Here is a 57,671-nt window from a genome sequence, read left to right as displayed (position 1 = left end):
GAGGGCGGGGCGGCGCGGCTGCCGCTGGTGCTGGCGGGCATGGCGTAAGGGCCGCGCACCGGGCGGGGCTTGTCGTGTGCGCGCGATGGGTCACGTATCCCGGTCCAGCTCTCCGGTGACGGGCGCGGGCACCAGGGTTTGGGCGTGTTCGGGGCAGGCGCGGACGGTCATGGGAGCGCCGCTCGGCCGTCCGACCTGCCGGACCGGGATGGGGGCGAGGGTCCAGCGCCCGCAGACGTAGCAGACGGTGCCGGAGTCGGCGGGCGGTTTCCCGGAGTCGGATTGCGAGATCCGGTGATTTCGATCAGTCGGGGTAGAGGGCGTGCATCGGTCAGTAATGGACGAAAGCTACAGCGTCGGCAGGTCTCACGAGGAGCAGGATCACCCCGTACCGAACCGAAGCGGCGGCGCAGTCTGGCCAACGGGTCCGGGTGCCTGTCCCGATAGATTGAGGGCATGTCACGCACGTTTCGACGAATCACTGTCAGTGGGTACAAGTCGGTGGTGCAGGCCGAGCTCGATCTAGGCCCGGTCACCGTGCTCGTCGGCCCTAACGGCGCAGGCAAGAGCAACTTCATCGGCGCGGTCGAACTGCTCGGGCACATCGCCGACCACGACCTGCGGATGGAGGTCGGACGGCGGGGCGGAGCGGAGGCATTGCTGCACGGAGGGGCGAAGGCGACTGCACCGATCAGACTGCGCGTGGAGGCAGGGAAGAACAGCCTGATCAACGTCTACGAGGCCGTGCTTGTACCTGCGGCTGAAGGAGATTTGATCTTCGAAAGCGAAACGTTGCAGTTCCACGACAGCAGACACCACAGGCAGCCCTGGAGCAGGGAAATCGGCCGAGGACACCGCGAGTCCAAACTCACTGGCAAGGTACTCGAAGGACCGGTGGGCGGTGCCGCGGAACACACTCTGGAGATACTGCGAGGCTGCCGCGTCTTCCACTTTCACGACACCACTTCCGGGGCTCCGGTGAAGCAGGCCGGTTACGCCTCGGACTCGGATGTCTTGAAACCCGACGCTGGGAATCTGGCGGCCTTCCTTCTTGGCCTGCAACAGGGATACCCGGCCGCCTACCAGAAGATCGTACGCACGGTCCGTTCCGTAGCGCCATTCTTCCGCGACTTCGTCCTGGCCGAAGACACCAGCGAACGGGTGCGCCTGCGGTGGAAGCAGACAGATTCCGACACCGTCTTTCCCGCTGGTGCATTGTCCGACGGCACGCTGCGCTTCATCTGCCTGACCACGCTCCTGCTCCAGCCCGACCCGCCGGCGCTCCTGGTGCTCGACGAACCCGAACTGGGCCTCCACCCCTTCGCGATCAGCGTTCTCGCGGAACTGCTGCACTCGGTCACCCGGAAAAGCCAGGTCCTTGTGGCCACCCAGTCCGTCACCCTGCTCGATCAGTTCGACATCGGGGAACTCGTCGTCGCAGAACGCGTCCACGGTTCCACACAGCTGCGACGGCCGGACTCCGATGCCCTGGAGACGTGGCTTGAAGAGTACTCGCTCGGTGACCTGTGGTTGAAGAACCTCCTCGGCGGTCGTCCCGCGCCCGAGTCGAAGCGGCAGGACTGACCCGATGCGACAGATCCACGCACTCGTCGAAGGTGCCACAGAGGAACGTGTCGTCACCCAGATCTTCCAGCCCGCACTGGCCGAGCGAGGCGTCTGGCTCACGCCGATCGTGCTCACGACGGGCCGGACAGCAGGAGGCTCGAACTACAAGGGAGGGGTGAGCAAGTGGTCAAAGATCGAACGCGAGATCAGGAACCTGCTCCGGAACTCCGGCGTCAGCATGGTCACCACCCTGCTCGACTTCTACGGACTGCCGTCCGACACACCGGGCCGTGCCGACCTTCCCTCCGGTGACCCGTATGCCCGCGTGCGGCATCTGGAATCCGCCATGGGACACAGCATCGGCGACGCACGTTTCCTCCCTTTCATCGCGCTCCACGAAACCGAAGCATGGGTCCTCGCGGCCGCGAAGGAACTCTCCGACATGGCAGAAGCGCCGAAACTGGCAGACCAGCTCCAGACCCAAGTCAAAACCGCGGGCGGCCCCGAACTCGTCGACGACGGCCCCGACACAGCCCCCTCCAAACGCATCCTCAAGGCATACCCCGCCTACAGCAAGGTCGTGGAAGGTCCGTACGCCATCGAACTCCTGGGACTTCCCGCACTCCGCGCCGTCTGCCCGCACCTCGACTCGTGGCTCACAAGGCTGGAGGCCGGGACCGGCAGGACCGACACCGCCGACCGTGCGGAGCGCTGATGCGCGCCGCACGGGCTTGTCGCTGCCGGAAGGCCCGGCTCAGCCCTCCAGGAATGCCGTCAGCGCGTTCGCCAGCAGATACGGGTCGTTCGCGCCGCACAGCTCGCGCGCGCTGTGCATCGACAGGATCGCGACCCCGATGTCGACTGTCCGGATGCCGTGCCGGGCCGCCGTGATCGGGCCGATCGTCGTGCCGCACGGCATAGCGTTGTTCGACACGAAGGTCTGCCACGGCACCCCGGCCCGCTCGCAGGCCGCCGCGAACACCGCGCGCCCGCTGCCGTCCGTCGCGTACCGCTGGTTGACGTTGACCTTGAGGATCGGGCCGCCGTTGGCGCGCGGGTGGTGCGTCGGGTCGTGGCGCTCGGGGTAGTTGGGGTGCACGGCGTGGCCGGTGTCGGAGGAGAGGCAGACCGTGCCGGCGAAGGCGCGGGCCTTGTCCTCGTACGTACCGCCGCGTGCGAAGACCGAGCGCTCCAGTACCGATCCGAGCAGCGGGCCGTCCGCTCCGGTGTCGGACTGGGAGCCGTTCTCCTCGTGGTCGAAGGCGGCGAGCACGGGGATGTACGACAGGTTCCCGGCGGTCGCGACCGCCGCCAGCGCTGCCGTGCCGGCGTGCACGGAGAGGAGGTTGTCCATGCGCGGCCCGGCCACCAGCTCCCGGTCGCGGCCGAGGTAGGACGGCGGCTCGATGGAGTGGACCATCAGGTCCCAGCCGGTGACCTCGCCGTACGCGAGCCCCGTCTCCTCCTCCAGGAAGGAGATGAGGTCGCCCTCCGCGACATCGCCCAGGCCCCAGATCGGCTGCATATGGCGTTGCTTGTCGAGCTTCAGACCGTCGCTGTGGACCGAGCGGTCCAGATGGATCGCCAGCTGCGGCACCCGCAGCAGCGCCCGGTCGATGTTGACCAGCCGCTCGGAGCCGTCCCGCAGGCTGAGTCGTCCGGCGAGCCCGAGATCGCGGTCGAGCCAGGTGTTGAGCAGGGTGCCGCCGTAGATCTCCACGGCGATCTGCCGCCAGCCCGCCGAGCCCGTGTCCGGCAGCGGCTTCACCCGCAGATTGGGCGAGTCCGTGTGCGCGCCCACGATCCGGAACGGGGTGTGGGCCTGTGCGCCCTCCGGCACGAACCAGGCGATGAGCGCGCCGCCCCGGAGCACATATCTGCCGCCGGTCGTCCCGTCCCAGGCGTCCGTCTCCAGCACCTGCCGGAAACCGGCCTTCTCCAGCCGCTCGGCGGCGACCGCCACCGCGTGATACGGCGAGGGCGCGGCGGCCAGGAAGGTCATGAGGTCGTCGGTGTGCGCACGGTCGAAGCCGCCTGGCGCGCTGCTGGTACTCATGGGGCCAACTGTAACGAGCGAGGCCGTGCCCTGACCTGGGCCCGGGGCGGGCGGCCTCCGGCCGGTGCCGATGCCCTGGCGGAGGAGGCGCCTTCGCGGAGGCGGGCCGGCGGCGGTGAGGCCGGCGGCGGTGAGGTCGGGCCGACCAGGGCGGCGCGCGGGTACGACTGCGCGGACCGGTCTCCCGAGGAGGTGTCCCCCGCGGAGTATCCGAGGACGCCCGGTGCGGGGTCGGGCGCGGGACTGTGCCGGGGAGACCTGGGGCTACAGGTGGTCGATGGCCGTCAGATCGATGTCGATGTCGAACGGGACGGTGATCTTGAGCTGGTCGTGGTGGATGCCGGTCGCGACATACGCCCTGGTCACGGGGTCGTACTCATAGGTGCACACCATGGGCCGGTCGTGTGCGCCGGTCATCTCCACGCGCCAGAAGTGCGGAATGCCCGCAGCGGCGTACTTGTGGGGCTTGGTGTCCCGGTCCCTGGCCTCCGAGTCGGGAGAGACGACCTCGACCGCGAGCAGGACATCGGCGGACCGGTAACGGGTCTGCCGCTGGTCCTTGTCGGCTTCCGACGCGACCACCACCAGGTCGGGTTCCGGTACGTTCCGAGGCCCCAGAACGACCGCCATCTCCCGGCGCACGCGCAGATGACCGGGAGCGTGGACGCGCAGCCCCGACTCCAGCAGATACATGGCCAGCGAATGGAACTTGCGCTGCGGACTCACGAAAACCAGGCTCCCGTCGATCAGCTCGGTGTGCGGCGGGAGGTCGAGCGCGAAGAAGTCGTCCACGGTGTAACCGTCCGGCGGCGGCACCGGCCAGGCGGACCCATCCGGCTGCTGGTGGGGTGAGTCCGGCAGCGCCTCGGCAGTCATGATTCCTCCCATGGACGGGATTCTCGGGCCACGGTTCAGCGTACCCAGCCGATACGACAGCGCCGCCACCCGAAAGTCGGAGTTCGGGGAGTTGTGCTGACGGTCGGGGATCGGCTCGGCGCACTTGCACGGGGGTGCCCCGGTGGTGGGGGCGGTGTCCCGGCTGCTCCGGCCCGATCCCGGCCCGTGCGGTCGGGACTGGGGGCGCGGGAAACCGCGGCTATCCCGCGCCGGGTGCGCCGACAGGTCCGGCGCGGGTGGCCGGGTGCGCGGGGTCTCAGGAGTCCCCGGTCCCGCGGTAGTCGAGCGCGCCGTCCTTGAGCTTCGCGGACGGGGTCTCGCCCTTCTGCGCCTGCCGTGAGCGCTCGGCGAACACCTCGCCGATGGACACCAGCTCCGCTCCGACGTAGGTCTTCGCGTTGAGGCCGCCCGTCTCGAACAGCAGCACGCTCGTGCCGACCCTGCTCATGACGACCGCCCCCTGGGAACCCAGCTTGCTCCGGCCGCGCTTGGTTTGCGAGAACTCGCCGATCACATCGGGGAGCCGACTGTCGACGGTGTCGCGCGGGTCCAGATTGGCCGAGGCGTACCGGTCCAGCAGGGGCCGGGCGGCGGCGTCGGCCGCCTGGGTGCTGTCGTACGCGTACACGGTGAAGGCGATGGTTCCCGCGTCCTGGCGGGTGAGCATGGTGCTGCCCGTGAAGAGCGCGCCCTCGCAGACCGGGTCCTTCCGTCCGACGCAGGACACCGGGATCCCGTCCTCCTTGCGGAGATCGACCGTGTCCGGCTTTCCCGGGGGGCCGCCCCAGCCGGGCAGATCGCCTTCGCGCGGGATCACGGCCGCCACCTGGTCGGCCGTGAGCACGGTCGCCTCGAGGGACCCGGAAGGGCTCGGCGCGGATCCCGTCGCGGACCCCGTCGCAGACCCCGTCGCCCGGTCGTCCTCGCCGCCGTCGTCCGAGCCGCATCCCGTCAGCAGCAGCGCCCCCGCCACCGCACCGGCCGTCGCCAATCGCCCAAGACGGCCATACCTCATGATCCTCATGTTCCCCCCATGTGTTGGCGACGATCATACGAACGGCCCGCCTCCCCCAGGAATCCCCGGGGAGGCGGGCCGTCGTATGACGTCGGCTACATGCGACCGACATCGGCTGCACGCGACATCGGCCACGCGCGACATCGGCCGCACGGTCGGCGGGGCAGCTCTCAGAACGCCGCCTCGTCGAGGTCCATCAGCGAACCGTCCACCGTCTCCGCCAGCGCGCGCTCGGCCGAGACGCCGGGCAGGACGTTCGCGGCGAAGAACTTCGCCGCCGCGATCTTGCCCTGGTAGAACGGCACGTCCTTCGCGGACGCGGTCTCCAGCTTCTCCACCGCGACCGCCGCACCGCGCAGCAGCAGATAGCCGACGACGACATCGCCGGAGGCGAACAGCAGCCGGGTGGTGTTGAGGCCGACCTTGTAGATGTTCCGGACGTCCTCGCCCGTGGCGATCAGGTCGTTCGTCATCGTGCCGACGATCGCCTCCAGATCCACCGCGGCCCGGGCGAGCGCGTCGCGGGCCGGGGCCAGCTCCTCGCCGCCGGTGCCGACCGCGAGGAACTTCTTGATCTCCTCGGAGAGGGTGTTCAGCGCCTGGCCCTGGTCGCGGACGATCTTCCGGAAGAAGTAGTCCTGGCCCTGGATGGCGGTCGTGCCCTCGTACAGGGTGTCGATCTTTGCGTCCCGGATGTACTGCTCGACCGGGTACTCCTGGAGGTAGCCGGAGCCGCCGAAGGTCTGGAGCGACTGGGCCAGCTGCTCGTACGACTTCTCGGAGCCGTAGCCCTTGACGATCGGCAGCAGCAGATCGTTCAGGGCGACCAGCGCCGAGGTGTCCTCGTCGGAGGACGCCTTCGCGGTGATCTCGTCCTGGACGGACGCGGTGTAGAGGACCAGGGCGCGCATGCCCTCGGCGTACGCCTTCTGCGTCATCAGGGCGCGCCGGACGTCCGGGTGGTGGGTGATGGTGACCTTGGGCGCGGACTTGTCGGCGAAGTTCACCAGGTCCTGGCCCTGGACGCGCTCCTTGGCGTACTCCAGCGCGTTCAGATAACCCGTGGAGAGCGTGGCGATCGCCTTCGTGCCGACCATCATCCGGGCGAACTCGATGATCATGAACATCTGGCGGATGCCGTCGTGCTTGTCGCCGATCAGCCAGCCCTTGGCGGGGTGCTGGTCGCCGAAGGTCATCTCGCAGGTGTTGGACGCCTTGAGGCCCATCTTGTGCTCGACGTTCGTGGCGTACACGCCGTTGCGCTCGCCCAGCTCGCCGGTCTCCCAGTCGAAGTGGAACTTCGGTACGAGGAAGAGCGAGAGGCCCTTGGTGCCGGGGCCGGCGCCCTCGGGCCGGGCCAGCACATAATGCAGGATGTTCTCCGACAAGTCGTGCTCACCGGAGGTGATGAAGCGCTTCACGCCCTCGATGTGCCAGGAGCCGTCCTCCTGCTCCACGGCCTTCGTCCGGCCCGCGCCGACGTCCGAGCCGGCGTCCGGCTCCGTGAGGACCATGGTGGAGCCCCACTGCTTCTCGACGGCGATCGCGGCGAGCTTCTTCTGCGCCTCGTTGCCCTCCTCGAAGAGGAGACCGGCGAAGGCCGGGCCGGAGGAGTACATCCATATCGCCGGGTTCGAGCCCAGCAGCAGTTCGGCGTACGACCAGATCAGCGAGCGCGGCGCGGTGGTGCCGCCGATCTCCTCCGGCAGGCCGAGACGCCAGTACTCGGAGTCCATGAAGGACCGGTAGCTCTTCCGGAAGGACTCCGGGAGGGGCGCGGTCTGGGTCGCGGGGTCGAAGACGGGCGGGTTGCGGTCGGCGTCCGCGAAGGACTCCGCCAACTCGTTCTCCGCGAGCCGGGCGATCTCCGCGAGGATGCTCTTGGCGGTGTCGACGTCCATCTCCGCGAACGGGCCGGTGCCGTACAGCTTGTCGCGTCCGAGGACCTCGAAGAGGTTGAACTCGATGTCGCGGAGATTCGACTTGTAGTGCCCCATGGCGACGGCTCCGTAAGGATCGGGGAGGCGGGTCCTCGTAACTCATACCAATCGGTAACGACATGATGCTACCCGTCGGTAATAAGAATCAACCCTTTTCCCGGCCACTGTGACCAGCGTCCCCCCGTCGCGGCCCGCGGCCGGGGCGGGCGGGTTCGGCAGGGATTCGGCAGAGTTTCGACAGAGTACAGTCCGCCTCCGCCGGGGCGAGGGGTTCCGGCGGAGGCTCGCTCGCGACGGGTTCCCGACAGCGCGGCGGACGCCATCCCGCTCTTTGTGCCCGCAGTACGACACGGTAGGGACGCGGTGGTGGGCGACTCGTTACTCTTGCGGGCATGTACGGCTATGACCAGAGTCAGGGCGCTCAGCAGCAGTACGCACCCCAGCAGCCATACGGGACGCAGCCGCCGGGGCAGCCCCTCTACCCGGAGCCTTCGCCTCCCTCTCTCGCCGACGCTGTACGGGCCTTCACCACGGCCTCGCTCTCCGCGGAGGACTTTCAGCAGATCTTCGCCACCTCCAAGGTCTACTGTCCGCGCGGCGACAATCCCGGATTCCTGGCGCTGCACAACACGCAGCAGCCGGTGATCCCCATGTTCACCTCGCTCAAGGAACTGCGCCGGTACGCGGGCAAGGAGTCCAAGTACTTCGTGATCACGGGGGCGGAGGTGATCGATCTGCTGCCGACGGGGTACGGCTTCGTCCTCGACATGGAGGGCGAGCACCGGATGGTCTTCGACGCGAAGGCCGTGGAGCAGATGGTCGACTTCGCCATGCGCCGTATGTACGGCTGATGTGCGTCATGTACGGCTGCTGATGTGCGCCATGTACTCGCCATGTACTGCTGATGCCTACCGTTGAGCTGTGCGCCTGATATGTGCCGCTGCGGGTTATCCGCACTGATTTCGCGCATATGGATGGTTCTGGACGGCATGTGATGCGCGCGTGCGCGACTCGTCCCGTACGCGTGCGCGACTCGTCCCGTACGCGTGCGCGACTCGTTCCGTACGTGTCGGCGCGCCTGAAGGTACGTGTGCCACCGGATCCCGTACGTACGGACCGAACCGCCTGATCCCTCTGTGGGTGTCCGGGAGGAATACCTCCCGGGCTTTTCTCGTTTGGGCTGGCAAGAAGTTCATGATTCAACTAAACTCGTCCACAGGTCGCACAAGGAGGTACCCCCCATGCCCGCAGTGACTGTCGAGAATCCGCTGACCCTGCCGCGCGTATCCGCGGCGGCGGATGCCGTATCCCGTCCCGTGCTCGCCGTTACCACCGCACCCAGCGGCTTCGAGGGTGAGGGCTTCCCGGTGCGGCGCGCGTTCGCGGGGATCAACTACAAGTACCTCGACCCGTTCATCATGATGGACCAGATGGGCGAGGTGGAGTACGCGCCGGGCGAGCCGAAGGGCACCCCCTGGCACCCGCACCGCGGCTTCGAGACCGTGACGTATCTGATCGACGGAACCTTCGTCCACCAGGACAGCAACGGCGGCGGCGGAACCATCCAGAACGGCGACACCCAGTGGATGACCGCGGGTTCCGGCCTGCTCCACATCGAGGCTCCGCCGGAGGCGCTCGTCACGTCCGGCGGGCTCTTCCACGGGCTCCAGCTCTGGGTGAACCTCCCGGCGGCGGACAAGATGATGGCTCCCCGCTACCAGGACATCCGCGGCGGCCAGGTCCAGTTGCTCACCTCCCCCGACGGCGGCGCGCTGCTCCGCGTCATCTCCGGCGAGCTGGACGGGCACAAGGGGCCGGGCATCACGCACACCCCGGTCACCATGGTCCACGCGACCCTCCGGCCGAGTGCGCAGATCACCCTGCCGTGGCGTGAGGACTTCAACGGCCTCGTCTACGTTCTCGCCGGGCGCGGCTCCGTCGGCGACGACCGGCGGCCGGTCCACATGGGCCAGACCGCGGTCTTCGGCGACGGCGGCTCCCTGACCGTACGGGCCGACGAGAGCCAGGACTCCAACAGCCCCGACCTGGAGGTCGTGCTGCTGGGCGGCCGGCCCATCCGTGAGCCGATGGCGCACTACGGCCCGTTCGTGATGAACACGCAGGCCGAACTGCGGCAGGCGTTCGAGGACTTCCAGAAGGGCCGGCTGGGCACGATTCCGGCGGTTCACGGGATGTCCGAAGGGCGGTAAGCCCCCCTCCGGAGGGCGGTAACGCCCGCTGTTACTGGACTGAGGGTCCGCGTTACCGGACTGAGGGTCCGCCGGGAAGCCCCGGCGGACCCTTCCGGCGTTCCGCCGCCTCCCGCCGGCTGGTCCGGGCCGCCGGTTGGTTCGGCCGCCGGTTGGTCCGGTTGGCGGCTGGTCCGGTCGGCGGCGGACTCTCCGAGGGCCGTTCCCCGTCACCCGGACGGACGCCACGGGCGGGCCGCGGCCGGGAGGCCGTGATCGGGTGGCAGGGTGCAGACCCTCCTCCCCGAGCCTGTCCGGCGTATCGCCGCCTGGTGCGCCGTCTTTCTGCTGGTCGCCGGGGTCGGCGCGGTGGGGATCTGGCTGATCGGCTACTTCAGGACCGCCGTCACACCTTTTCTGCTCGCCCTCCTCGGGACCGCGCTCCTCGGGCCGCTCCACCGCAGACTCGTCGGGATGGGAGTGCACCGCTCACTCGCGGCCGGGCTGACCTGCGTGGCCGTCGTCGCCGTCGTCGGCGGGGCCCTGTACATCATCGTCAGCGCGCTGGTCGACAACGGCGAACAGATCCTCACCTCGCTCCGCAGCGCCGGGGAAGGGATCGCCCAGCACTTCGGGGCCGCCGGGACCTCACTCGACGACCTCGCCCGCAACGCGAAGGAACTCCTCGCGAAATTCGGCGGAACGGCCGCGTCCGGGGTGATCAGCGGGCTGAGCGTCGTCGCCGAGGCGATCGCCACCGCCGTCCTCGCCATGCTGCTGATCTTCTTCTTCCTCCGCGACTCCCACAAGGCCGCCGGGCTCGCCCGCTCGATCGCGCCCGGCTCGAACGGGGAGACCCTCGAAGCGATGGGACGGCGTGCCTTCGAGGCCGTCGAGGGCTTTATGCGAGGGACCACCTTCATCGCCCTCATCGACGCGGTCTGCATCACCGTGGGCCTGCTCATCCTCCGCGTCCCCGGCGCGGTCGGCCTCGGCGCGCTCGTCTTCGTCGGCGCGTACATCCCCTACCTGGGGGCCTTCCTCTCCGGCGCGGTCGCCGTCCTGGTGGCCTTCGCCGACCGGGGGTGGGTGATCGCCCTCTGGGCCCTGGGGGTCGTGATCGCCGTCCAGCTCCTGGAGGGCCATGTCCTCCAGCCGGTGATCCAGAGCCGTACGGTCCAGATGCACCCCGCGGTGGTGATGCTGGCGATCACCGCCGGGGCCGGTGTCGCCGGGATCCTGGGCATGCTCCTGGCGGTGCCGGTCACGGCGGCGGCGTTCGGCGTCGTCGGCGAACTGCGCACGCGGTGGCCGCGGGCGGGGTGAGCCGGGGCCCGACAGGTGTGGGGCAGCGGGGCGGGGGGTGGGCAGGATGCAGGATGCAGGCTACGTGATGCTGACTGACCAGGATGCAGGATGCAGGGTACGGCGTGCGGGGAGTCCTCGGTCGAGGCGGTCGGCCGGGCGGGCCGGAGGGCGTGACTGGTCGCGACCCAGGACCCAGGATGCATGATGCAGGATGTGCCCAGCGTGGCAGCGGGGCGGCAGGTCCGGGAGACCCGTGGGACGGCCGGGGCAGCAGGGGCAGTAGGGACGGCTGGTACGGCTGGGGCTGTGGCGGGGTGGCGTTCAGCGGCCGTGGCCACTTCGGCCGCGGCCCTCAGCCGGAGGTCTCGGCGGCGGCAGCCGGTTCGTGAAGTCCCTGGGGCTCGTGGAGTTCGAACCAGATGGACTTCCCCTCACCCTTCGGATCCACCCCCCACGCGTCCGCGAGCATCTCCATCAGCACCAGCCCCCGGCCCGACGAGGCCAGTTCGCCGGGGCTCCGCTTGTGCGGGAGTTCGTCGCTGGCGTCGGTGACCTGGACGCGGAGGTGGCGGCCGGGGGTGGCGCGGTCGCAGGTGATCTCGGCCACCAGCAGGGCGTTGCCGTCCGTGTGGACGAGGACGTTGGTGACCATCTCGGAGACCATCAGCACCGCGGAGTCGATCTGCTCGGGGTCCGCCCAGTCGTGCAGCAGCTCACGTACGGTCTGGCGGGCCGACGCGATGCGTTCGGGTTCGGCCTGCGCGATGGTCATCGCCGCCCGGCGGGGGGTCGCGCGCGGGGGCGTCCCGTCGCGGGAGATCAGCAGGACCGCGACGTCGTCCTCGCGGCGGTCGGCCAGCGGCCCGGTGGTGTAGTGGGAGACCGGGCCGTGCACGGCCTGTACGAGGGAGTCCGCCAGCTCCTCCAGCGATCCGTGCTCGGGGTGGGCCTCCAGGACCTTCCGCAGCCGGGCCCACCCGGTGTCCAGATCGTGACCGCCGGTCTCCAGGAGGCCGTCCGTGCAGATCATCATCGTCTCGCCGGGCTCCAGCGTCAGCCGGGTCGTCGGATAGTCCGGGTCCGGATCGATGCCCAGCGGCAGCCCGCCCTCGGTCGGCCGCAGGAGCACCGTGCCGTCGGCCATCCGGACCGCGGGATCCGGATGCCCGGCCCTGGCGATCTCGATGACGCCGCTCGCCGGGTCGACCTCCAGATACAGACAGGTGGCGAACCGGGGACCGGAGTAGTCGGACTGCTCGTACGTGTCGGTGACGCCGTGCAGGAAACGGGAGGCGCGCGCGAGCACCGCGTCCGGCCGGTGCCCCTCGGAGGCGTACGCGCGCAGGGCGATCCGCAGCTGGCCCATCACCCCCGCCGACCGGACGTCATGGCCCTGCACATCGCCGATGACCAGGGCGATCCGGCCCGACGGCAGCGGAATCATGTCGTACCAGTCGCCGCCGACCTGAAGCCCGCCGCCCGTCGGGACATAGCGCGCGGCCACCGTCATCCCCTCGATCGCGGGTCCGAGGACCGGCATCATCGACCGCTGGAGACCGAGCGACAGCTCCCGCTCCGTCTCGGCGACCCCGGCCCGCGTGAGCGCCTGCGCCAGCATCCGGGCGACGGTGGTGAGCACGGAGCGTTCGTCGGGAGTGAAGACGACCTGGTGCCGGAACGCGGCCATCCACGCGCCCATCGTCCGCCCGGCGACGATCAGCGGCAGATACGCCCAAGACTGCCGGCCCAGAGGCTGGGCCAGCGGCCAGCTGATGGGGTAGCGGCGGGCGTACTCGTCCGGGCTCGGCAGATAGACGGCCCGGCCGGTGCGGACGACCTCGGCCGCCGGATGGTCGGTATCCATCCGCATATCGCTGAAGGGGTCGGCGCCGGCCCGGTGGTGCCCGTGGTGTCCGATGATCGTCAGTCGGCCGCTCGCGGCGCCGAAGACGGCCAGCCCGTCGGGTGAGAAGCCCGGCATGGAGAGGGAGGCCGCCACCCGCAGCACCTCGGCCGTGGAGCGGGCCTCCGCCAGCGCCCGGCCCGCGTCCAGCAGGAACGCCTCCCGAGAACGCCGCCAGTCACCGGTGACGGGCGTCTTCGCGGCCGTGCCCTCGGCCGGCTCGGCCACCTCCTGGACCATCCCGATCAGCTCGTACACCCCGTCGACCTCGGAGGGCTTCGACCGGATCCGTACGGTACGGAGCACACGGCCCGCCTCCTCGACGACCCGCAGCCTGCCCTCGGCCACCGTCCCCTCGGCGAGCGCGAGACTCACCACCTGGCTGATCTCGTTCCAGTCCACCGGGTGGAAGCGGGCACGAATGATGGACTCGGAGTGGACGCGGGACTCGGCGGGCAGCTCCAGCAACCGGGCGGCCTCGGCGTCGAGGGTGACCGTCCCGGATGCGTGGTTCCACCGCCACAGGCCGGTCGCTATCGCGGCCAGGACGTCCTCGGTGCGCATTGCCTCACTTTATTCCGATCCGCTCCGCGCCGAGCCGCCGGGGTCGCCGGGGTCGCCGGGGCCCCGACGGCCGGACCGAACCGGGGGTCGCTCTCTGACCGGAATCGTCCTCTGACCGGGGGTGCTCTCTGACCGGGTTCGCCCTTGGCCCGCAGGCTCTCCGGGCCCGCGGCCCCCCGACCGCCGCCCCGGCTCCGGCCCCCCGACCGGAACCCGTACCCATGACATGTGTGAGCCAACGATCCGGTGGCGTGTATAAGCCAACGATCCGGTGCTGAGCCGGGCGGTAACCTTGACGGGCCCGGCCACCCCCGAATCCCAAGACTGGATGAACGAGCATGCATCGGTACAGGTCCCACACCTGCGGCCAGCTCCGCGCCTCCGACGTCTCCACCGACGTCCGGCTGAGCGGCTGGCTGCACAATCGCCGAGACCTGGGCGGCATCCTCTTCATCGATCTGCGCGACCACTACGGCATCACGCAGCTCGTGGCCCGTCCCGGCACCCCGGCGAACGAGGCGCTGAGCCACCTCACCAAGGAGACCGTCGTCCGCGTGGACGGGAAGGTCGTCAGCCGGGGCGCGGACAACGTCAACCCCGAGCTGCCCACCGGCGAGATCGAGATCGAGGTCTCCGAGGTCGAGATCCTGGGCGAGGCCCAGCAGATCCCCTTCACCATCAACACCGACGACGGCGTCAACGAGGAGCGGCGGCTCGAGTACCGCTTCCTCGACCTGCGCCGTGAGCGCATGCACCGCAACATCATGCTGCGCACCGCCGTGATCTCCGCGATCCGGCACAAGATGACCGCCCTCGGCTTCAACGAGATGGCCACCCCGATCCTCACCGCGACCTCCCCCGAGGGCGCGCGCGACTTCGTGGTGCCGTCCCGGCTGAACCCCGGCAAGTTCTACGCGCTGCCGCAGGCCCCGCAGCAGTTCAAGCAGCTGCTGATGATCTCCGGCTTCGACCGGTACTTCCAGATCGCGCCCTGCTTCCGCGACGAGGACGCCCGCGCCGACCGCTCGCCCGGCGAGTTCTACCAGCTCGACCTGGAGATGAGCTTCGTCGAGCAGGAGGACGTCTTCCAGCCGGTCGAGAAGCTGATGACGGAGCTGTTCGAGGAGTTCGGCAACGGGCGGCACGTCACCTCTCCCTTCCCGCGCATCCCGTTCCGCGAGTCGATGCTGAAGTACGGCAACGACAAGCCGGACCTGCGCGCCAAGCTGGAGCTGTTCGACATCACCGATGTCTTCGAGGGCTCCGAGTTCAAGGCGTTCGCGGGCAAGCACGTGCGCGCCCTGCCGGTGCCGGACGTCTCCGCCCAGCCGCGCAAGTTCTTCGACCAGCTCGGCGAGTACGCCGTCGAGCAGGGCGCGAAGGGCCTGGCCTGGGTCCGTGTCGCCGAGGACGGTTCGCTGTCCGGCCCGATCGCCAAGTTCCTCACCGAGGAGAACGTCAAGGTCCTCACCGAGCGTCTCGGTCTCGCCGCCGGGCACGCCGTGTTCTTCGGCGCGGGCGACGTCGACGAGGTCTCCAAGATCATGAGCGCCGTCCGGGTGGAGGCCGCCAAGCGCTCCGGCCACTTCGAAGAGGGCGTCTTCCGCTTCTGCTGGATCGTCGACTTCCCGATGTACGAGAAGGACGAGGAGACCGGGAAGATCGACTTCTCGCACAACCCCTTCTCGATGCCCCAGGGCGGCATGAAGGACCTGGAGGAGAAGGACCCCCTCGACATCCTCGCCTGGCAGTACGACATCGTCTGCAACGGCATCGAGCTGTCGTCCGGCGCGATCCGGAACCACGAGCCCGAGGTCATGCTGAAGGCGTTCGAGATCGCCGGATACGACCGCGAGACCGTCGAGCACGAGTTCGCGGGCGTGCTGCGCGCCTTCCGTCTGGGCGCCCCGCCGCACGGCGGCATCGCGCCCGGCATCGACCGCATCGTGATGCTGCTCGCCGACGAGCCGAACATCCGCGAGACGATCGCCTTCCCGCTCAACGGCAACGCGCAGGACCTGATGATGGGCGCGCCGACGGAGCTGGACGAGTCGCGGCTGCGCGAGCTGAACATCCAGCTGCGGAAGCCGGTGGCGAAGGCCGGGGAGTAGCCTCCGTAACCCTTCGGGTGAAGGCCCCGTACCGCTCGCTGTCGCAGCGAGCGGTACGGGGCCTTCACAGTCCGTTGCGAGCGAGCGCGACCTGCTCCGGCGGCGGGACCTACGCCTTGGCGGGCTCCTCAAGACGGGGGAAGAGCACCGCGCCCTTCGTCACACGCGCACCCGCGGGGAGCACGCCCCACTCGCCCGCGTCCTGGACCCGCTGAGCGGAGAGCGCGCCGATGAGCGGCTCCGCGCCCAGGGATTCCCACAGGGCGAGGGAGGTCGTGGGCATCACCGGGTTGAGGAGGACCGCCACCGCCCGGAGGGACTCCGCCGCCGTGTAGAGGATCGTGGCGAGCCGCGCCTGACCCTCCGGCGACGAGTCCTTCGCGACCTTCCAGGGCTCCTGCTCGGTCAGATAGCCGTTGACCTGCTTGACGAAGTCGAAGATCGCCAGAATGCCGCCCTGGAAGTCCAGTTCGTCGCCGATCAACCGGTCCGCCTCCGCGACCGCCTTCGACAGACCCTCCCGGACCGCCTGTTCCGCCTCGCCGGAGGCCGTCGCCTCGGGGAGCGTGCCGTCGAAGTACTTGGCGACCATGGCCGCGACGCGCGACGCGAGGTTGCCGTAGTCGTTCGCCAGCTCGCTCGTATAGCGGGCGGTGAAGTCCTCCCACGAGAAGGAGCCGTCCTGGCCGAACGCGATCGCGCGCAGGAAGTACCAGCGGTACGCGTCCACGCCGAAGTGGGAGGTGAGGTCCTGCGGCTTGATGCCGGTCAGGTTCGACTTGGACATCTTCTCGCCGCCGACCATGAGCCAGCCGTTCGCGGCGACCCGGCCCGGCACCGGCAGGCCGTTCGCCAGCAGCATCGCGGGCCAGATGATCGCGTGGAAGCGCAGGATGTCCTTGCCGACCAGGTGCACATCGGCCGGGAATGTCTCCGTGAACTTCTCCGGGTTCTCGTTGTAGCCGACGGCCGTCGCGTAGTTCAGCAGGGCGTCGATCCACACGTAGATGACGTGCTTCTCGTCCCACGGGACCTTGACGCCCCAGTCGAACGTCGACCGGGAGATCGAGAGGTCCTGGAGGCCCTGCTTGACGAAGTTCACGACCTCGTTGCGCGCGGACTCGGGCTGGATGAAGCCGGGGTTGGCCTCGTAGAACTCCAGCAGCTTCGGGCCGTACTCGCTGAGCTTGAAGAAGTAGTTCTCCTCCTTCAGCAGCTCGACGGGCTTCTTGTGGATCGGGCAGAGCTTCTGCCCCGCGTACTCGCCCTCGCCGTCGATCAGATCGCCGGGGAGCTTGTACTCCTCGCAGCCCACGCAGTACGGGCCCTCGTATCCGCCCTGGTAGATCTCGCCCTTGTCGTACAGGTCCTGCACGAACTCCTGCACACGGTCCGTGTGCCGCTTCTCCGTCGTACGGATGAAGTCGTCGTTCGCGATGTCCAGATGCTCCCAGAGGGGTTTCCACGCCTCTTCGACGAGCTTGTCGCACCATTCCTGGGGTGTGACGCCGTTCGTCTCGGCAGTGCGCATGATCTTCTGACCGTGCTCGTCCGTGCCGGTGAGGAACCACACCTTCTCGCCACGCTGGCGGTGCCAGCGGGTGAGCACGTCGCCTGCGACGGTCGTGTAGGCGTGGCCCAGGTGAGGAGCGTCGTTGACGTAGTAAATGGGGGTCGTGACGTAATACGCCGTCGCCCCCTGCTTCTCGGATCCAGTGGCCGCCATGGGCGAAATCCTATCGGCCCACGGATGTGGCCCTCACCGGTCGACCCTGTGGGGGCGACGGGCCCGCTTCGCGCCTGTGCGGACGGGCGCGCCCGAGCGGAAGCCGAGGGCGGGGGGCGGGGCCGTTCCGTACCGGCCCTCGCCCGCCTCCGGGCTTACCGACTCACGGGCGCCAGACGCTGAGGAGCCCGTCGTACAGCTCCTCGTCCGGGAGGTCGCGGGGGGCCGGGCCGGCGTGGAAGAACGCGGCGTTGTCGACCGTGAGCTTCCGGAGATAGTCGAACGCCTTCGCGTCCCGCTCCCCGAACGCCACGAACTGCCAGAACACCGGCTTGCCCGCGGCGGCGGCCAGCGCGGCGGTGGCGGCGGTCTTCGACTCCGGCGCGCCGTCCGTCTGGAAGACGACGAACGCGGGTGCGGTGGGGTCGGCCTTCGCGTGAAGCGCGAGCACCTCTTCGATGGCCAGGTGGTAGTTCGTACGCCCCATACGGCCGAGGGAGCCGTGCAGCTCGTCCACCTTCCCGGCGTACGAATCTCCGCTCAGCTCACCGGTCCCGTCGACCTCCGTCGAGAAGAACACGACCCCGACGGTCGGGTCGCTGTCGCTGTCGCCGTCGCCGTTCAGCTGCGCCGCGAGCGCGAGAGTCCGTTCCCCGAGGTGCTGGGCACTCCCGTCCTTGTAGTACGGCCTCATCGACCCGGACCTGTCGAGCACGAGGTACACCCGTGCGCGCGCCCCACTGATCCCGGCGCGCTGGAGCGCGGCTCCGGCGGCGGCGTGGGATGCGGCGAGGGGCTCGGGCACGCCCGTGGCGGCGATGGCGTCGACGGCATCGGACGTGGCCGGCGCAGACGCGGTGGTATCGGACGTGGCCGGCGCAGACGCGGCCGGAACGCTGATCTCCGCGTCCGCGTCCGTCCCCGCCTCCGGTTCTGTCTCTGTTTCCGTTTCTGCCTCGGTCGCCGGCTCGGTCTCGGTTTCCGTCTCCGGGTCTGCCACTGCTGCCGTCGCTCGCGGCTGCTCCGGCTCGGGGGCCTGCTCGGGTTCCTGCTCTCGCTCCTGCTGAGCGGGAGCGCTCTCCGCTGCGACGGGAGCGGGGGTGGGCTCGGCGGATTCCGGCTCCACAGCGGGAGCCTCGGCTTCGGTGGGCTCGGCGGGTGCTTCGGCGGGAGGTGCGGCTTCGGCTTCGGCTACCGGCTCCGCCGAGACCGCCTCGGGCTCCGCCGAGGTCTGGACGGCAGGCTCGGCGGGAGCCGAGGGCTCTTCGGCGGCGACGGCCTCGACCTCAGCCGTTGTCTCAGCCGTTGTCTCGGCCTCTGCCTCCGCCGTGGCCTCTGCGTCTGCCTGCGGTTCGTCCGGGTCGCCGGAGGCGGTCTCCGCGCTCGTGGGGACGGGTACGTCCGCTACATCCGCGGCGGGCTCCGCCGGCGCGGGCTCAGGCTCGGTCGGCTGGGCAGGAACGGAAGGCTCGGCGTCCGGGGCGGCTGTCACCGACTCCGGTTCGGCGATCGCCCGGCTTTCTTCGTCGGCTACGGGCGCGGAGTCGCCCTCGCCGGCGGCGGACGCCTCTGTCGTCGCCTGCGCCGGTTCGGCCCCGGCTTCGGGCTCGCCCTCGGCCTCAGCCGCTACCTCGGGCTCGGGCCCAGCCGCTGCCTCGACCTCGGGCTTGGTCTCGACCTTGGCCTCGGGCTCAGGGCTGGCCTCGGGCTCGACCTCGGCCTCACGGCCGGCCTCGGCGACCGCCTTCGCTCCGGACTCGGTCTCGACCGACACCGCTCCGGACTCGGTGGCGGGATTCTCGGAGCCTGCCTCGGGCTCCGCGCCCGGAGCCTGTTCGGAACGGGCCTGCGGCGGGACGGATGCCGTACGCGGGCGGGGCTGCGGGTTGTCGAACGCCGCCGAGACCAGATCCGCCGCGCGGGCCGCCGGAGACACCGACGGAGCCGCGGAGGCCGGCTCCTCGGCGACGGGAGCAGCCACAGCGACGGGAGCATCGGGAACAGCCACAGCGACAGGAGCATCCGGAACAGTCGCGGAGGCATCAGCGACCTCAGCGGCCTCAGTTACCTCAGAAGCCTCCGCGGCCACAGAAGCCTCAGAGGCCACGGCGGGCGTACTCGAAGTGGCTGAATCTGTATGTTCGCCCTGGGGTGGGACGGAGGCTGTCACCGACTCGCTGGGCTCCGAACGGTCGCGACCGAACACCTTGCGCAGCAAACTCCGAATGCCCATGTCGCGAGCCCTTTCGCATGAGTTGAGTGCGGTGATTGTCCGCACTTGGTCCAAGGTTTCCAAGGCATGTCCTGGCCAGGGCGGACACGTAAGGTTAGCGGCCACCCGCCGCCCTGCCCCGCAGGGGCGGCCACCGCCGCCCACTCGTAACCCCGCCGTGCGAGCCGACAGGCCACCCCCGTGGGACAGCGGACCCCGTGGCCGAGACCACACCATCTCGTCGACCGGATTCATTCATCGTTCACCCGGCGTCCGCCGTGTCGCGCACCTTCGCCCCTAACGTCTCGTCCCGGAGATGTCCCGACAGACTGTCGGCGCGCTGCGCGCCGGAGGAGGACGAAGTGCGCAAGTTGCTGCCGTTGCTGAGGACCCCGTCCCATGCGGGCGGGCGTTCGGCGCTCACCTGCCGTTACCGCTGTGGAGACGCCTGTTTCCACGAGGTGCCGAACACCAGCGACAACGAGTACGCGGGCGACATCATCGCCGGTGCTCTTTCCCGGCGTTCGATGGTCCGTGCCGCCGCGGTCGTCACGGTTGCGGCCGCCGCGGGCACGACCGCCGTCGTCGGCCTCGACGGAGGCCAGGCGTCCGCCGCTCCCGCGGCCGGCCTGGACGGCCACCGGGGCAAGACCCCCGGCGGGAGCGCCGACGGCGCCCGCGGACTCCGTTTCGCGCCCGTCGCTCCCAACACCGCCGACCAGGTCACCGTGCCCAGCGGTTACACCCAGGGTGTCGTCATCCGGTGGGGTGACCCCATCCTGCGCGGAGCGCCCTCTTTCAACCCGGACAAGCAGACCGCCAAGGCACAGGCGGGCCAGTTCGGCTACAACAACGATTTCCTCTCCCTGCTCCCGATGCGCGGCGAGCGCGGCCGTCAGGTCATGGTCGCCAACCACGAGTACACGGACGAGATCCTGATGTTCAAGGGATACGATCCGGCCAACCCCACCCGCGAACAGGTCGAGATCGCCTGGGCCGCGCACGGCCTCTCCGTCGTGGTGGTCGAGGAGGAGCGCAAGTCCGGCAAGCTCACGCCCGTCAACGGCCACCAGCTCAACCGCCGCCTCACCGCCACCAGCGAGTTCGAGGTCACCGGACCGGCCGCGGGCAGCGCCCTGCTGAAGACCTCCGCCGACCCGTCCGGCACCAAGGTCCTCGGCACGCTCAACAACTGCGCGGGCGGCACCACGCCCTGGGGCACCACGCTCCACGGCGAGGAGAACTTCAACCAGTACTTCGCCAACGGCTCCAGCGCCACCGACAAGCGCTACGGCATCGGAACCGGCGCCTCCGAGCGCAAGTGGGAGCGGTTCGACAAGCGTTTCGACGTCAAGCAGGAGCCCAACGAGTCCCACCGCTTCGGCTGGGTCGTCGAGCTGGACCCGTACGACCCCGACTTCACGCCCCGTAAGCGCACCGCGCTCGGCCGCTTCAAGCACGAGGCCGCGGAGCCGCGTCTCACCGAGGACGGCCGGCCCGTCGTCTACATGGGCGACGACGAGCGGTTCGACTACCTCTACAAGTTCGTCTCGTCACGGCAGATGCGGAAGGGCGAGTCCCGGGCCGCGCGTGAGCACAACCGCACGCTGCTGGACGAGGGCACCCTCTACGTCGCCAAGCTGACCGGTGACAGCCCGCAGGAGATCGACGGCACGGGCAAGCTGCCCAACGACGGGGAGTTCGACGGTTCCGGCGTCTGGATTCCGCTGGCCACGGGGAACACGTCCCACGTACCCGGCATGACGGCCGACGAGGTGTACGTCTTCACCCGCCTCGCGGGCGACAAGGTCGGCGCCACCAAGATGGACCGTCCCGAGGACGTCGAGCCGTCCCCGCGTACCGGCCGTGTCTATGTGGCCCTGACGAACAACACGGACCGCGGCAAGCCGGGCAAGCCCGCCGCGGACGAGGCCAACCCGGTCAACCTCAACAAGCACGGCCACATCCTGGAGCTGGCCGAGAACTGGGACGACCCGACGAGCGACGGTTTCGCCTGGCGGCTCTTCCTCGTCGCGGGCGACCCGAAGGACCCGTCCACGTACTTCGCGGGCTTCCCGAAGGACAAGGTCAGCCCGATCTCGTGCCCCGACAATGTGGCCTTCGACCCCCACGGCAACCTGTGGATCTCCACGGACGGTGCCAAGCTCGGCTCGCACGACGGCCTCTTCGGCGTCGCCACCCACGGCGAGCGGCGCGGTGAGCTCAAGCAGTTCCTGACCGTCCCGATCGGTGCGGAGACCTGCGGTCCGGTCATCCAGGAGCGTCGCGTCCTGGTCGCGGTCCAGCATCCGGGCGAGATCGACGGCGCGTCCGTCGAGAAGCCCGCGAGCGCGTGGCCGGACGGACCCGGCAAGATCGTCCGCCCGGCGGTCGTGGCCGTCTGGCGCAAGGACGGCGGCGACATCGGCGTCTGAGCCGCCGGCCACGGGGCGGGGGCTTGAGCCTCCCACATCGGGGCCCGGGCCACCCGCGTCGGAGCCTGAGCCTCCCGCATCGGGGCCCGGGCCTCCGGCATCAGAGGTCCGAGCCTCCCGGTCGGGGGCACGAGCCTCCCGCATCGGGGCGGGGCCGATATCCCCCGCCCCGATGCCCTCCGGAGCCGTAGAGTCGAGGCATGGCTTCAGAGGGTCCGTCCACACCGGCAGGCGAGTCCGTGCGCGTCGACGCCTGGATCTGGTCCGTACGTCTCACCAAGACGCGCTCCCAGGCGGCCGCCGCCTGCAAGGCGGGGCACGTCCGCGTCAACGGCGAACGCGTCAAGCCCGCGCACACCCTGCGCACGGGCGACAAGATCCGCCTCTTTCACGCCGGCCGCGAGCGGCTCGTCGTCGTGTCGAAGATCGTCCGGAAGCGGGTGGGCGCGCCGGTGGCCGTCCAGTGTTACGTGGACAACAGCCCGCCGCCCCCGCCGAGGGAGTTCACCGCCCCCATCGCCGTCCGCGACCGAGGCGCAGGCCGCCCCACCAAACGCGACCGCCGCGAACTGGAACGCCTCCAGGGCAACCTCCCCACGTCCTGAGCAGCGCTGTCGGGTCCGCGGGCCGGGGTGGGCGCTGCGGGTTCCGGGCCGGTGCCGAGACCACCCGCCACCGTCGGTTGAGATGGCGGAGTTCACCTTCGGGGTGGAGCCGCTGATCGAGGCGCTGCGCCCGTACGCCCCCGGGAAGGCGGCCGGAGAACCTGTGCCCCGGGGCCGGAGCTGTGCCCCGGAACCGGAGAACCTGTGCCCCGGAAAGCGGAGGAGGGTGTCTGAGTTGTGGCGAGATGTCGCCACTGCGGGGGCTGTGGGAACGAAGTAGCGGAAACTGGAGTCATCACAGGTGAAGGGTGAGGCGGCGTGCTGTGAGCCGCCCGCTCGATCTTGACCGAACGACCGGCTGGCTGACGGCCGACCGGCTGATCGACAGCCGGCCGACGACTGGCTGACCGGTCGCTCGCTGACAGGCGACCAGTAACAGCGACGAGCGACGAGCGACAAGCGCGTCGGGATATCCCACCCGGAGGCCGGATTTGGACAGCTCCCTCTCGACAGCGGCACCAGCCGCGGAGCCGGACGCTCCTGCCCGCCCCCGAGGCGGGCGCCGGCCCGCCGTCTGGCTCGCGGTCCTGCTGCTGCTCGTGCCCACCGTGGTGGCGGCCTGCCGGGTGGCCGACACCGACGCCGTCACCCCCGTGCCGCAACTGCTGGCCTTCCTCCCGTGGCTGCTGCTGCCCGCCGGGGCCGCCCTGCTGCTGGCGCTGTTCGCGCGCTGGCGGACCGGGATGGTCTGGGCGGTGGCGGTGCTCGCCGTCACCGGCTGGTTCGTCCGGCCGTACGACACCGGGCTGGCCGAGGATCCGTCCGGCCAGGTCGTCGCCCGCCTCGAAGTCCTCACGTCGAACGTGGAATTCGGGAACGGCACGGAAGGGCTGCTCGCGACGATCAAGCGTGAGAACCCCGATCTGGTCTTCGTCCAGGAGTGCGCGGCCCAGTGTTCGGACGGGCTCGCCGCACAGGTCTCCCAGGCCGACTACCCCTACCGCAATGTCGTCGAGGGCGATATGGCCTTCGGCTCGGCGATCCTCAGCAAGTACCCGTTGCGCAAGGCGCCCGGCATCGAGTCCACACTCGCCATGCCGGGCTCGGTGGCCGTGATAGCGGACCGGGAAGTGCAGCTTCAGTTGGCGCATCCGCTGCCGCCGATTCCCAGCGGGGTCGACGACTGGCGTCGCGAGCTGGGCCGGATGCGTACCTACGCGGCAGAGACGAAAGACTCCCCGGCCATCGTCGCCGGCGACTTCAACGCCTCTCAGGACCATGCCGCCTTCCGCCGAATAATGGACGCGGGCGATCTGCGCGACAGCGCCGCCCTCGGCGGCGCGTCCCGTACTCCGTCCTGGCCCACCTCCGTGGCACGGCCGCTGGGCACGCAGATCGACCATGTGCTGATCAGCGAGGAGTTCTCGGTGCGGGGAGCCCGCTTCCTGGAGCTGGACAACACGGACCACCGCTCGCTCCTGGTCGAACTGGAACTGCACGACACACGCTGAGACCCCGCACTACGCGCTGAGACCCCGCACTACGCGCTGAGACCCCGCACTACGCGGGGGAATCCGCCCCCTGGGGGCGGGCGGTGGCGGGCTCGGAGGGGCTCGGGTTCCGGCGGGAGTGCCAGAGGAAGAGTGCCGTTGCCGCACCGACCCCCGTGAGCCACCAGGACGCCACGCGGAGAGTCGAGGTGAGGGCGTCGAAGGCGGCGGTGGCGGCGGGGCGGTTCATATGGGCGGGGAGGTCGCCGAGGGTGAGGGCGCGGCCGATGACGACGGTGAGGAGCAGAAGCAGTCCGCCCACCGCGAGGGCCAGGGCGAGGGCGGGGAGGCGGCGGGGCGTGAGGAAGAGGACGATCGTGGCCAGGATCAGAGTGGCCACGGGGAGCCGGATGCCCGCGGTCTGAAGCACGTCGAACACCTCGCGTGCCGCGCCCAGCCGGTCGGAGTCGAGGACCGCGATCCTCGCGCTCCCGACCGGGATCTTGCCGGCGTACGGCACTCCGTCCGCGCTCAGCTGCGCTTTCAGCTGTTCGAGCACCGGCGCCAGATCGATGCTGGCCGTTTCGCCGTTGTGGTGGTTGGTCAACGCCTTCTCCACCGCGGTGTGCGCGGCCTGGTTGACGGAGTTCCACGCGGTTCTGTACGCGTCGGTCGCGGCGAAGGAGATCACCGCGTCGTGCACCACATCCCGCATGGCGTCCGGGACGCCGTCCTGGAAGCCCTCCTGCACGGGCGTCGGGCCGATCCCCTTCATCACCTCATCGGTGATGCGGTCGGCGACCGCGTTCTCCATGGCGCGGTCCGTGGCGAGCGGTGCCATCGCGGTGACGTAGCCGTCCGTGTCGCCGATCTCCCGGTCCGCCCAGACGGCGAGCGCGCTCAGGGGGGTCAGAAGGGCGACGAGGACCACGAGCACTGTCGAGAGGATGCTCCGCACATCTCCATGGAACGCGGGCCGGGGCGCGAGCGCGAGCGGTGCTCCGCCGACCGGGCCCCCGCGTGCCGGGGGCGGGTTCCGGCCCCGTGGTCAGGCCGTACGAGTTGCCGGGCGGGATCCGGAGGTGTGCCCTGAAAGGAGTACGCGAGAAGGAACGAGAGGGAAGGAGCCTCAGCCATGGCTGCACCGGCAACGATGCCCGCCCGACACCACGGCCGTCTCGGCTGGGGGATGCCCATCGCCCTGGGCACGCTCTTCGGCTTCTACGCCGGCTTCCTCCGCCGTACCGGCGAGGCCGTCAGCTGGTGGGACGTCCTCTACGGCGTCGTCGCCGGTCTGATCTTCACCGCGATCGCCTACGGCCTCGGCCGTATCCAGGGTGCTCTTCCGCGCGAGCTGCGCTCCACGGCGTACGCCGTGGTGTGCGGCGTGGCGATCGGCTTTCTGCACAACCTGACCGGGGCCAGTGTGCTCAGGTCGGTGGGGATCGGGCTCGTCTTCGCCGTGGTGATGTGGGTCGTCTCGTTCTACGTCCTCTATACGCATGACAAGTGACCCGTCTACGACAAGTGACCCGTGACAAGTGCCTCGTCCATGCGTCTACCGGGCGGGTGTACGCCGCCTACCGGCGGGACGGGTGACTGACCTACGCGCCCGTACGTGGGACGGGGAACCGGCCCACGCGCCCGTACGCGGGACGGGCGACTCACCGGGCGGCAGAGACGCGCCCCGGCCCTGTCGTGGCGGCCACCCGCCACGACAGGGCCGGAGGGCACGGCCTACGCGTCCTCGAACGAACCGTGACGGCCCGCTCCGCCCGCGAACCGGTCCGCGCCCGACTGGGTCTCCCCGGCGGTGAGCGGGACCAGCCCGTGCCGGTACTCCACGGCCAGCGCCTCCGGCTCGCTCAGCCCGTGCTGTTCCCGCGCCGACAGGCGGTCGCCGCGCATACACAGCTGCGGGAACGCGGCGATCTCGCGCGCCAGCCGTTCGGCGGCGGACCGGGCCTCGCCGACCGGGACCAGGCGGTTGGCGAGGCCCATGGCGTACGCCTCCCGCGCCGGCACCGGGCGGCCGGTGAGGATCATGTCCATGGCCCGGCTCTCACCGATCAGCCGGGGCAGCCGCACGGTGCCGCCGTCCACCAGCGGTACCCCCCAGCGCCGGCAGAACACCCCGAAGACCGCGTCCTCCTCGGCGACCCGCAGATCGCACCAGGCGGCCAGCTCCAGCCCGCCGGCCACCGCATGCCCGGCGACGGCCGCGATGACCGGCTTGGACAGCCGCATCCGGGTGGGGCCCATCGGGCCGTCGCCGTCGGCCAGGACCCGGTTGCCCCGCTCGGTGCCGATCGCCTTGAGATCCGCCCCGGCGCAGAACGTGCCGCCCTCTCCCCAGAGCACGGCGACGGCCGAGTCCGGATCGTCCTCGAACTGCCGGAAGGCGTCGGCGAGCAGCGCGGCGGTCGGTCCGTCCACGGCGTTGCGCACCTCCGGGCGGGAGAGGACGACCGTGAAGACCGGTCCGTTCCGCTCCACCCGAACCGCGGGACTCGAAGTCCGAACCGCGGTACCCGCGGTTTCGTCGGTACTCATTCCTCACTCATCCCCAGTCTTCCCACACAGGGTCACGCCTTCCACAGGGTCACGCCTCGCTCACAGGGTCACGCCTCGTCCTTCCACAGCGGGTCGCGCAGCGCCCGGCGGAGGATCTTGCCGACGGGGGAGTACGGGATCGCGTCGACGAAGTGGACGGCCTTGGGCACCTTGTAGCCGGCCAGCCGTGTGCGTACGTGGTCACGCAGCGCCGCCTCGCTGGTCTCGGCGCCCGGCCGCAGGGTGACGAAGGCGGTGACCGCCTCCACCCAGGTCGGGTCGGGCGCGCTGACGACAGCGCACTGGGCGACCGCCGGATGGGAGGCGAGCGCGTCCTCGACCTCACGGGGATAGACGTTGTAGCCGCCCGTGATGATCATGTCGCTGCTGCGGTCGACCAGGTGCAGATAGCCCCGGTCGTCGAAGCGCGCCAGGTCACGGGTGCGGATCCAGCCGTCGGCGGTGAGGCTCTGGGCGGTCAGTTCGGGCGCGTTGTGGTAGCCCGCCATGGCGAACGGGGCCTTGACCCGTACCTCCCCGATCTCGCCGCGCGCGACGGGGGATCCGTGCTCGTCGGTGAGGACCAGCCGGGCGTCGATCACCGGGTGTCCGGCGGCGCCGAGCAGCTCGCCGCCCTCGGCGTGGTCGTCCCGGTCCAGGACCGTGAGACAGAGAGGCGCCTCGGTCTGCCCGAAGTACTGCACGAACTTGGGTCCCCAAGCGTCCAGGGCGTGCTCGATGAGCGGGCGCGGCATCGGGCTCGCCCCGTAGACGACGGTGTGCAGCCTGCCGAGATCGGCCTTCTCGGCCTTTCCGCCGGCGAAGAGCATGCCGAGCATGGTCGGCACGAGATTGACGGCCGTGACCCCGTACCGGGGGATGGCGTCGAGGTACGCGTCGGGCTCGAAGCCGCTGAGGACGACGGAGGCACCGCCGCGCACCCAGTACGGCAGGACGAAAGTGCCGCTGGCGTGGATGAGCGAGGCGGCGTGCAGCATGACGTCGTCACGGCCCGGCGAGACCAGGTTGGCCAGGATGTTCGCGGTGATCGCGGCATAGCTCGCCTGGGTGTGCTGCGCGGCCTTCAGCGTGCCTGTGGTGCCCGAGGTGTAGAGGATCAGGATCACGTCGTCCGGCTCCGCGCGCAGCATCGGATCGGCCGGGTCGGCCTCCCGCATCGCGGCCATCAGATCGAGGTCCCCCGAGTCCTCGGAGAGGCCGAGGCAGGCCAGTGCCAGTCCGGGGAGGGCGGCCTTGAGCTCCTGGGCGCGTTCGCTCAGTTCCGGCCCGTACACGAGGAGGGTGACCCCGGTGTCCTGGAGCATCCGGGTGTGCTCGGCCGCGGAGAGGCGGCCGTTGAGCGGGACACGGGCGGCGCCCGCCTTGAGGCAGGCGAAGTCGACGGAGACGGACCAGAGCCCGTTTCCGAGGAGGAGGCCCACCCGGTCGCCACGGCTGACACCGAGCCCGGCGAGGACGTGGGCCAGCCGGTTGGCGGCCTCGTCGGCCTCGGCATAGGTGAGTGAACGGTCTTCGAAGTGCACGGCGGTGCGTCCGGCGAAGCGCGCAGCGCCCAGGCGGACCAGGTCTACGGCAAGCATGTTCCGGACGATAACCCCGCAACATACAATCCGTCTAGACTGTTTGTTGTTGGTCTTCTCCTGCCGGTACCTTCAGTGCATGTCCGCGCCGCGCCCCGCCACCCGCCGTACTCAGCAGCAACGCCGGGAGGAGACGCGTCAGCGCCTCCTCGACGCGACCATCGAATGTCTGGTCGACTACGGCTTCGCGGGCACCACCACCCAGCGGGTCCAGGAACGGGCCGGGATCTCCCGGGGCGCGCTCCTGCACCACTTCGCCTCCAAGGCGGATCTGCTGACCGCCGCGACCCACCATGTGGCCGAACTGCGCCTCGCCCATCTGCGCGAAGAGGCGGACGCGGGGAAGCAGACGCGGGAGGAGGGCCTCGCCCTGCTCCGTACGGCGATGTCGGGCCCGTACTTCCTCGCCGGTCTGGAGCTGTGGCTGGCCGCCCGGACCGACCCCCACCTCAAGGCGGCCCTGCTTCCCGCCGAGCGCCAGGTGGGGGCGGCCCAGCGCGCCGTGCTCGCCGAGGTCTTCGGGCCGGACGTGGCCGCGCGCGAGGACTTCGCCCTGCTCTGCGAATCCCTGCTGGTGCTGCACCGGGGCCTCGCACTGACCAGTGTGCTGCGGGACGATCCGGCGTTCGAGGAGCGGTTGCTGAAGATGTGGGCGGAACGTTTCCTGGGGACGGCTTCCTGACGCTGCGGCCCTGACTTCACGGCCCTGATTTCGCTGCCCTGACTTCACGGCCTCGGCTCCCCCGCCACCCACTTCACGACCCTGCCTTCACGGCCCTGAGCTGCTGTTTCTTCCCTCGCGCGCGGTCGCTAGATCTGATCTGGCGACCGCGCGTCGCCGTCTCGCGCCTTATGGGTGAGGGCCGGGGAGTACGACGGAGACCGGCCGAAGACCGAGCGGAGACCAAGCCGAGCGGAGACCAAGCGCAGACCGAGGGGGGGAGGGACCGATGTGGGAGTGTCGGGAGACCTGCGCGTACGGGCGGGAGCGGGACCCGCAGCCGTTGCGCGTCGCCGTCATCATCGGGAGCACGCGCGAAGGACGTCTCGGCGAGAAGGTCGGCCGCTGGTTCACCGAGCGGGCCGCCGGGCGGACGGACCTGGAGCTGTCGGTCATCGACCTGATCGACTTCGACCTCCCGGCGCGCTACCCCGAACAGGCCACCGAGCAGATGTGCGACTTCGCCGCCCGTGTCGGCGACGCCGACGCTTTCGTGGTCGTCACCCCTGAGTACAACCGCTCGTTCCCCGCCTCTCTCAAGCAGGCCATCGACTGCGCCTATGACGAATGGCGTGCAAAACCGATCGCCTTCGTCAGCTACGGCCACGGCTCGTCCGGTCTCTACGCGGTCGAGCAGCTGCGCTCGGTCTTCACCGAGCTGCACACCGTGACCCTGCGCAATGGAGTCTGCATCGACTTCCTCGACGAGCGGTGGGACGTGTGCGAAGGCGCGGCCGATCTGATGCTTGACCAGCTCGGCTGGTGGGGGTTCGCTCTGCGCGAGGCCCGTGCCGCCCGGCCGTACATCTTCTGACCGGCCGACCCGTCCTCCGGGCCCGACCGCCCCGACCGCCCCGACCGTCCGGCCGATGAGTTCCGATGAGTTCCGGCGGCCGGCGGAGTCGAAACCCCAACCCCGCCCAAAGAGACTTTCGATTTTGAAGGACCAAGGAAACAGGGAATCCGACTGATGAGTACAGAACTGGCAATCGAGACCAAGGGCCTGGTGAAGGTCTTCGGCGAGAACCGGGCCGTCGACGGAGTCGATCTCGCCGTCCCCGCCGGCACGGTCTACGGCGTCCTCGGCCCGAACGGCGCCGGAAAGACCACCACGGTCAAGATGCTCGCCACCCTGCTGCGGCCCGACGGCGGCGAGGCCCGTGTCTTCGGCAAGGACGTGCGGAAGGACGCGGACGCCGTCCGCAGCAGGGTCAGCCTCACCGGCCAGTACGCGTCGGTGGACGAGGACCTCACCGGTGCGGAGAACCTGGTGCTGCTGGGGCGGCTCCTCGGCCACTCCAAGCAGGCGGCCCGGATCCGCACCGAGCAGCTCCTCGAAGCCTTCGGTCTCGCCGGGGCGAGCGATAAACAGGTGAAGAACTACTCGGGCGGCATGCGGCGCCGCATCGACATCGCCGCCTCCATCCTGAACACCCCCGATCTGCTCTTCCTCGACGAGCCGACGACCGGTCTCGACCCGCGCAGCCGCAATCAGGTCTGGGACATCGTGCGCGCGGTCGTCGCCCAGGGCACCACCGTGCTGCTGACCACGCAGTATCTGGACGAGGCCGATCAGCTGGCGTCCCGTATCGCCGTGATCGACCACGGAAAGGTGATCGCGGAGGGCACCAAGGGCGAGCTGAAGGCATCGGTCGGCTCGGGGACGGTCCATCTGCGGCTGCGGGACGCCGAGCAGCGGGCCGAGGCGGAACGGGTGCTCGCCCTGGCCCTGGAGGCCGAGGTCGTGCTGGACTCCGACCCGCTCGCCCTCACCGCCAGGGTGAACGGCCACGGCAGCGGGCTGGACGCCACGGAGCAGGCCGCGCGGGCGCTCGCCGAGCTGGCCCGTACCGGCATCACCGTCGACAACTTCGCGCTGGGACAGCCCAGCCTGGACGAGGTCTTCCTCGCCCTGACCGACAAGAAGGGGGCGGCGGCATGAGCACCGCGACCACGACCAAGGACATCGACGACGTCGCTCTCGCAGCGCCCAAGGCCGAGGACCTGGCCGCACTGCTGGTGAGCAAGGAGCGACCACCGCGGCCGAGCGCGCTCTCCGCCTCCATCACCTTCGGCTGGCGGGCCATGCTCAAGATCAAGCATGTGCCGGAGCAGCTCTTCGATGTGACGGCCTTCCCGATCATGATGGTCCTGATGTACGCGTATCTCTTCGGAGGGGCGCTGGCCGGCTCGGTCTCGGAGTACATCCAGTTCCTGCTGCCCGGCATCCTCGCCATGAGCGTCGTGATGATCACGATGTACACGGGTGTCGCCATCAACACGGACATCACCAAGGGCGTCTTCGACCGGTTCCGTACGCTGCCGATCTGGCGGCCGTCCCCGATGGTCGGCTATCTGCTCGGCGACGCCATCCGCTACCTCATCGCCTCCGTGGTGATGCTCACCGTCGGCATGATCATCGGCTACCGGCCGGACGGCGGGTTCGTCGGCGTGGTGCTCGGTGTCGCGCTGCTGATGGTCTTCGCGTTCAGCTTCTCCTGGATCTGGACGATGTTCGGGCTGCTGCTGCGCACCGAGAAGTCGGTGATGGGCGTCAGCATGATGGTGATCTTCCCGCTGACGTTCCTGAGCAATGTCTTCGTCGACCCCAAGACCATGCCGGGCTGGCTCCAGGCGTTCGTCAACAACAGCCCCGTGAGCCACGTTTCCACGGCGGTCCGGGAGCTGATGGCGGGCGAGTGGCCGACGGCGGACATCGCATGGTCGCTGGGCTGGTCAGGGCTGTTCGTGGTCGTCTTCGGGGCGATCACCATGCGGCTCTACAACCGCAAGTAAGGCGGGTAAGCGGAGTGCGGGGCATGGGCGTCGGGGCCTTGGGACGGCAGTGGTCCCGACGCCTCCGTGTTTCCCGGGAGCCACTCGCGAGGTTCGACCGCGGGTGCGGGTGCGGGTGCGGGTTCGGTGCCGGGCTCGCGTGCCGGGGTCCCGACCGGCCCCCAGGTGCTTCAGGAGCCCCTCGGTGATCCCCTGGAGATTCCGGCTGCCGGTCGTCCCCGCCGGCCGGATCCGGTGCTCCACCGGTTCCGACGCCCGGCCGGTTGACCTTCTCCCCCAGGGAGACTCCAGTATCGATTCCGCCGGGCCAACCACCCCGGCGCGAGGAGATCACCGCATGGATCAGAGCGAGTCGGGGGACCGGCGGGGACGGCTCACGATCGGGGCGTTCGCCCGTGCTTCCCGGCTGTCGGCCAAGGCACTGCGACGCTACGACGAACTGGGGCTGCTGCCGCCGGACCACGTCGACGAGTACACCGGCTACCGCTACTACGACGAGTCCCAGCTGGAGCGTGCCCGGCTGGTGGCGTGGCTGCGGCGGATCGGGATGCCGTCGGCCCGTATCCGCGAGGTCTGTGATCTGTGGGAGTCGGATCCGGCCGCCGCGGCGGAGGCCGTCCGGGCGTACTGGAACGGGGTCGAGGCGGAGACCGCCGCCCGACGCGACCTGGTGCTCTTCCTCGCCGATCAGCTGTCCCGAGTGTCCGGGGCGGCGCCGTTCAGGGGAGAGGACGAAGGAACGATGACAGCACCCACACTCGGGATCAGCTATGCCGCGCGGACGGATCGAGGTCTCGTCCGTGAGACCAACCAGGACGCCGTATACGCCACTTCACGGGTCCTTGCCGTCGCCGACGGTTTCGGCGGGGACGGCGCGCCCGCTAGCGCCGCCGCCATCGACGCGCTCAGGGAACTGGACGACGCCCCGCAGCCGGGCGAGACACGGGCGGGGGATCTGCTCAACGCGCTGGAGGACGCGGTGCACCGGGCCCACTCCGCCGTGAACGGCTTCGCCGACTCCGGCACGACCCTGACCGCGATGGTGCTGCACGGTTCACGGCTGGCCCTGGTGCATATCGGCGACTGCCGGGCTCTGCTGCTGCGCGACGGGGAACTCTTCCGGATCACCCACGACCACACCGTCGTCCAGGCGATGATCGACGAAGGCGGTCTCACGGCCGAGGAGGCCGCCTCCCACCCCCAGCGGGCGATGCTGCTGCGGGCGCTGGAGGGCGGTCAGAACCCGGCCCGCCCGGATCTGCGGCTGCGGGAAGCGCGGGCGGGCGACCGGTATCTGCTCTGCTCGGACGGCCTGTTCACGGTGGTCTCGGACGACGATGTACGGGACGTCCTGGAGGCGGTCCGGGACCCGGAGGAGGCGGTGGAGGAGCTGATCGCCCTGGCCCGTCGCGCGGGCGGCCCGGACAATGTCAGCTGTGTCGTCGCGGATGTGACAGCCGTCTGAAGCCGTCCGGGCAACGGCCGTTGTCCGGACCGTCTTCGGCGGACCCCCGGCCGGTTCACTTCTCCGGCCGGGGGTGCGCGACACCTGCCTCCGGCGGGACTCCTGCGCCTCGTGCCTCCGACCGGGTGCGCGAGCCTCCCGTCTCCGGCTGGGTGCGCGCGGCACCTGCCTCCGGCTGGGGAGCCGCGCCGACTGGGCCATTGCCCGCGCGTCCCTCTCAGCCGCGGTCCGCTTGCCGCGGGCCGCCCGGTCCGTCGTCAGAGCCCCCATGGGGTCGGTTTCGCGGGACGGTAGGAGCAGTACGCCCCGGTTGTCACCGATTCCCTGAGATGTGCGGCCAGTTCGGGGTGGAGCTTCTCCAGCTTGCGGAGGGTGTCGCGGATGCGGGCGGTGACTGTTTTGCGGGCGCGTTCGGCCTCGTCGCCCAGACGGCGGGTTCTGCCGCCCAGACCGGCGGCCGAGCGCAACTCGTCGAGCAGACGCTCCCGTTCGCGGCCGAACTCCGCGGCGCGGCGGTCGTCTCCCAGTTCGGCGGCGCGGTCGATTTCCTCGTCCAGCCGCTCCAGATGTCGCCGGTAGCGGGTCTTGGCCTCTTCGTCGAGTACCGGGTCACCGCCGAAACGGCGGGCCGCGGTCGCCAGTTCGCCGCCCTCCGGGGAGAGAAGGGATACGGCGGACACATCGTCGCCCGTGCGGGCCAGCAGGGTATGGAGGTCCCGCAGCCCCTTGGCGTCCGGGACATGGACCGACCGGCCTTGGAAGGCGAGCGCCCACACGGCTCCGTCACGCCGGAACCGCATGGCCGGTTCGACCGCGGCCCCGCCCGGTTCGGTGGTGGCGCCTGGCTCTGCCGTGCTCCCGGCCGTGGCTGGTTCGGCGACCGCTGGTTCGGCGGTGGCGGCCGGTCCGGCCGGGAAGACGTCCCCGGCTGCGGCGGGTTCAGCCGCCGAGCCCATACCCCCGTACGCATCCGCGGCCCGGCCATGCGCCCGCAATCCGCTGCCGGAGGCGATGGAAGCACCGGAAGCATCCGAAACACGGGAAGCACCGGAAACACGGGAAGCGCCGAGCGCGCCCGGTTCACCGGACGCGCCCGAGTCGCTCGAAGTACCGGCCCGACCCGGCGCACCGTGGCCGCCCGTCCTGACCGTCCCAGCCGAGGCGCCCGCGTCGGCTCCAGCGATCGCGACAGGTCCGGCAGGTCCAGCGGCTCCGGCAGGCCCGGCGGTTCCAGCGAGTCCGGAGGCTCCCGCAGGCCCTGCGGCTCCCCGTGTGTTCTCCTCCAGCAGATACGTCAGCCGCAGCTGCTCCGCGTCGCGCCGTAGCCCTGCTGTCAGTTCGTCGGGGGCGTCGGGGCCCAGCACCCGCACCAGCGCCGCCCGCGCCCGGACCGACCAGGGCCTCGCCCGCATCCGGTCGGCCGATTCGTACGCGGCTGTCAGCGAGGCCACCGCCGCGTCGCGCCGCCCCCCGGCCGCGTCCAGCATGCCCAGCCAGAGGGCGACAGGGCCGCCGATGTCGCAGCCGTACAGGGAGACGGCCCATTGGCCGGCGTGGGGTGCCAACGCGGTCCTGGCCTCCTCGATCCGGGCCGGATCGCCCGATGCCGCTGCCGTCTGGGCCCGCAGCCGCATCTCCAGCGGGGCGAACATCCGGGGAACCGGCTCGGGGAGCGCCGCCAGTTCATCGGTCATGCGCAGCGCGAGGGAGAGGTCGCCGCGCTCGATCGCGGTGAGCCCGATCGCGAGCTGGGGGTAGGGGTGGTCCACCTCGTCGAACTGGTCGATCACCGCCTGGGCTTCCTCGAACCGTCCCTGAATCAGGAACAGCGCCCACCACATATGCGTCGACACATAATTCAACTGGCCATGGTCGCGCTGAAGCCCTCTCGCCTCCGCCAGCAGGTCCATCGCCTCGGTGAATCTGCCGGTGAATCCGGCGACGAGACAGTTGTCCACGGCTTTGAACAGCTCGAACATGCGCAGAGCCACCCGGTCCGCGTCGGCGGAGAAGACACGCAGCCGGTTGAGATAGCGCGGGTCGCCGAGCTCCAGCATCGTCACCCAGGACATGCCCATGGCGTGCAGTTCCATCTCGCGGTTGTGGGTGCGCCGGGCGACCTCGGTCATCTCCTCGGTGAGAGTGAGCCGCTCCGCCGCGGAGCCGAGACCCCAGATGGAGTCGAACCGGGCCCACAGGGCGAACGCGAGCGCGTCGTCGTCGTCTTCGCGCCGGGCCAGTGCGGTGGTCCGCATGGCCAGATCCTGGACCATTCGTTCGGCGGAGAGACCGGTCGGCTTGTCCCCATCACCGATCAGCGCGCCGTGCGCCTCGCGGAGCAGATCGCCCCGGCGCGTGGTTCCGGCGGACGGGCCCCTGATCGCGCATTCGTGCTGGTGGACGCTGATGGCCACACGGGAGAGCAACCCGGGCTCGCGCATCTCACGGGCGAGGGTCACCGCCTGCTCATAGCACTGCCATGCCTCGTCCTCCTTGCCGAAGCGCAGCAGAAAGCTGCCGAGGTCGAGCATGATCAGCGTGGCCCTGCGGGGGTCGCCGTCCGCGACCTCCAGCGCACGCCGGTAGTGGCCGATGGCCTCTTCCGACGCCAGCCTGCTGGACGCGTCCCTGGCGGCGCTCACCAGGAGATCGGCCCGCCTGCCGCCGTCCAGTTCGCCGCCCGCCAGATACGCGTGCCGCGCGAGATCGGCGGGGAGCAGCTTGTCGCCGAGCGCGGGGGAGCCGTCCAGTGGCCGTACCGCCGCGGGGGAGAAGCCGCGTGGCCGCACGGCCCGGTCCAGCGCCTGTACGGCCGCGGCATGGCCCGAACGCCTGCGCGCCTCGTCCAGGGCTTCGTACAGCGTCTCCCGTACGAGATCGTGGACGAAGGCGAACCGGCCGGCCGACCGCACGGTCACCAGCCGGGCCGCGATCGCCCGTTCCAACAGCCGGTCCACCTGCGGTACGGGCTCGGAGGCCGCCGCCGCGAGCACCTGGCGGTGGAACTCGCGGCCGAGCACCGCCGCCACTTCGAGCAACCGGACGACCTGGTCGGGCAGAAGGGCGAGCCGTCGCCGGACCGCCTCGCGCACACCGGGCGCGACCGTGGTGACCGGGCTGCCGCCGCCCCATATGCGAACGGTCTGCTCCACGAAGAACGGGTTGCCCCCGGTGCGCCGGTGGATCTCCTCGACCAGTTCCGGATCCGGCCCGCGGCCCGCGATGAGAGCTATCAGCGCTCCCACTTCATCCCGGCCCAGGCCGGTCAGGGGCATGGTCGCCGCCGCCCGCGCCGCCAGTGGCACGATCAACTGCTGGAGCGGGTGGCCGGCGGCCTCCACCTCCGGGTCGCGATAGGTGCCGATCAGCAGCAAACGCTCGAACCACGCATGCTGTGCGGCGAATTCGAGCAGCTTGAGGGAGGCCGGGTCCGCCCAGTGCAGATCGTCGAGGACGACCACGACGGGCTGCTTCTGGGACGCCGTCACCAGGGCGGTCGTCACCGCGTCGTACATCGCGAAGCTCTCGCCGCCCTCGTCGCGGCCGGTGGGGTCCTCGCCGAGGAGGACCGAGAGCCGCCCGCCCGCCGCGCTCTCGGCCTCGGCCCACTCCTCGGCCGACATCCCGCGCCGCAGCCCTCGGACGACCTGGACCCATGGCCAGTACCCCGGCGCGCTCTCCGAGTCCCAGCACGAACCGCCCAGCACCAGCGCCCCGCGCCGCCTCGCTTCGTCGGCCGCTTCGGTGACCAGCGCCGTCTTGCCGATGCCCGCCTCTCCCGTGACCAGCACGAGGCCCCCGTGGCTCTCCGTCGCCCGGCCGATCTCGGCCCGGAGGACGCCCGCGGGGTGATCTCGCCCGATGAGTGCAGGGGTCATGCCCAAAACGATAAGAGGGGGCACTGACAATCGGCATGCGAGAATCCCCGCCCCCGGCGTATGCGCAGGTCAGCCGTCCGCGCCCGGCTCCGCGCCGGAAAGCCGCGCCTCGGAATCCGCACGCCGGAGGCCGCCAATCCGGCGCCTCGGAAGGCGGTGCCCGAGTTCCCCGGCGAGGCGCTCTACCGCAACGACCGGTACGGCAACACGTACGTCGTGGACCGGCCGGGCCTGACGAGCTGCCGGTCCACCAACGTGTTGTCCAGGTCGATTAGCACCAGAGGCTGCACGCCCTGAGCCTGGATGATCAATTCCAACGGGGGCCGTGATAGTACGGGGTGAGTGAGCGGAGGGTGTCTTGTCCGGTGCGGTCGTTGTGCCGGATCGCGGCGGTGAGCGCGAGTATTCGCTGCATGACGCGGGTGAGGACACCGCGGGGTGTGCGTCCCCGGTGTCGTTCGAGGTCGAGCTGCCCCTTGAAGGTCTCGTTGATCGACTCGATGGCCTGCCGTAGCGGCTTGAACAGGGACCCGCCGGGCCGCTGTGGTTCGCCCTTGCGGGTGGGGGCGCAGCAATTCGACTCCCTGTTGGGCGAGTTCGCGTTGCGATCCCCGCGGCCGGCCGCCGCGGAGCCAGATCCGGACGTTCCCTCAGCAGGTTGTCGGTCGTCTCATAGAGTGCCGTTCATAGAGTGCCGTCGCGAGGGTGTCCAGGTTGTTCGTCACAAAACAATCTTGGAGGCCCTCGTTCTCGTCTCCGCGGGCACCCCTTGGAATCGACCATCTGGTGAGTCTGATCTGGTCACCGGTACACCAGAAAGGATCGCGGCATGTCCAGCGACCGTCTCATGCGCATCCACAGCGCCGAGTTCCAGGCCATGGCCGAGAGGGTCCTGCGGGTCACCGAGCTCACCTCCCGCCTGAACGTCCTACCTTTCGAGGACGAAGCGGGCAAGGCGGAACTGTTCGGGCAGATCCTCGGCAAGCCACTGCCACCGAGAGTCACGATCTATCCCCCCTTCTTCACGGACCATGGCCTGAACCTCGACCTCGCCGAGCGCGTGTTCATCAACCAGAACTGCACGTTCCTGGACTATGCCGGCATCCGGCTCGGCGAGCGCGTGATGGTCGGCCCGAAGGTCACGTTCATCACCAGCGGCCACCCGGTCGATCCCGAGGAGCGGCGGCTGTACCTCACCGGCGCACCCATCGACGTGGCGGAGAACGTGTGGATCGGCGCCGGTGCCACAATCCTGCCCGGCGTCAGCATTGGCCGTGATGCCGTGGTCGCCGCCGGCGCGGTCGTGGCCGAAGACGTTCCGCCTGCAAGCCTGGTGACCGGCAGCAAGGCAACCGTGCACCGACGGTGGTGACGACCTCTCCGGGGCCACGCCGAGACCTCCGTACTCCGTACTCCGTACCCCGGGTTCCGGGGTACGGGGTACGGAGTACGGGTTCCCGTGAGGGTCGGCCTGTCGTGGGGCGGTCCGCCGGGGTCAGTCGAAGGGCATGGTCGCCGCCACCGGCTCGCCCGGCCTGCCGACGGGGCCGACCGTGCCGGTCATCAGCTGTGCGAGCTGTCCTCCCGCTCGCACGATCCGTACCGGCAGGGTGTCCGTCAGTGGATCGCCCGAGCCGCCCCAGTCCTCCGAGGCCGCGTAGACGGCCGTCGGCACGACCAGCGCCCGCAGATAGGCGAAGAGCGGACGTAGCGCGTGCTCGAGCACCAGCGAGTGCCGGGCGGTGCCGCCGGTCGCCCCGATGAGGACGGGCTTCCCGGTGAGGGCTTCGGGCTCGAACAGGTCGAAGAACGACTTGAAGAGCCCGCTGTACGAGGCCGTGAAGACGGGCGTGACCGCGATCAGTCCGTCCGCTTCCTCCACCGCCTCGATCGCCTCGCCGAGCGCGGGCGACGGGAACCCCGTCACCAGATGGTTGGCGATGGGAACCGCCAGCTCACGCAGTTCGACGACCCTGATCTCGACCTCGGTCCCGCCCGCGTCCAGGGACGTGCGTACGGCCTCGGTCAGCCGGTCGGCGAGCAGACGGGACGACGACGGCACGCTCAGCCCGGCGGATACGGCCACCAGCTTCAGGGTCATGACGTCTCCTTCGAGCCGGTCGAGTTGTTCGAGTTGTTCGAGTTCTCCGAGAACGGCGAGGCGCTTCCGCCGCCGGACGCGTTCGCGCGGGCGACCGCGGGGTGCACGGGTGCGGACTCCGGTACTCCGGCGGGCCGCAGGTTCGCGAACTCCTTGCGCAGTACCGGTATGACCTCCTCGCCGAGGATGTCGAGCTGCTCCAGTACGGTCTTGAGCGGCAGCCCGGCGTGGTCCATCAGGAACAACTGGCGCTGGTAGTCCCCGATCGCGTCACGGAATCCGAGGGTCCGCTCGATGACCTGCTGCGGGGAGCCCACGGTCAGCGGCGTCTGCTCGCTGAAGTCCTCCAGCGAGGGACCGTGCCCGTACACCGGCGCGTTGTCGAAGTACGGACGGAACTCGTTGACGGCGTCCTGCGAGTTCTTGCGCATGAACACGTGGCCGCCGAGTCCGACGATGGCCTGCTCGGGCGTTCCGTGCCCGTAGTGCGCGTACCGCTTCCGGTAGAGGTCGACCATCTTCTTGGTGTGCTGCATGGGCCAGAAGATGTTGTTGTGGAAGAAGCCGTCACCGTAGTACGCGGCCTGCTCGGCGATCTCCGGCGAGCGGATCGAGCCGTGCCAGACGAACGGGGGCACGCCGTCCAGCGGGCGCGGGGTCGCGGTGAAGGACTGGAGCGGCGTACGGAACTTGCCCTCCCAGTCCACCACGTCCTCCCTCCACAGCCTGCGGAGAAGCGCGTAGTTCTCGATCGCGAGCGGTATGCCCTGGCGGATGTCCTGGCCGAACCAGGGATAGACGGGTCCGGTGTTGCCGCGGCCCATCATCAGGTCGACGCGCCCGTCCGCGAGGTGCTGGAGGTATGCGTAGTCCTCGGCGATCTTCACCGGGTCGTTGGTGGTGATCAACGTGGTCGAGGTGGAGAGGATCAGATTCTCGGTCCGGGCCGCGATATGACCCAGGAGGGTCGTCGGGGACGACGGAACGAAGGGCGGGTTGTGGTGCTCGCCGGTCGCGAAGACGTCCAGGCCGACCTCTTCGGCCTTCTGGGCGATGGCGACCGTCGCCTTGATCCGCTCGTGCTCGCTCGGCGTACGACCGTTCGTCGGGTCGGTCGTGACATCGCCGACGGTGAAGATGCCGAACTGCATGAAGCTCACCTCTCCGGGTTCAGTCCTGATTCCGTCGGTGGAATCATTGGTTGAATCTTGAACTAAACCCTACAACGAGAGTCCCCGTCGTCCTATTCCGCCCCCCCACGCCGGGCCCCTTGGATCTCTGTGACCCCTGTGACCTCTGAGATCTCTGAGGGCCGAGGCTCCGGCTGGGGTCCGTCCCGGGCCCCGCCAGAAGCCCCCGCTCCGGACTCAGGCCCGGACCCCGTCCGGGCCAGGTCCTTAATCGCCCGGTCCGGCGGCCGTCGGGAACAGCCGGCGGAAGGCGTCCGCCGACTCCGTCCCCGACCGTCCGAACGGCGCGTCGAAGTCCCACACGAGGAAGAGCAGGAACGCGATCAGCGCGCTGAAGAGCCCCGCGAGCAGCAGCTCCCGGTAGCTGAGGCCGATCTGCATCGTGAAGATCAGGCCCACCGTGATCAGCGCACCGATGATCAGGCCGAACCACACCACACTCGGCAGGGTCGCGCCCGCGCTCTCCACGCGCGCGTTGCGCGCGTCGTCGGCGACGGACACCTGGTCCAGCATCGGCTGGTACGCCTGAGCCTCCAGCTCCCCCACGGGCGCTCGCCTGGCCACATCCGTCCGTACGGTGGTGAGCAGTTCGGCCCCGCGGTCGGAGATCTCCTTGCCGTCGATCATCCGCGGCCACTCCCGGTGGACGACGTACGAGACATAGGCGTCGACGTCGGCGGTGAGCTTCTTCCGGTAGTCGGCGGGGAAGACGTCCGCGCGCTGGGTGACCTCGTACAGGGCCTGTGCCTCACGGCGTACCTCGTCCTGCGCGGTGCTGCGGGCCTCCCAGACGCCCGCGATCGCGAGACCCAGGACGATCGCGTACACCACGCCGAGCATCATCGTCATGTACTCGAGGACGTCGGGGGTCTCGTCGGCCTCGGCCCCTGGCGTTGTCTTGCCTGTCTCACCCGTTTCGCCCGCCTCCCCCGCTTCCGCGGATGCCAGGGCCTTCTCCCGTCGGCGGTGGCTGAGCAGTGTGCCGATGAGGACGACACCGCAGGCGGCGGCCATCGCGATGGCCAGGACAAGCCATTCGGACATGGGGATCTCCGTGTCTGTGTTCGTGTGTACGAGGGGGCTTGTGCGACCTAGGGCCGCCGGGGCCGCTGGCGGCTGTCGCTCAGCGCCCGCGCCGGGGCTTCAGCAGGGCCGCGGCGAGTACGGCCGGGGTGGTGGTGACGAGCACCAGGACGACGAGGGGCATCCCGTCGCGCTCGGGCCTCCCGGACAGCGGGCGGTGATGGCGTACGGGCTGCGCTCGCGGCGGCGCGGCGGGCGGCCGGGCGGCGGGCGGCGGCGGGGGAGGGGCCGGGAGGACGATGGCGCGGGGGCTCGCCGAAGGAGCCGGTGCCGGTGTTGGTGGCGGTGCCGGCACGGGCGGCGGTGGTACGGCCGCCGGTGGCGTGGGGGTCTCGACCGGAGTCGGCGTGGGTGTGGGAGTGGGAGTCGGCGTGGGCGGGGGTGTGGATGTGGGGGGTGGCGTCGGGGTTGGCGTAGGGCTCGGGGTGGGTGTCGGTGGTGGCGGCGGAGCCGGGCAGTCGCGGAAGACGTAGACCGACACGGATACGTAGACCGACAGCGGCAGCGGCCCGGACGCCGAGACGGAGGCCGAGGAGCAGAGGATGCCCGGCACGCTGATGTACGCCGAGGCCGACAGGTGGAAGGGGTGCGGCCAGAACACCGGCCGGGGTCGGTGGTGCCGTGCCGGGTCCTCGGGAGGGCCGGGTGCCGGGTCGGCCGACGGTACGGGGCGGGGTGCGGGACCGGGTACGGATGCGGATGCGGATGCGGGCTTCGGCCTGGTCGGCGGTACGCCGTCGCGCGCGGGCACGGGCTTCCGCGCGGTGCCGGGCAGCGGCGCGGGCGCGGGCTTCGGTCCGGTCTTCGGCCCCGTCTTCCGTCCGGTCTTCGGTTCGGTCTTCGGTCCCGTCTTCGGTTCGAATTCCGGCTCAGGCTTCGGCTTGGCGCCGGGCCTCGGTTCGGACTCAGGCGTGGGCCGCGGTTTCGGCCTGGGCGGTTCCACGGGGCGTGACGTCGGTGCCGACTCCGCGGACTCCCGCGAGCCTCCCCACCCTGACAGCAGGCCGTCCACCAGCCCCGACACCGGGTCCGTACCGCCGTGGCCATGGCCGTCCCCGTCCCCGTCCCCATCGCCGTCGTCGTCCGCGCCCGGCCGGAACACGGCCTTCGCCCCGCGCCCGGACTCCGGGCCCCTCGCGAAGGCCGCCGACACGGAAGTCGCCGAAGCGGAAGTCGCCGCGGTCGCCGTCGACACCGCGGACGCCGACGTCCGTAATAAGCCTGCCGCGGCATCGCCCACAGCGGTGGCTGCCCCCACCCCCTGCGAGCCGAGAATCGCCGTGATCGCCAGTGCGCTCAACTGCTCCCATCGGGCCACATCAGCACGTTATGGGCGCAGGGCGGGCGCAGTGGTCACTATCACTTAGATAGGTGAGTAAGACATTTGTCGGACGGTGCCCCCACAGGGGCAACAGCTGTAACGCCGCAGCTCATAGCCGTTCCCGCAGGCCGGACGACCGGTGAGCCTCGTCGTTCTCGGTCGCCGCTCTCCCCGGAGAGGGGCTGAGTCGGGGTTCTGTGTAGGGGGAGTGCGTGTCCGAGGTCACGGCCGAGCGATTATGCAACTGGTTGCACAATCGCGCAGAGGTCGCTACAACTGGACCGGACGACACCGCCCGAGGAGGCCCCGGATGACCCCGTACCCCCATCTCCTGCGCCCCCTCGACCTGGGGTTCCTGACGCTGCCGAACCGTGTGCTCATGGGGTCCATGCACATCGGTCTGGAGGAGGCGGAGAACGGGTTCGAGCGGATGGCCGCCTTCTACGCCGCCCGTGCGCGCGGCGGCGCCGGGCTCATCGTGACCGGGGGGATCGCCCCGAATGAGAGGGGCCGTCCCTGGGACGGCGGGGCCAAACTCACCACCGAGGCCGAAGCGGAAGCCCATCGGATCGTCACCGAGGCGGTGCACGCCGAGGGCGGGCGGATCGTGATGCAGATCCTGCACTTCGGGCGGTACGCGTACCACGCCGACCTGGTCGCGCCCAGCGCCCTTCAGGCCCCCATCAGCCCGTACGTACCGCATGCGCTGACCGACGACGAGATCGAGCAGACCATCGAGGACTTCGTACGGGCCGCCGTGCTCGCGCGGTCCGCGGGGTACGACGGCGTCGAGATCATGGGGTCCGAGGGCTACTTCATCAACGAGTTCATCGCGAGCGCCACCAACCACCGCACCGACCGGTGGGGCGGCTCGTACGAGAACCGGATCCGGCTGCCGCTGGAGATCGTCCGGCGTACGCGGGAGCGCGTCGGGGACGACTTCATCCTGATCTACCGGCTCTCCATGCTCGACCTCGTGCCCGGAGGATCGTCACTGCAGGAGGTCGTCACCCTCGCCAAGGAGATCGAGGCGGCGGGAGCGACGATCATCAATGCGGGGATCGGGTGGCACGAGGCCCGTATCCCGACGATCGCGACCTCCGTGCCGCGCGGCGCGTACAGCTGGGTGACGAAGAAGCTCATGGGGTCGGTCTCCGTGCCGCTGGTCACCAGCAACCGGATCAACACCCCTGAGGTCGCCGAGGAACTGCTCGCCGACGGGCGGGCGGACATGGTCTCGCTGGCGCGGCCGTTCCTCGCCGATCCCGACTTCGTCGCCAAGGCGACGGCGGGCCGCGCGGAGACCATCAACACCTGCATCGGGTGCAACCAGGCGTGCCTGGACCATACGTTCAGCGGGAGACTCACCTCCTGCCTGGTCAATCCGCGCGCCTGCCACGAGACCGAGCTGGTGCTCTTCCCGACCCGGCTGCGCAAGCGCGTCGCCGTCGTCGGGGCGGGGCCCGCGGGGCTCGCGTGCGCGCTCTCGGCGGCGGAGCGCGGGCACGCGGTCACCCTGTTCGAGGCGGCGGACGAGATCGGCGGTCAGCTGAACATCGCCAAGCGGATCCCGGGCAAGGAGGAGTTCGGCGAGACGCTGCGGTACTTCCGCCACCAGCTCGCGGCGCACGGTGTCGACGTCCGCCTGTCCACCCGTGTCACCCCCGACACGCTCGGCGGCCACGCGTTCACCGCCGAAGCCGAAGCCGAAGCCGAAGCCGAAGCCGGAAACGAGAAGGCAAAAGGAAACGGGGACGGCCGGGACGGGGACGCCGACGGCTACGACGAGATCGTCATCGCCACAGGGGTGCGCCCGCGGACCCCCGACATCCCCGGCATCGATCACCCCAGCGTTCTCAGCTACCTCGACGTCCTCCTCGGCCGCGCTCCCGTCGGCGAACGCGTCGCCGTTATCGGCGCGGGCGGCATCGGATTCGACGTGGCGGAGTTTCTGACCGACGGCGGCGAGAGCACGAGCCTGGACGCCGACGCGTACTTCCGGCAGTGGGGCGTCGACACCGACTACAGCGCGCCCGGCGGGCTCACCGCCCCCGTGCGCCCGGCCCCGCCGAGGGCCGTGCATCTGCTGCAGCGCAAGACCGGCAAGGTCGGCGCGGGCCTCGGTAAGACGACCGGCTGGATCCACCGCACCGAGCTGAGGCACCGGGGCGTGACGACGACCGCCGGAGCCACGTACGAGCGGATCGACGACGACGGCCTGCACATCACCGTCGACGGCACGACCCGCGTTCTGGCCGTCGACTCGATCGTCCTGTGCGCGGGGCAGGAGCCGATGCGCGGACTGTACGAGGAACTGGCGGCGGCGGGCCGTTCCGTCCATCTCATCGGCGGGGCGGACGTGGCGGCCGAACTGGACGCCAAGCGTGCGATCGACCAGGGGACGAGGCTCGCGGCGACCCTGTGAGGGGCATGCCAGGATCAGGCCATGTCCCTGCCGCACGCCATCCTCACGGCCCTGCTCGAAAAGCCGTCGTCGGGCCTGGAGCTGACCCGTCGCTTCGACAAGTCGATCGGCTACTTCTGGCCGGCGACACATCAGCAGATATACCGCGAGCTGGGAAGACTGGAACAGGCTGGCCATATCCGCGCCCTTCCGTCCGCGCAGCCGACGCGTGGACGGAAGAAGGAGTACGAGGTGCTGCCGGCGGGCCGCAAGGAACTGTCCGCCTGGGTCGCCCGCGCCGAGGACCCGCGCCCGCTCCGCGACGCCCTGCTGCTGCGGCTGCGGGCGGCGGCGGTCGTGGGAAGCGAGGGTCTGAAGGCGGAGCTGGAGCGCCATCTCGCCCTCCATCTGCGGCAACTGGAGCAGTACCGGGAGATCGAGGAGCGCGACTTCCCCCCGGAACGGCTGGTGGCCGAGCGGGACCGGCTGCAGCACCGGGTGCTGCGCGGCGGGATCGAGCTGGAGTCGTTCTGGACGACATGGCTGTCCGAGACGCTGGAAGAACTGACGCCGGACGAACCGCGGACGGACGACCCCCGCTGACGCCTGCCGGTCCCCGCCGACGCCTTCCGGCCGCCCCCCCCGCCGACGCCTCCGGACGACCCCCATGCCGTACACGCGCGTTCCGCTTACCTCCGTCCCCGCCCGTTACCTTTTTCGTGGCCCCGCAATGGGGCGCCCCCCGGCCGCGCCCGCCCCCGCATGTCGCTCGATCCCCGTACTCCGCTACCCGTTACCCGTTACCCGTTCCTCCGTCCGCGCCGGTCGTACGTCGGCCCGGAGTGTCCCGACATGCGGGAACCGAGGGCCTGTGAGAGGTTCGCCAGGTGATGGATTCCTTGATCGCCGGCACACCGGCCCTCCTGGTCGCCGCGTTCTCCTTGACCGCGCTCTTCCTGCTCGCCACCTCCGCGCTCCGGCTGTGCACCGGGGGCCGTACCGACCCGTCCGACGAGGCGCGCTCCGTGACGCTCGCGCTCTACGCGTGCGGGGTCGCCCTCGTGGGCCTGGGCCTGTTCATCGCGCTGATGTGACCGCGCCCGAGGCCCGGTGCGCGAGGTCACGGCCCGCGAGGTCGTGGATCAGAGCCAGCCGTTACGGCGGAAGCTCCGGTAGATCACCACACAGGCCGTCGCCATGAGGCTGAGGACGAGCGGATAGCCGTAGGTCCAGCGCAGCTCGGGCATGTGCTCGAAGTTCATCCCGTACACACCGCAGACCATCGTCGGCACGGCGACGATCGCCGCCCACGCCGTGATCTTCCGCATGTCCGCGTTCTGCGCGACGGTGACCTGGGCGAGGTGCGCCTGGAGGATGGAGTCGAGGAGGTTGTCGTACGCCCCTATCTGCTCGTTCAGCCGGGCCAGATGGTCGACGACATCGCGGAAGTACGGCTGTATGTCCGGTCCGATGGGCGGCAGCGGGTGGTTGGCCAGCGCCAGCAGGGGACGCTCCAGGGGGCCCGCCGCCCGCTTCAGCTCCAGCAGCTCGCGCTTGAGCTGGTAGATGCTGCCGGCGTCGCCGCGTCCCGCGGGCTCGGTGAAGACGGCGTTCTCCACCGAGTCGACGTCGTGCTGGACCGAGTCCACGACGGCGAGATAGTCGTCCACGACCTGGTCGGCGATGGCGTGCAGCACGGCCGCCGGGCCCTTGGCCAGCTGGTCGGGCGTGGACTCCAGCGCCTCGCGCAGCGGCCCGAGCGAGCCGTGCCGGCCATGCCGGACGGTGATCACGAAGTCGGGGCCGGTGAAGACCATCAGCTCCCCGGTGTCCACCACCTCGCTGGTCGCGGTCAGTTCCTCATGAGCGACGTACACACAGGTCTTGAGCGCGGTGAACAGCGTGTCGCCGCGCCCGGTGGGGTCGTCGTAGCGTTCGACCTTCGGCCGCTGACGGGCCTGTACGGCGTCTTCGACGGCGAGCGGATGCAGCCCGAACAACTCGGCGAACACGGCGAACTCGATCGCGGTCGGCTCATGGAGCCCGATCCAGACGAAGCCCCGCCCGTGCTTCCGCACCTGTCGCAGCGCCTCCTGGGCGTTGCCGTCGCAAGGCTGCCGCACCCCGTCCTCGTACACCACACAGTTGACGACGGTGCTGCCCAGCGGTGAGCGGGCCGGGTGGCTGAGGTCGACCGTACGGCGGTAGGCGCGGCGCATCACACGCCGCAGCTTGCGGATCATGGGCACGGCGGTGCTCCTTGAGGCTCCTTCGTATGACCGGGCGAGTCAGTGTGTCACCCGATGGGACCGGAGGGACCACGTCCGCGGGCATTGACCCCGAGAACCACGAGGCCCGCGCTCACGTGGGCCGGAGCCCCCTGAAAACGGTATGCCCAGCCACGAGCGCCCCTTCACCCGGCCGGGAGCGATCCGGCGAGAGTACGCCAAACCGCACCCCCCTCCCGAGGCCGTGCGCACTCCCCGGGCGCGATGCCGCGTGGTCGGTACCCACCGGTCGTACCGCCGGAGCCGGTCCCGCGCCCCACCGGTCCCGCGCCCCGCTGGCCCTCCGCCCTGCCCTGGCCCTCCTGCCCCGCCTCACTCCTCCGGGTCCGCCGCCGGTGGCCGGCCGGCCGACCCGGATCGTGTGATCGCCGACTCGACCGCGCTCAGCCGGTCCGCGAGCAGCCCCAGTGCCGTCACCGCCCGGTCCAGGGCGCCCGCTTCACCGGCCGCTCGGTCACGCAGATACGCGGCCTTCACCGCCGACCAGGTGGCCGCCCGCGCCCCCTCGCCCAGCGTTCCGCGCAGCTCCGCCAGCTTCAGCAGGTTCGACTCCGCGTCGGCGGTCAGGGTCTGGGCCTCGCTCCGGTAGTGGTCGTCGACGACGGCGGACAGTTCGGCGTCGTTCATCGCCGGACTGATCCGCTGGACGATCCTGTTCAGGTTCCGGTACGAGCCCTGGAGGCGGAACGGCGGCTCGGTGCGGGACGCGTCGGCGCGGGCCGCGGAGGCGATGTACGACGCGTTGACCGCGAGCACGGTCGTACGGGCCGTGAGCAGATGGCGCAACACCGCCAGCACCGCGTCGAGTTCACCGGCCGCGTACGCGTGCGTCAGCCGGTCCCGGCGCGCCGTCGGGTCCCCGGAGGCCAGCCGTACGAGCAGATCGAGGTCCGCGCGGCCGTGCGCGGCCAGCGGGGCGAGGACGGGATGGGAGGTCAGGGCGTTCTCGACGAAGCTGGCGGCGAACGCGTCCTCCTTGCCGGTGAGGACATCGCCCAGGTTCCACACGTCGGCCCGGTTCGCGAGCATGTCCGGCAGCCGGAAGCGCGCGCCCGACTCGGTGTACGGATTGCCCGCCATGCAGACCGCGAACCGTTTGCCACGCAGCTCACGGCCGTTGAGGGTGCGGGTCGCGTCGCACAGCGGGATGAACTTCTGGAGCAGCTCCGGCGAGGTGTGCTGGATGTCGTCCACGTACAGCATCACGTTGTTGCCCGCCGACAGCGCGAAGTCGATCTTCTCCAGTTCCCGGCGGGCGGCCGTGTTCGGGGCCTCGGCCGGATCGAGCGAGACCGTGTCGCGGCCGAGCGCCGGTCCGTCGACCTTGACGAGGAGCAGGCCGAGCCGTTCGGCCACGTACTCGACCAGGGTCGTCTTGCCGTAGCCGGGCGGCGAGAGAAGCAGCAGGAGACCGCTGTTGTCGGTGCGCTTGGCTTCACCCGCCACGCCGAGCTGCTTGGCGAGGTTGTCGCCGACGAGCGGCAGATACACCTCGTCGACCAGCCGGTTCCGTACGAACGAGGACATCACCCTCGGCCGGTGGTCGTCCAGCCGCAGCCGGGAGCGCTCGGCGGCGACGAGTGCGCCGCGCGCCTTCTGGTACGCGCGGAATCCGGGCGCCAGACGGTCCGCGAAGTCGCCCGTACGGGAGAGGAACTCATCCAGGCGGAGGGTCAGTGAGCCGCGGGACAGCCGGGGGTGGCTGCCGAGCAGACCCGTGACCGTGCCGGTCAGCGGCGCGTCCACGTCATGGCGCGGCAGCTCGGGGCAGAGTTCCAGAGCCGCCGCCTCCGCCAGGTCGCCGGGATCCACCTGCTCGCCCGAGGCGTCGGCGTACGAGGCGAGCCAGCCCTCCACGAGCCGACGCGCGGAGGCGGGATCGTCGGCCGTGAGGTCGTACGGAGGAGAGCCCACCGCCCGGTGGAACTTGTCGAGCAGCGTCCGCGCCGCCGCGCTCGTCGTGAAGGAGCCCCCGCCCGCCAACTCCTCGATCAGATACGCGGCGGCCATGGACGAGCCGGTGGCGTCGGCCAGTTCGGCGCGCAGGACCGCCAGGGCGGGCGACGACCCGAACAGTTCCCGTGCCCGTACCAGCGACACCGCCTGCCGAGTCCACCTCCCCCGGTCGGCCGGGGTCGTCCCGTGCGCCCAGAAGAGCTGGGCGTTCGCCCGCGCGGCTCCCGGAAAGCGCAGGAGGCCCGCGTGGGAGGAGAGCCGAAGGAGGAGGGCGAGGATCGCCTCCGCGTCGTGGTCGTGGACACCGCGCTCATAGCCCTCGTCGTACGACTGCGAGACGGCGCGCGCCACGAGGGCCGCCGGATCCGCGCCCGCCGAAGCCTCCGGCAGCAGCCGCGCGGCCAGATACTCCGCCCGGTACACCTCGGGCGACTCCGAGGGCAGGGTCCGCGTCCAGTACGGGCTGGCGGCGGTGGGTGCGGCGGGTGCGGCGGGTGGGGCGGCGCGGTCCGGGTCGCCTTCCCGGCTGCTGGACCGGTCGCGGTCCGGGTCGCCGTCCTGGGAGTCAGTCGGGAAGCCGGCCGGAGACCGGTAGTCCGTGCCGGTCAGCGCGAAGGCCATCCCGTCGCCCGAGGGCACGAGCGTCAGTTCCGGGGCCTGGGTCGTCACGGCGAACCGGTGGCGGCCCAGGCGGATCGTCCGGCCCCCGTCCTCGAACAGCTCGGTCCGGTCCCGCAGTGCCCGTCCCGCCTCCTGACGGGCCGCCTTCAGCCGGCCCGTCAGCTCCTCCGCCCGCACCTCGTCGCCGAGCGCGCGCAGTTCATCGGCCGTGCGCCGGATCCGGGCGGCCATCGGATCGGAGGCGAAGAAGGCGCCGACCGCGTCGGCGCTCTCCAGCGTCGCCGCACGCCGGGCGATGGCCTCCAGCACTCGGGCCGCGGAGTCGGCGAGGCGTTCCGCGCGCCGGGCGCGGGCGTCCCGCAGCGACTGCTCGCGCGCCGAGAACGCCTCGTACACCTCCGTGCGCTTCTCCTCGATCCGGCCGAGGAATCCGTCGTGGTCGGCGAAGCGCGACTCCAGGTTCTCCAGCTGGAGCAGCAGCCGGGCGAGCTGCGCGGCGCAGCTCTCCGGCGAGTCGACGGAGGCGAGCGCACCCGTCACCGACTGGCCGAGCAGGGTCAGTTCGGCGGCGAACTCGGCCCGGTCCTCCCGTTCGGCCAGCTCCTCCCGGCGGGCCGCGAGGGTGGCGCGGGCGCGGTTGACGGACCCGATGACGTGGGCGATCCGCTCCAGCACCCCGGTCCGTACGGTCGCGTCGCCGATCTCCAGGCCCGCGACGATCTCGGTCAGCGTCCCCAGTCCGGCGGCCCGTTCGTCGAGCCTGCCGGTGACACGGTCGGCCTCGGCGGCCGTGTCGATCTCCGCGGCCTCGGCGGTCAGCCGTGCCAGCTCCTCCTCGTACTCGGTGAACGCGTCGTCGCGCTGGAGGAAGGCGACGGCCCGGCGCGCGGCGGACGCGGTGTCGTTCTCGACGTCGGAGGCGAGGGCGTCGATGGCGTCGGCGTCCGCGTACCGCATCTCCTTCAGGGTCAGCAGCCGGCCCTGACAGGCGCGGAGTTCGGTGATCCGTGAGACCCACTCCTCCGCCGTGGCGGGGGCCTCGCCCCGGATGCGGCGGACCAGCCGGGCGATCTGCGCGGCGGTGTCGGCGAGCGCGTCCGCCGCCTGCCGGGTCAGTGTGCGCACGGTCGCGAACTCGTCCAGCGTCTGGGCCGCCGTGGTCCGCAGCTCCGCCAGCGGGGCGCGCAGATCACCGGCCTCGGGATCACCCAGCCAGTGGTACCGGTCGGCGGTCCGGACACAGGCCGCGAGCAGCGTCTCGTACATCCGCGCGCTCGGTGTGGTCTCCATCGCCTGGCGGGCGACGGCCAGGCAGTCGGAGAGTCCTCGTACCAGATCGGCGTTCCCGATCCGCGCGAGCGGCCCCTCGACGGCCGGGACGGGATGGGTGTCGGAGACGTACGGGCTGGTCCAGAGCCTGACCTGATGGGAGTGGGCCGGTTCGGGGGAGTCGGCGCCGGCGGCGGTGTCGGCGGTCGTGTGCAGGACGACGAGCGTGCCGTCGTCGAAGAGGGCGTGGCCACGGCAGAGGAGCGGGTTGTCGATCTCCTTCCGGATCGTGTTGTACGGCAGCAGAAGGCTTCGGCCTCCGGTGCGGGCGCGGAACGCGAACAGCACGTCGTCGCCGCCCGGTGAGCGCACGGCCCGCTCGAACTCCAGCTCCTCCGTGCCGGCGGCCTGGGCGGAGAAGAGTTTCACCGCTCCGCTCGCCAGGCAGTAGCCGCCGGGGAAGACGATGCCCTCGTCGTCGGGGAGCCGGCGGCAGGACCGGCCGATGCCGTCGAGCCGTACGACGGTCGCGGTGAGGGTGTTGACGACCAGATGCCGGACGTCCTCGTTGTACGGGCGCACCCGGAGCAGCAGGAGCGGGCCGACACGGGCGTACGCGATCTCCGCGTCGGCGAGGGACTGGAGCGGCTCGTCCACCGGCTCGCTGTGGACGCCGTCGGGCGACTCGGTGTCGTTCTCCGTCTTGACGGTGAGAGCGCCGCCGACCGTGGAGACGTACACCGTTCCGCCGTCGACGCGGACATGAGGATGGCGGCCGAGTACCTGGTCGTCGCGGGTGGTCGGCGTCCACTCGAAGTCGTACGGCGGTGGGAAGACATGGTCGCGCTCGCCCCGCGCGTCGAGGAATCGCGGCGGGGCGGCCGGGGCGAGTGACCAGCGCAGTACGCGGATGTCCTTCTCGCCGGTGCGGAAGACGGCGAGCAACTTCCCGTCGACCGGGCGGAGCTGGACCAGGCGCGCGCCCTGGAAGTACCGGCAGAGGGCGGCGAATTCGTCGATGAAGGCGGGGTCGTCCAGCAGGCCGGGTTCGGCGTCTTGGGGGAGGCGGTTCAACTCCCGGTCGTAGAGGGCGAAGACCTCGCCGACCGGGGTGCCCGGCGTCAGCGCGGCGGGCGGATCGCAGCCGAGCAGCAGCCGGTCTCCGACGGGGACGATGTCGCGCGCGAGTCCGGGGGTGGCGGTGCGGAGGTGATCGGTGCCGTTGAGGGTCAGCCGGGTGGATCCGAACGCGGCGGTACGGGCCGTGTCGAGGGCCTCGGCGCGGCGGGCGAGTTCGGCGGCCTGGGTACGGAGCCGGTCGCGCAGCACCTCGTATGTTCCCGCGTCCATACCGGTGTTCATGCGTTCAGCTCCCTCAGTGGTGATCGTGGTGCGTCGGCGTCGCCGGGGGCGGCGTTGCCGTGGCGGCGGGGGGTCAGGTCATGCGGGAGTACGGGGGCTTCGGGAGCTTCGGGGGTTCGGGGGCTTCGGGGGTACGCAGCTGCCGCCCCCCGCGCGGCAGCTGCGAGTCTCCCGAGCCCGGCCCGGCCTGCGCTGTTCAGCCTGCGCCGGTCGGCCCGTGCCGTTCAGCGTGTGTCGTTCAGCGCGTGCTGTTCAACCTGCGCCGGTCAGCCCGTGCCGTTCAGCGCGGCCAGTGGCGTGTCCGAGAGGCCCAGCCGGTCGGCGGCGTCGAGCAGTTGCTTCAGCTGTGCCTTCGTGACCGCGCCGGCTTCCGCGCCTGCCGCGCCCGCCGTACTCCCCGTATTCCCCGTACTCCCACCGCCGACGGATCCCATCAGCTTCATCAGCAGCGCGGACACCGTCAGGTTCTGCACATCCGCCGTCGACACCGAGCTCAGGACCGACGTCAGATCGTCGGTGAAGGACGCCGAGCCGTCGAGCCAGGGTCCGGCGAGCGTCCGCGCCGTCTTCGAGTTCTGGACGAATCCGTCGACGCCCTTGCCGAGGGAGACCGCCCCCACCAGCCGGTCGAGGAAGACGGACTCGCCTCCGACGATGTTGATGTCGGCGTTCTCCAGACCGGTCGCGAGGACCGTCGCCTGCGCCTCCGCGATCTGCCGTTGCGCGTCGAGCCCGGCCAGCCGGACGTCCTTCTCCGCCTCAAGGCGCAGCCGGTACTCCTCGTGCGCACGGGACGCCTCGTCCAGCGCGGCCATCGCGGCGGCCTTCTCTGTGAGACCCGCCGCCTCCGCCTTCAACTTCTCGCCGGTCGCGGCGGCCTGAGCGCGTCCCGTCTTCTCGATGGCGTCCGCTTCCTTCTCCCGTACCAGGACCGCCGCGAGCCCTTCGGCCGCCGCTTCCGCCCGCGCCCCCTCGGCGAGCCGGATCCTGGCGCGGGCGTCCATGTCGGCGGCCTTGACGCGGGCTTCGGCGAGGGTCAGTTCCCCGGCCGCCTGGTGGACCGCGGCCTGCTCGGCGGCCTCGGCCGCCTTGATGTCCTTGACGAGCCGCTGCTGGGCATCGGCCTCGGCGGCGATGACGACGGCCTGGCGTCCGCGCTCGGCCTCCTCCACCGCCCGCAGCCGCTTGATGGACTCCTCCTGCTCGGCGACCGTACGGTCCACGGCGACCCGCTCACGGATGACCTCGGCGATGTCGCGGCGCTCGGACTCGACCTCCTTCTCGGCCGAGATACGGGTCAGTTCGGTCTCCCGGTCCCGTGCGATGACTTCGAGGAGCCGGTCCTTCTCGATGCGCTCGTTCTCGATGGCGATCACCCGCTCGCGGTTCTTCGCCGCGACGGCGACCTCCCGGGCCTGGTTCTCGCGCTGAACGCCGAGCTGCTCCTCCGTCTTGAGGAACGCGGTCTGCGCCCGCAGCCGCTCCTCCTCCACCACCCGCGCCGTCTCGGCCTCCTCACGGGCGCGTACGGTGTCGATCTCCCGCCGCTGCTTGATCTCGGCGTCGGCCTGGCGGCGCTCCAGTTCGAGGATCGCCTCGCGGGCGTCGACGTTCTGCCGGGTGATCTCCTTCTCCTCGTGGCGCTGGTACTCGTTGGTGCGCACATGCTCCACTGCGGTCAGCTCGGTGATCTTCCGGATGCCCTGGGCGTCGAGGATGTTGTTGCTGTCGAGCTGGGCGAGCGGGGTCTGCTCCAGATAGTCGATGGCCGCGTCCTCAAGGCTGTAGCCGTTGAGATCGGTGCCGATCACCTGGATGATCCGGTCCCGGAACTCGTCCCGCTTGGTGTAGAGATCGGTGAAGTCGAGCTGCTTGCCGACGGTCTTGAGAGCCTCCGAGAACTTGGCGTTGAACAGTTCCTGGAGGGTGCTCTGGTCGCTGGCACGGGCCGTGCCGATCGCCTGGGCGACCTTGATGACGTCCTCGACGGTCTTGTTGACCCGGACGAAGAAGGAAATCCGGATGTCGGCGCGGATGTTGTCCTGGCAGATCAGCCCGTCACGGCCGGTGCGGGAGATCTCGATGGTCTTCACCGAGATGTCCATGACCTCGGCCTTGTGGAGAACGGGCAGCACGACCTGCCCGGTGAAGGTGACGTCCACCTTCCGCATCTTCGAGACGATGAGGGCCTTGCCCTGCTCCACCTTGCGGAACAGGCGGCTGATGACGAGCAGCAGGGCGACGGCGATGATCAGGACGACGGCGATGAGCACGCCGACGCCCATGGTGATGGCATCCATAGTGTGATTCCCCGGTCGAGAGCGGGTGATGACAAGGCGGCGTTGCCAGGGCGGCACCTGGCGAGAAGGTGATGGACGTGGCGTGGCGATGAGCGAAGCGGTGACGAACGAAGGGGTGACGAATGAAGCGGTGATGACAAGGCGGCCGTGACGAGCGCCGGGTCGGCGGGACGGTCGGTCGGGCCAGCCCGTAGGGCAAGCCAGTAGGGCCGGTCAGTAGGGGGCGACCCAGAAGAACTCGCCCGCGTCGTCGTACGCGTACAGCAGTCCCGTGCTGCCCAGCGCCAAGGCGTGCGTATCGGTCTGCCGGACCTGTACGAGGGCCGTGGAGCCGTCCCGCGCCCTGACCTCCGCCTGGCCGAACTCCGCGTCCACCCGTCCCGTACGGATGGTGCAGGTCAGCCCGATGAAGTCCTGCCGGGACGGCCCGGGTTCATCGGGGAAGAGGCGGGCCAGCGGCCGTACGAGCAGACGTGTCAGCCACCAGGAGCAGATCAGCGCGGCGACCGGTACGACCAGGTCGAGCAGGAGCAGGAGGCCGCCGGTCACTCCCGTGTCCACGAGGAGGACGGAGCCGGCCAGGCTCAGAAACCAGGCCAGTGCGATCAGCAGCGAGGCCGACACCGAGACGGGCACCCCGCCGAGACTCAGCGCGTCGGCGTTCAAGTCCGCGTCGAATCCGTCGTGTTCGGCCGCGCCGATCAGCACGAGGAGCCAGAAGCCGCAGACCACGACGAGGGCGGCGGTGAACACCATCGTGGGGAACCCGAACGCGGCGTGCAGAAACTCGTCCATCGCTGACCCCCTCGTGCGGTGTGTGCGTCCTGTCTCCGGAGCGTGGCCCCGGCCGGCCTCGTTGCCCTGCGCGCGATGACCGCTCTCCCTATCGTGCTTGTCGTCGTCTGTCGGCTTCTTCGCGTCCGGGTTTTCCGGTCTTCGGCATCGCGCCCGTCTCCTCGCCGACCGTCTGCTCATCCTGGCAGGTCGACCGGGTTGTCCGCGTTGCCGGTCTCCGGCAGTCTTTACGCGTTCTTAATGCCGGTCGCATGCCCGTGGGTCGTACATGCAACCCTTGATCGGTCAGACGTCGATCGGTCAGACGTCGATCGGTCAGGTCGCCTGGTCAGGTCGCCCGGTCCGTATGGCGACCGGCGGATCGGGGAGAGCGGGGGAGCGGGGCATGGCGCGGCAGGAAGTACCCGAGGAGTTCCTGGAGGGGTACGCCGGGATACTGGCGGACGCCTGTGCGACCGGCCGGAGGCTGACCCGCGACGAGGTGGAGTCGCTGCGGTCGCGCGGGGAACGGGCGGCCGAGGCGGGCATCGGGCTGCGCCTCCTGGTCCGCGCGCATCTCTCCGCCGCGCAGGCCGTACGCGCGAAGCTGACACTGTCCGCCGCCGGGCATCTTCTCGGCGCCGTCGAACAGGCCGTGGACGCCTTCGCTGAAGGCCATGAGCGGGCCCAGCGGCTCGCGGTACGCCAGGAGGAGGCGGCCCGCCGCGAGTTCATCGACGATCTGCTGTACGGCCGCAGTGACCTCGGCCGTCTCGCCGAGCGCGCCGAACGCTTCGGCCTGCTGCTCTCCCAGGCCCACGCGGTCGCCGTCGCGCAGGGTGCGGAGCCGTACGACGACGGCTTTCCGGTCACGCGGCAGATCGAGGCATCGCTGGTGGCGCGGTTCGGCGACCGGCACATCCTGCTCACCACGAAGGACGGTCGGCTGATCTGCATCGCGCCCGGCGATCAGTCCGATCTGCTGACCTTCTTCGCCAAGCAGGCGTACGCGGCGACGGGCGGCGGCCGGGTCGCCATCGGCCGTGCCCACCCCGGCGCGGGCGGGGTGGTCCACTCGTACGAGGAAGCCCTGAACGCCCTCGATCTGGCGGCCCGTATGGACCTCGACCACCCCGTGCTGCACGCGGCCGATCTTCTCGTCTATCCGGTCCTGACCCGTGACCGTCAGGCCATGGCCGACCTGGTTCAGAGCACTTTGGGGCCGCTCCGGCAGGCGCGTGGCGGACCCGGCCCGCTGATCGACACGCTCACCGAGTACTTCGACACGGGCTGTGTGGCGGCGGAGGCGGCACGCCGACTGTCGCTGAGCGCGCGGGCGATGACGTACCGGCTGGACCGGATCCACAAGCTGACCGGCGCGGATCCGGGCGATCCCGTGCACCGGTACACGCTTCAGACGGCGGTGATCGGAGCGAGGCTGCTGGGCTGGCCGGACCAGGAACTCTGACCTCGGACTCCCGGCCCCGCCTTCGCGTTCCCCTGTGTCGCGTTCCCCCGTGTCGGGCTTCCGTGTTCCGCGCCGGAAGCCCTGTACTCAGGCTTTACTCAGGCTTTGCGGGTGTTGATTTCGTCGGTGAGTTGGGGGATGACGGTGAAGAGGTCGCCGATGACGCCGTAGTCGGCGAGGTCGAAGATGGGGGCTTCGGCGTCTTTGTTGACGGCGATGATGGTCTTGGAGGTCTGCATGCCGGCGCGGTGCTGGATGGCTCCGGAGATGCCGGTGGCGATGTAGAGCTGGGGGGAGACGGACTTCCCGGTCTGGCCGACCTGGTGGGTGTGGGGGTACCAGCCGGCGTCGACGGCGGCGCGGGAGGCGCCGACGGCCGCGCCGAGGGAGTCGGCGAGGGCCTCGATCAGGGCGAAGTTCTCCGCGCCGTTGACTCCGCGTCCGCCGGAGACCACGATCGCGGCCTCGGTCAGCTCGGGACGCCCGGTGGTCGCGCGCTCGGT

At 70.4% G+C, this 57,671-nt stretch carries 42 protein-coding genes and 1 pseudogene (1 of these 43 running past the window's edge); 22 read left to right on the top strand and 21 right to left on the bottom strand.

Annotated features, from left to right (window positions below; genetic code table 11):
* From ACWEFL_RS21715 to ACWEFL_RS21705, 3 genes are all read left to right on the top strand, one after another.
* A protein-coding gene (locus ACWEFL_RS21715) for an NHL domain-containing thioredoxin family protein (RefSeq protein ID WP_451715048.1) crosses the window boundary here: on the top strand, nt 1-48 show its 3' end. The gene continues 1,752 nt to the left of window position 1, outside the view; the window shows 48 of its 1,800 coding nt (coding positions 1,753-1,800); its start codon lies beyond the left edge, outside the window; the stop codon is at nt 46-48.
* A 408-nt stretch (nt 49-456) separates the two neighbouring features.
* Entirely contained in the window at nt 457-1,584 is a 1,128-nt protein-coding gene (locus ACWEFL_RS21710) for an AAA family ATPase (protein ID WP_451715045.1), read from the top strand.
* Nucleotides 1,585-1,588: 4 nt separating this feature from the next.
* A complete protein-coding gene (locus ACWEFL_RS21705; RefSeq protein ID WP_451715042.1) occupies nt 1,589-2,281 on the top strand; it encodes a DUF4276 family protein in 693 nt (230 codons plus the stop codon).
* 39 nt (nt 2,282-2,320) lie between these two features.
* On the opposite strand, the gene ACWEFL_RS21700 is transcribed toward ACWEFL_RS21705, so the two are convergent.
* The 4 genes from ACWEFL_RS21700 to ACWEFL_RS21685 all read right to left on the bottom strand — a co-directional run bounded on the left by ACWEFL_RS21700 (nt 2,321) and on the right by ACWEFL_RS21685 (nt 7,531).
* Entirely contained in the window at nt 2,321-3,622 is a 1,302-nt protein-coding gene (locus ACWEFL_RS21700) for a M18 family aminopeptidase (protein WP_451715039.1), read from the bottom strand.
* Between the two features lie 264 nt (nt 3,623-3,886).
* Nucleotides 3,887-4,510, bottom strand: a complete 624-nt coding sequence (locus ACWEFL_RS21695) for a Uma2 family endonuclease (protein ID WP_451715037.1) — start codon at nt 4,508-4,510, stop codon at nt 3,887-3,889.
* Nucleotides 4,511-4,775: 265 nt separating this feature from the next.
* The gene (locus ACWEFL_RS21690) at nt 4,776-5,534 is read right to left on the bottom strand and encodes a hypothetical protein (protein ID WP_451715035.1); all 759 of its coding nucleotides are present in this window, start codon (nt 5,532-5,534) and stop codon (nt 4,776-4,778) included.
* Between the two features lie 170 nt (nt 5,535-5,704).
* Nucleotides 5,705-7,531 carry an acyl-CoA dehydrogenase gene (locus tag ACWEFL_RS21685; protein ID WP_451715032.1) on the bottom strand — a complete coding sequence of 609 codons (1,827 nt, stop codon included), beginning with the start codon at nt 7,529-7,531 and terminating at the stop codon, nt 5,705-5,707.
* A gap of 335 nt (nt 7,532-7,866) precedes the next feature.
* Between ACWEFL_RS21685 and ACWEFL_RS21680 the strand changes: the two genes are divergently transcribed.
* The 3 genes from ACWEFL_RS21680 (at nt 7,867) to ACWEFL_RS21670 (ending at nt 10,989) form a co-directional block, all read left to right on the top strand.
* Nucleotides 7,867-8,325: an SseB family protein gene (locus tag ACWEFL_RS21680; RefSeq protein ID WP_451715030.1), complete on the top strand. Its 459-nt coding sequence runs from the start codon at nt 7,867-7,869 to the stop codon at nt 8,323-8,325.
* A 390-nt stretch (nt 8,326-8,715) separates the two neighbouring features.
* On the top strand, nt 8,716-9,684 hold the full coding sequence (locus ACWEFL_RS21675; protein ID WP_451715027.1) for a pirin family protein: 969 nt from the start codon (nt 8,716-8,718) through the stop codon (nt 9,682-9,684).
* 267 nt (nt 9,685-9,951) lie between these two features.
* A complete protein-coding gene (locus ACWEFL_RS21670) occupies nt 9,952-10,989 on the top strand; it encodes an AI-2E family transporter (protein WP_451715024.1) in 1,038 nt (345 codons plus the stop codon).
* A 334-nt stretch (nt 10,990-11,323) separates the two neighbouring features.
* Here the strand turns inward: ACWEFL_RS21670 and ACWEFL_RS21665 are convergent, their stop codons facing one another.
* Nucleotides 11,324-13,438, bottom strand: a complete 2,115-nt coding sequence (locus ACWEFL_RS21665; RefSeq protein WP_451715021.1) for an ATP-binding SpoIIE family protein phosphatase — start codon at nt 13,436-13,438, stop codon at nt 11,324-11,326.
* Between the two features lie 338 nt (nt 13,439-13,776).
* Here ACWEFL_RS21665 and aspS point away from each other — a divergent pair, with 338 nt between their 5' ends.
* Complete coding sequence (gene aspS / locus ACWEFL_RS21660; protein WP_451715019.1) at nt 13,777-15,549, top strand: aspartate--tRNA ligase; 1,773 nt, start codon at nt 13,777-13,779, stop codon at nt 15,547-15,549.
* A gap of 109 nt (nt 15,550-15,658) precedes the next feature.
* On the opposite strand, the gene metG is transcribed toward aspS, so the two are convergent.
* Both metG and ACWEFL_RS21650 read right to left on the bottom strand, forming a co-directional pair.
* On the bottom strand, nt 15,659-17,275 hold the full coding sequence (gene metG, locus ACWEFL_RS21655) for a methionine--tRNA ligase (RefSeq protein WP_451715016.1): 1,617 nt from the start codon (nt 17,273-17,275) through the stop codon (nt 15,659-15,661).
* A gap of 163 nt (nt 17,276-17,438) precedes the next feature.
* Entirely contained in the window at nt 17,439-19,256 is a 1,818-nt protein-coding gene (locus ACWEFL_RS21650; RefSeq protein ID WP_451715013.1) for a VWA domain-containing protein, read from the bottom strand.
* Between the two features lie 593 nt (nt 19,257-19,849).
* On the opposite strand from ACWEFL_RS21650, the gene ACWEFL_RS21645 reads away from it, so the two are divergent.
* The 3 genes from ACWEFL_RS21645 (at nt 19,850) to ACWEFL_RS21635 (ending at nt 24,038) form a co-directional block, all read left to right on the top strand.
* Nucleotides 19,850-21,922 (top strand): PhoX family protein, encoded by a 2,073-nt coding sequence (locus ACWEFL_RS21645; protein WP_451715010.1) that lies wholly within the window; start codon nt 19,850-19,852, stop codon nt 21,920-21,922.
* Between the two features lie 200 nt (nt 21,923-22,122).
* Nucleotides 22,123-22,527, top strand: coding sequence for an RNA-binding S4 domain-containing protein (locus ACWEFL_RS21640; protein WP_451715007.1), 405 nt, complete (start codon nt 22,123-22,125; stop codon nt 22,525-22,527).
* Between the two features lie 491 nt (nt 22,528-23,018).
* Nucleotides 23,019-24,038, top strand: coding sequence for an endonuclease/exonuclease/phosphatase family protein (locus tag ACWEFL_RS21635; RefSeq protein WP_451715004.1), 1,020 nt, complete (start codon nt 23,019-23,021; stop codon nt 24,036-24,038).
* 49 nt (nt 24,039-24,087) lie between these two features.
* On the opposite strand, the gene ACWEFL_RS21630 is transcribed toward ACWEFL_RS21635, so the two are convergent.
* Nucleotides 24,088-24,975 (bottom strand): hypothetical protein, encoded by an 888-nt coding sequence (locus ACWEFL_RS21630; RefSeq protein ID WP_451715002.1) that lies wholly within the window; start codon nt 24,973-24,975, stop codon nt 24,088-24,090.
* 177 nt (nt 24,976-25,152) lie between these two features.
* Here ACWEFL_RS21630 and ACWEFL_RS21625 point away from each other — a divergent pair, with 177 nt between their 5' ends.
* Nucleotides 25,153-25,530 carry a hypothetical protein gene (locus ACWEFL_RS21625; RefSeq protein WP_451714999.1) on the top strand — a complete coding sequence of 126 codons (378 nt, stop codon included), beginning with the start codon at nt 25,153-25,155 and terminating at the stop codon, nt 25,528-25,530.
* 224 nt (nt 25,531-25,754) lie between these two features.
* Here ACWEFL_RS21625 and ACWEFL_RS21620 read toward each other — a convergent pair whose 3' ends face one another.
* Both ACWEFL_RS21620 and ACWEFL_RS21615 read right to left on the bottom strand, forming a co-directional pair.
* Nucleotides 25,755-26,570 (bottom strand): crotonase/enoyl-CoA hydratase family protein, encoded by an 816-nt coding sequence (locus ACWEFL_RS21620; protein WP_451714996.1) that lies wholly within the window; start codon nt 26,568-26,570, stop codon nt 25,755-25,757.
* A gap of 68 nt (nt 26,571-26,638) precedes the next feature.
* The gene (locus ACWEFL_RS21615; RefSeq protein WP_451714993.1) at nt 26,639-28,171 is read right to left on the bottom strand and encodes a class I adenylate-forming enzyme family protein; all 1,533 of its coding nucleotides are present in this window, start codon (nt 28,169-28,171) and stop codon (nt 26,639-26,641) included.
* A gap of 79 nt (nt 28,172-28,250) precedes the next feature.
* On the opposite strand from ACWEFL_RS21615, the gene ACWEFL_RS21610 reads away from it, so the two are divergent.
* The 5 genes from ACWEFL_RS21610 (at nt 28,251) to ACWEFL_RS21590 (ending at nt 33,153) form a co-directional block, all read left to right on the top strand.
* The gene (locus ACWEFL_RS21610; RefSeq protein ID WP_451714990.1) at nt 28,251-28,853 is read left to right on the top strand and encodes a TetR/AcrR family transcriptional regulator; all 603 of its coding nucleotides are present in this window, start codon (nt 28,251-28,253) and stop codon (nt 28,851-28,853) included.
* A gap of 268 nt (nt 28,854-29,121) precedes the next feature.
* Nucleotides 29,122-29,706: an NADPH-dependent FMN reductase gene (locus tag ACWEFL_RS21605; protein WP_451714987.1), complete on the top strand. Its 585-nt coding sequence runs from the start codon at nt 29,122-29,124 to the stop codon at nt 29,704-29,706.
* A gap of 156 nt (nt 29,707-29,862) precedes the next feature.
* A complete protein-coding gene (locus ACWEFL_RS21600) occupies nt 29,863-30,834 on the top strand; it encodes an ATP-binding cassette domain-containing protein (RefSeq protein ID WP_451714985.1) in 972 nt (323 codons plus the stop codon).
* Nucleotides 30,831-31,688 (top strand): ABC transporter permease, encoded by an 858-nt coding sequence (locus tag ACWEFL_RS21595; RefSeq protein WP_451714983.1) that lies wholly within the window; start codon nt 30,831-30,833, stop codon nt 31,686-31,688. The genes ACWEFL_RS21600 and ACWEFL_RS21595 overlap by 4 nt, the downstream gene beginning before the upstream one ends.
* A gap of 337 nt (nt 31,689-32,025) precedes the next feature.
* Nucleotides 32,026-33,153, top strand: coding sequence for a MerR family transcriptional regulator (locus ACWEFL_RS21590; protein ID WP_451714980.1), 1,128 nt, complete (start codon nt 32,026-32,028; stop codon nt 33,151-33,153).
* Nucleotides 33,154-33,410: 257 nt separating this feature from the next.
* On the opposite strand, the gene ACWEFL_RS21585 is transcribed toward ACWEFL_RS21590, so the two are convergent.
* Complete coding sequence (locus ACWEFL_RS21585) at nt 33,411-37,031, bottom strand: AAA family ATPase (RefSeq protein WP_451714977.1); 3,621 nt, start codon at nt 37,029-37,031, stop codon at nt 33,411-33,413.
* Nucleotides 37,032-37,091: 60 nt separating this feature from the next.
* Here ACWEFL_RS21585 and ACWEFL_RS21580 point away from each other — a divergent pair, with 60 nt between their 5' ends.
* Entirely contained in the window at nt 37,092-37,328 is a 237-nt protein-coding gene (locus ACWEFL_RS21580; protein ID WP_451714974.1) for a hypothetical protein, read from the top strand.
* Nucleotides 37,329-37,338: 10 nt separating this feature from the next.
* Here the strand turns inward: ACWEFL_RS21580 and ACWEFL_RS21575 are convergent.
* Nucleotides 37,339-37,636 (bottom strand): annotated as a pseudogene (locus ACWEFL_RS21575) (IS982 family transposase); the annotation flags it as partial.
* A 224-nt stretch (nt 37,637-37,860) separates the two neighbouring features.
* On the opposite strand from ACWEFL_RS21575, the gene ACWEFL_RS21570 reads away from it, so the two are divergent.
* A complete protein-coding gene (locus tag ACWEFL_RS21570) occupies nt 37,861-38,403 on the top strand; it encodes a DapH/DapD/GlmU-related protein (RefSeq protein WP_451714972.1) in 543 nt (180 codons plus the stop codon).
* A gap of 123 nt (nt 38,404-38,526) precedes the next feature.
* Here the strand turns inward: ACWEFL_RS21570 and ACWEFL_RS21565 are convergent, their stop codons facing one another.
* The 4 genes from ACWEFL_RS21565 to ACWEFL_RS21550 all read right to left on the bottom strand — a co-directional run bounded on the left by ACWEFL_RS21565 (nt 38,527) and on the right by ACWEFL_RS21550 (nt 41,700).
* The gene (locus tag ACWEFL_RS21565) at nt 38,527-39,132 is read right to left on the bottom strand and encodes an FMN reductase (RefSeq protein WP_451714969.1); all 606 of its coding nucleotides are present in this window, start codon (nt 39,130-39,132) and stop codon (nt 38,527-38,529) included.
* Nucleotides 39,129-40,283 carry an LLM class flavin-dependent oxidoreductase gene (locus ACWEFL_RS21560; RefSeq protein WP_451714966.1) on the bottom strand — a complete coding sequence of 385 codons (1,155 nt, stop codon included), beginning with the start codon at nt 40,281-40,283 and terminating at the stop codon, nt 39,129-39,131. Before ACWEFL_RS21560 ends, ACWEFL_RS21565 begins: the two co-directional genes overlap by 4 nt.
* 246 nt (nt 40,284-40,529) lie before the next feature.
* Entirely contained in the window at nt 40,530-41,366 is an 837-nt protein-coding gene (locus tag ACWEFL_RS21555; protein ID WP_451714964.1) for a bestrophin-like domain, read from the bottom strand.
* Nucleotides 41,367-41,445: 79 nt separating this feature from the next.
* Entirely contained in the window at nt 41,446-41,700 is a 255-nt protein-coding gene (locus ACWEFL_RS21550; protein WP_451714961.1) for a hypothetical protein, read from the bottom strand.
* A gap of 1,336 nt (nt 41,701-43,036) precedes the next feature.
* Between ACWEFL_RS21550 and ACWEFL_RS21545 the strand changes: the two genes are divergently transcribed.
* The 3 genes from ACWEFL_RS21545 (at nt 43,037) to ACWEFL_RS21535 (ending at nt 46,224) form a co-directional block, all read left to right on the top strand.
* On the top strand, nt 43,037-45,151 hold the full coding sequence (locus ACWEFL_RS21545) for an FAD-dependent oxidoreductase (RefSeq protein WP_451714959.1): 2,115 nt from the start codon (nt 43,037-43,039) through the stop codon (nt 45,149-45,151).
* 21 nt (nt 45,152-45,172) lie between these two features.
* Nucleotides 45,173-45,733 carry a PadR family transcriptional regulator gene (locus tag ACWEFL_RS21540; protein ID WP_451714957.1) on the top strand — a complete coding sequence of 187 codons (561 nt, stop codon included), beginning with the start codon at nt 45,173-45,175 and terminating at the stop codon, nt 45,731-45,733.
* Between the two features lie 287 nt (nt 45,734-46,020).
* Nucleotides 46,021-46,224 (top strand): hypothetical protein, encoded by a 204-nt coding sequence (locus ACWEFL_RS21535; RefSeq protein WP_451714955.1) that lies wholly within the window; start codon nt 46,021-46,023, stop codon nt 46,222-46,224.
* A 48-nt stretch (nt 46,225-46,272) separates the two neighbouring features.
* On the opposite strand, the gene ACWEFL_RS21530 is transcribed toward ACWEFL_RS21535, so the two are convergent.
* From ACWEFL_RS21530 to ACWEFL_RS21515, 4 genes are all read right to left on the bottom strand, one after another.
* Nucleotides 46,273-47,373, bottom strand: coding sequence for a magnesium and cobalt transport protein CorA (locus tag ACWEFL_RS21530; RefSeq protein WP_451715252.1), 1,101 nt, complete (start codon nt 47,371-47,373; stop codon nt 46,273-46,275).
* 357 nt (nt 47,374-47,730) lie between these two features.
* A complete protein-coding gene (locus ACWEFL_RS21525) occupies nt 47,731-52,626 on the bottom strand; it encodes a DNA repair ATPase (protein ID WP_451714953.1) in 4,896 nt (1,631 codons plus the stop codon).
* Between the two features lie 266 nt (nt 52,627-52,892).
* Nucleotides 52,893-54,926: an SPFH domain-containing protein gene (locus ACWEFL_RS21520; protein WP_451714950.1), complete on the bottom strand. Its 2,034-nt coding sequence runs from the start codon at nt 54,924-54,926 to the stop codon at nt 52,893-52,895.
* Nucleotides 54,927-55,139: 213 nt separating this feature from the next.
* A complete protein-coding gene (locus tag ACWEFL_RS21515; RefSeq protein WP_451714948.1) occupies nt 55,140-55,721 on the bottom strand; it encodes a hypothetical protein in 582 nt (193 codons plus the stop codon).
* A gap of 385 nt (nt 55,722-56,106) precedes the next feature.
* On the opposite strand from ACWEFL_RS21515, the gene ACWEFL_RS21510 reads away from it, so the two are divergent.
* Nucleotides 56,107-57,168 (top strand): PucR family transcriptional regulator, encoded by a 1,062-nt coding sequence (locus ACWEFL_RS21510; RefSeq protein ID WP_451714945.1) that lies wholly within the window; start codon nt 56,107-56,109, stop codon nt 57,166-57,168.
* Between the two features lie 98 nt (nt 57,169-57,266).
* Here the strand turns inward: ACWEFL_RS21510 and ACWEFL_RS21505 are convergent.
* Nucleotides 57,267-57,671: electron transfer flavoprotein subunit alpha/FixB family protein (locus ACWEFL_RS21505; RefSeq protein ID WP_451714943.1), on the bottom strand; the 405-nt coding region annotated here is incomplete at its 5' end.

Source organism: Streptomyces sp. NPDC004838, assembly GCF_053600955.1.
Note: the sequence above shows the minus strand (reverse complement) of the source record. Positions and strands in the feature narration are given on the sequence as shown.

Excerpts from the sequence above, each read along its gene's own strand:
- ACWEFL_RS21640 (WP_451715007.1), top strand. The coding sequence starts at position 22,123 with ATGGCTTCAGAGGGTCCGTCCACACCGGCAGGCGAGTCCGTGCGCGTC.
- ACWEFL_RS21690 (WP_451715035.1), bottom strand. The coding sequence starts at position 5,534 with ATGAGGTATGGCCGTCTTGGGCGATTGGCGACGGCCGGTGCGGTGGCG.
- metG (WP_451715016.1), bottom strand. The coding sequence starts at position 17,275 with ATGGCGGCCACTGGATCCGAGAAGCAGGGGGCGACGGCGTATTACGTC.
- ACWEFL_RS21555 (WP_451714964.1), bottom strand. The coding sequence starts at position 41,366 with ATGTCCGAATGGCTTGTCCTGGCCATCGCGATGGCCGCCGCCTGCGGT.
- ACWEFL_RS21685 (WP_451715032.1), bottom strand. The coding sequence starts at position 7,531 with ATGGGGCACTACAAGTCGAATCTCCGCGACATCGAGTTCAACCTCTTC.
- ACWEFL_RS21625 (WP_451714999.1), top strand. The coding sequence starts at position 25,153 with ATGGCTGCACCGGCAACGATGCCCGCCCGACACCACGGCCGTCTCGGC.
- ACWEFL_RS21605 (WP_451714987.1), top strand. The coding sequence starts at position 29,122 with ATGTGGGAGTGTCGGGAGACCTGCGCGTACGGGCGGGAGCGGGACCCG.
- ACWEFL_RS21700 (WP_451715039.1), bottom strand. The coding sequence starts at position 3,622 with ATGAGTACCAGCAGCGCGCCAGGCGGCTTCGACCGTGCGCACACCGAC.
- ACWEFL_RS21615 (WP_451714993.1), bottom strand. The coding sequence starts at position 28,171 with ATGCTTGCCGTAGACCTGGTCCGCCTGGGCGCTGCGCGCTTCGCCGGA.
- ACWEFL_RS21585 (WP_451714977.1), bottom strand. The coding sequence starts at position 37,031 with ATGACCCCTGCACTCATCGGGCGAGATCACCCCGCGGGCGTCCTCCGG.
- ACWEFL_RS21600 (WP_451714985.1), top strand. The coding sequence starts at position 29,863 with ATGAGTACAGAACTGGCAATCGAGACCAAGGGCCTGGTGAAGGTCTTC.
- ACWEFL_RS21580 (WP_451714974.1), top strand. The coding sequence starts at position 37,092 with ATGCGCAGGTCAGCCGTCCGCGCCCGGCTCCGCGCCGGAAAGCCGCGC.
- ACWEFL_RS21560 (WP_451714966.1), bottom strand. The coding sequence starts at position 40,283 with ATGCAGTTCGGCATCTTCACCGTCGGCGATGTCACGACCGACCCGACG.
- ACWEFL_RS21535 (WP_451714955.1), top strand. The coding sequence starts at position 46,021 with ATGGATTCCTTGATCGCCGGCACACCGGCCCTCCTGGTCGCCGCGTTC.
- ACWEFL_RS21525 (WP_451714953.1), bottom strand. The coding sequence starts at position 52,626 with ATGAACACCGGTATGGACGCGGGAACATACGAGGTGCTGCGCGACCGG.
- aspS (WP_451715019.1), top strand. The coding sequence starts at position 13,777 with ATGCATCGGTACAGGTCCCACACCTGCGGCCAGCTCCGCGCCTCCGAC.
- ACWEFL_RS21695 (WP_451715037.1), bottom strand. The coding sequence starts at position 4,510 with ATGGGAGGAATCATGACTGCCGAGGCGCTGCCGGACTCACCCCACCAG.
- ACWEFL_RS21515 (WP_451714948.1), bottom strand. The coding sequence starts at position 55,721 with ATGGACGAGTTTCTGCACGCCGCGTTCGGGTTCCCCACGATGGTGTTC.
- ACWEFL_RS21530 (WP_451715252.1), bottom strand. The coding sequence starts at position 47,373 with ATGATCCGCAAGCTGCGGCGTGTGATGCGCCGCGCCTACCGCCGTACG.
- ACWEFL_RS21520 (WP_451714950.1), bottom strand. The coding sequence starts at position 54,926 with ATGGATGCCATCACCATGGGCGTCGGCGTGCTCATCGCCGTCGTCCTG.
- ACWEFL_RS21705 (WP_451715042.1), top strand. The coding sequence starts at position 1,589 with ATGCGACAGATCCACGCACTCGTCGAAGGTGCCACAGAGGAACGTGTC.
- ACWEFL_RS21610 (WP_451714990.1), top strand. The coding sequence starts at position 28,251 with ATGTCCGCGCCGCGCCCCGCCACCCGCCGTACTCAGCAGCAACGCCGG.
- ACWEFL_RS21675 (WP_451715027.1), top strand. The coding sequence starts at position 8,716 with ATGCCCGCAGTGACTGTCGAGAATCCGCTGACCCTGCCGCGCGTATCC.
- ACWEFL_RS21710 (WP_451715045.1), top strand. The coding sequence starts at position 457 with ATGTCACGCACGTTTCGACGAATCACTGTCAGTGGGTACAAGTCGGTG.
- ACWEFL_RS21510 (WP_451714945.1), top strand. The coding sequence starts at position 56,107 with ATGGCGCGGCAGGAAGTACCCGAGGAGTTCCTGGAGGGGTACGCCGGG.
- ACWEFL_RS21665 (WP_451715021.1), bottom strand. The coding sequence starts at position 13,438 with ATGCGCACCGAGGACGTCCTGGCCGCGATAGCGACCGGCCTGTGGCGG.
- ACWEFL_RS21590 (WP_451714980.1), top strand. The coding sequence starts at position 32,026 with ATGGATCAGAGCGAGTCGGGGGACCGGCGGGGACGGCTCACGATCGGG.
- ACWEFL_RS21545 (WP_451714959.1), top strand. The coding sequence starts at position 43,037 with ATGACCCCGTACCCCCATCTCCTGCGCCCCCTCGACCTGGGGTTCCTG.
- ACWEFL_RS21570 (WP_451714972.1), top strand. The coding sequence starts at position 37,861 with ATGTCCAGCGACCGTCTCATGCGCATCCACAGCGCCGAGTTCCAGGCC.
- ACWEFL_RS21680 (WP_451715030.1), top strand. The coding sequence starts at position 7,867 with ATGTACGGCTATGACCAGAGTCAGGGCGCTCAGCAGCAGTACGCACCC.
- ACWEFL_RS21565 (WP_451714969.1), bottom strand. The coding sequence starts at position 39,132 with ATGACCCTGAAGCTGGTGGCCGTATCCGCCGGGCTGAGCGTGCCGTCG.
- ACWEFL_RS21620 (WP_451714996.1), bottom strand. The coding sequence starts at position 26,570 with ATGAGTACCGACGAAACCGCGGGTACCGCGGTTCGGACTTCGAGTCCC.
- ACWEFL_RS21595 (WP_451714983.1), top strand. The coding sequence starts at position 30,831 with ATGAGCACCGCGACCACGACCAAGGACATCGACGACGTCGCTCTCGCA.
- ACWEFL_RS21540 (WP_451714957.1), top strand. The coding sequence starts at position 45,173 with ATGTCCCTGCCGCACGCCATCCTCACGGCCCTGCTCGAAAAGCCGTCG.